A 56218-nucleotide genomic window follows, 5' to 3' on the forward strand; every position below is an offset into this window, starting at 1 on the left:
TCACCGTCGCCGTTCCCGCCGCCACCTTGGCCGGTGACTTCCTAGGCGGCATCGTCACGTCGGTGCAGCAAGGCGCTGTCGAGCGCCGCCTCGGCATCCGCATCCGCCTGCGCGTGGGCGGTGACCTGGCGCCCGCGCTGTCCGTCGAGGACGCGCGCGTCGACTACTCAGGCACGGCGAACCCGTTCGGCACGGGTGACGCCACGCTGTCCTACACCGTGCACAACACCGGTAACGCCATCGCCGCCGCGCGGCAGAGCGCGTCGGTCTCCAGCTTGTTCGGCGCCTGGACCACCCCGGCCGCCGCGATCCCGGACTCGCCGCAGCTACTGCCGGGGGAGACGTGGCAGGTTTCGGTGCCCGTCCACGGTGTGGTTCCGGGGGTGCGCGTGGCCGCCGACGTCTTGATCACGCCGCTGCTCCCGGACGCGTCCGGCTCCGTCGCGCCGCTCGCCGTGGTGACGGGCTCGGCCGGTGGCTGGGCGGTTCCGTGGACGTTGCTGGTCGTGCTGGTTTTGCTGGTGCTCGTTGTTGTTTTCGTGGTTCGGCGGCTGTGCAAGCGCCGGGCGGGCGACGAGGGGAGCCCGGCTGAGCTCCCCTCTGAAACGCCCGAAACCGTGACGCTCGACAGTGCTGAATCCAAGAAGGCCGAGTCCGAAACCGCTCAGTCCGAAACCCCTGTGTCCGAAACCCCTGTGTCCTAAAGGTTCGGATGCCGCTGCGCCCACGGCGCGACGGCTTCGAACGCGTTCGCCGCCGAGAACACCGCCTCGTCGTGGTAGGGCTTGCCGACGATCTGCAGCCCCGTCGGCACGCCCGACGAGCTGACGCCCGACGGCACGGTGAGCACCGGGAGCTGGCTCAGCAGGTTGAACGGGTAGGTCAGCGCCCACGCGAGATAAGCGTCGACCGGTTTTCCGTTGACGGTGAAGGACTTGTCGTCGTTCTGGTGGTTCGCGGCCAGCGCGGGCACGGCTTGGGTCGGGCACACCATCAGGTCGTAGTCCGCGAAGACGGCTGACAGCTTCGTCCACATCTGCGTGCGCACGAGCTCCGTCTTCTTCACCCGCACGTGGTCGAGCTGCCGGCCCTGCAGGATCAGGTGGCGCACGAACGGGTCCATTTTGTACTGCCACTGCGGGATGTGGTCCCCGGCGATCGCCGCGAACAGCCCCTGCCAGTGCGTGACCCAGGCGTCGTAGCTGCTCTCGTTCCAGCCGAGATCCACCTGCTCCACCACGGCACCGGCCTCGGCCAGCTTCGCGACGGCTTCCTCCGTTTTCCGCGCCACCTCGGTGTCGACCTCGACGTAACCCAGGTCCGGCGAGTACGCGATGCGCAGGCCGGCTACAGAGCCGGGACCAGTGGGAATCGTCACGCGCTCGCGCAGCGTCGTGATGTCGTCCGGGTGCTGCCCGGAGACCACGTTCTGCGCGAGCGCCACGTCGCCGACCGTCCGGCCGAGCACGCCGACGTGCACGATGGCCTCGAACATCGTGTCCAGCAGCGCCGAGGGGTTGCGCCCGAACGGAGCCTTGTACCCGACGATCCCGCACGACGACGCGGGCATGCGCAGCGAGCCGCCGCCGTCGTCACCCCCGGCGAGCACGGCCATGCCGGTCGCGACGGCGACGGACGACCCGCCCGACGAGCCGCCGCTGCTGAAGTCGAGGTTCCACGGGTTGCGGGTGATGCCGTAGAGCGGGCTGTGGCAGTGGCCGCAGTGGGCGAACTCCGGCGTGGTGGTGCGGATGTGCATGATGGCGCCGGCGTCGAACATGCGCTGCATGGCCGGCAGTGTGTGGTCGGCCTCGACGCCTTCGAAGATCTTGGAGCCCCCCGAAGTCGTCACGCCCTTCACGGGGTGCAGTTCCTTGACGGCGAAGGGAATTCCTTCGAGCGGGCGCGCGCTTCCGTCGCGGTAACGCTGGTCGGCGTCGGCCGCCTGCTGCCGGGCTTGGTCGTAGAACCGGTTGGTGATGGCGTTGACGTGCGGGTTGACCTCTTCGCAGCGGTCGATCACGGCGGCCATGAGCTCGCTGGGCGCGAGGGTGCGATCCTTGAACCGGCGGAGGGCTTCTTCGGCGGGCAGGTAACAGAGGGACTCGTCAACAGCGGCGGGGCTGCTCATCGCGGTGCCCTTCCTGTTCGGCTGGTGGGCTTGTTCGAAGGTAGGACAACCGGCGCCATGACACAAGGTGTCCTATCGTCAACGGTGTATCATTATGAGACAATGACTGGGTGAGAGGCTGCGACACGTGAGGACCCTGCGGATGCTGCGCCAGGAACGCGGCTGGACGCTCGACGAGCTCGCCCGCCGGACGGGCCTCACCAAGTCGTATCTGTCCAAAGTGGAGCGAGGGAACAGCACGCCCTCCATCGCCGTGGCGATCGGCCTCGCGGAGACCCTCGGCGTCGACGTCACCCAGCTCTTCGGCGACGCGCAGGACAGCGCCAACCTCGAAGTCCGCCGCGTCGGCACCGCTGCGGATCCGACTGTCCCCGACTCCGGCTCGAGCTTCGTGCACCTCGCCGGCGGTGTGGTCGGCAAGCAGATGCTGCCGTTCCTCATCTACCCGCCGACCACCGAGGTCGAGTGCCTCTACCGCGCCCACTCCGGCGACGAGTTGATCCTGGTTCGCTCCGGCGAGATCGAGATGCGCTTCCCGGACCGCACGGAACGCCTGTCCGCCGGCGACTCGGTGTACTTCCGCGGCGGGATCCCCCACTACGTCAAGTCGATCAGCCCCGAGCCCGCGGAGGTGCTCGTGGTGATCGGGGCCCCGGAGGAGCGAGCGTGACCAAGCGCGCGTTGGCGGTTCGGCACGTGGCTTTCGAGGACCTCGGTCTCCTGTCACCGCTGCTGCTCGCCCGCGGCTACACCGTCGACTACCTCGAAGCCGGCGTCGACCCGATCACGCCGGAGCTCCTGTCCGCCCCGGATGTCGTGGTCGTCCTCGGCGGCCCCATCGGCGTCGGCGACACCGCGTTGTACCCGTTCCTGCCGGACGAACTCACCTCGATCGCCACGCGGCTCTCGACCGGCCGCCCCACCCTGGGCATCTGCCTCGGTGCCCAGCTCATCGCCGCAGCCCTCGGCTCCGACGTCACTCCGACCGGCAAGAAGGAAATCGGCTACTCCCCGCTGGGCTTGACGCCCGCCGGCCGCGACTCGGTGCTGTCCCCTTTGGACGGTGTCCCCGTCCTCCACTGGCACGGCGACCAGTTCGCCATCCCCGCCGGCTCGACGACCCTTGCCGAAACCCCGGGCTTTCCCCGCCAGGCCTTCAGTCCCGCCCCGGGCACCCTCGCCCTCCAGTTCCACCTCGAAGCCGACCACACGCGCCTCGAACCCTGGCTCATCGGCCACACCTTCGAACTCGCCACCGCGGGCGTCGATCCCCGCACCCTCCGCGCCGACGCCGCCACCCACGGCCCAACGCTGGCCCGCGCGGCGCAAACGGTCTTCACGACGTGGCTCGACGAAGCCGAACAGGTGCTTTCCGCGTCCGCTTGAGGTTCGCTCCGCTGACCGGCGGCCGTCAGTCGGTGAAGGAGTCGAGGCGAAGCTCCCGGTTGAGCACCGCGCGCGCCACCCCGATCAGCGGCAGGTGCCGGCTGAACGCGTGTGCTCGCAGGCGCAGCAGCGCGTCGGCGAGACTGATCTGGAGCTGCGTCGCGAGCATCCCCGTGGCGATGTGGACGTCGTCGTAGTGCCCCGGGACGTCTTCGCGCGCCCAGTTCGCGACGGGGCTGATCGCGCCCGAGCTGTCCGTCAGCAACGCCGTGGTCGACAGGTCGGCCAGCGTCAGCGCGTTCGCCAGCTCTTCGGGCGACAGGGATCCGGGCCGGTGCCGGTACAGCCCGAGCGTGCCCAGTCGCACGGCGCCGGTCTGCAGCGGGAACGCGAACGCGGCGGCCGCGCCCGTCTCCGCCGCGCCGTCGGCGAAGCCCGGCCAGCGCCCCTCACCCGACGTCAGGTCGTCGACGAGCACCGGCTCGCCGGTGGTGAACGCCTCGACCGCGGGCCCGTCGCCGACCGTGTACTGCAGTTCTTCCAGCGATTCCGCCCAGTCGCCGCTGGCCGCGACGAGGTCCTGCGCCCGTCCGGCCGTGCGCAGCGAGATCACGGCCGCGTCCGCGTGGACCTCGCCCGCGGCCACTTCGCACACCGCACGCACCCATTCCGGCCGCTCACCGGCGTGTTCGATCAACGCGGCGACGAGCTGCCACAGCCGTTCCCGGCGTTGCTCGTCCACGGCTCCGACCTCCGCACTCGCCACCCGGGTCAGCCCGGCCTGTGCCCATTTTGGCGCACTCCGCCGACCGCTGCCGAGCTCACGGCGTTGCCGAGGTGGCGCTCGGCCGGTTTCAGGAGGACCGTTGGAGGTATGACCGCCCAGGACGGCACGGCGTCGTGCGACACCGCCGCACGAGGGATGCTCGTGCGCGTGCAGTTGCGGTCGGTTCTCCGCGAAGCGGTCGGCGTCCTCCAGGTGCAGTACGCGTGCACCGAGAACCAGGCCTCGGCCGACCTCCGCCACCACCACGACCACGACGCCGAAGCCGCGCGCGTCATCGCGGCGGTCGACGCCGACGCGCGCGGCCGCTCCGATCCGGACTGGGACTGACCCGGCCGAAATTGTCAGCCGTCTCCCGCGGAGGCGCTCGGCGCAACCCGATCCGCCACCCAGCTCGCCCGCACGCGTACGACAGGAGACAGGCGGAGTGGATGAGGAGACGAAAATGTCGGAAGAGATCGACGAGCTCGCCGAGGCCATGCACGGCCTCACCCGGGCCCTCGAGGACGACCGGCTCGAACCCGTTCTCTTCGAGGTGATCAGCGCCGAAGCTGTGCGCGCTGTGCCCGACGCCGACATGGCGAGCGTGACCGTGATCCGCTCGGGAAAGGGCGAAACGGCCGCGACCACCGATCCCCGCGCCGAACAGGCCGACGCCGCGCAGTACGCCGCCGGCGAAGGCCCTTGCCTGGAGGCCGCCGAAACCGGCGAGATCGTGCGCCTCTCGCTGCCCGCCGCGGACCGTCGCTGGCCCGAGTTCACCGACGTCGCCGCCGACCTCGGCATCGGCAGCTACCTCGCGGCCCCCCTGCGCGTCGACGAGGAGCTCTCCGGTGCGCTCAACCTCTTCGGCTTCGGTGACCACGGCTTCCGCGAGCTGGACGGCCAGCTGCTCAAGGTCTACGTCACGATGGTCGCCTTCGGCCTGCGCACACACCACCGCTACCGCGACGCGCGCGCCCGCGCCGAGCAGCTCGAACACGCCATGCAGACGCGCGCCGTGATCGAGCAGGCCAAGGGCATGCTCATGGCCATCCACCGCATCAACGCGAACGAAGCGATGCAGCGCCTCGTCGTCGAATCGCAGACGACCAACACCAAACTCCGCGACATCGCGACCCGCTTCGTGACGACGGTGTCCGACCGCTGATTCACTCCGCTGCGGCGGCCGGCGAAACCGGGCCGCACGGTCGACCGGACTATCCAAAGTAGTCAGAAGTCGCAACCGCTCCTCGGAGTCACTACCCGGCTCGGCGTGATGGGTGACGAGGGTCCGGTTCCCGTACCCAGGGGACAGCAGCCTCTCGTGCTCGGGATCAGGCATTGTTCGCACAGCACTCCGACGGCTCGACCACGGACGACGACACCGACCCGCGCGCCGGCTTTGGCCGCGTCACCGCTGGTCGAGCCGATCGGCGGCCGCTACTTCGAGGACGTCAACCAGGCACCGGTGGTCCCATCGCGCCCCACCGAGTTCGGTGTCCCCGGCGTCGCCGCGTACGCGCTGGACCCGGCCACTTCCGAACGCCGGTGGGATCTCGCGACGTCCATCGTGCGGTGACCTGCGACGGGTAGCGTGCCGCTCGTGGAACCCATCGCGATCCCCTTGGGCGGCCCGCGCGAGGAGCGCGCCGACGCGGCCCGCAACCGCGCGCACCTGATCGAGGTCGCGCGGGCGATGGTCGACGAACTCGGCGCCGACAAGGTCACGATGGACGGCCTCGCCGAACGTGCCGGCCTGGGCAAGGGCACCGTCTTCCGCCGCTTCGGCACGCGCGCGGGCATCTTCTTCGCGCTGCTCGACGTGGAGGAGACAGCGTTCCAGGAGCGGATCCTCAACGGCCCGCCCCCGCTGGGCCCGGGCGCGCCGGCCGTCGAACGCCTCGTCGCCTTCGGCCACGCGCGCATGGAGTTCCTCATCGAACGCACGGCGCTGGCCCGCGCGGCGCTCGACCCGGCGCAGCCGATCCCGGTTTCCGCGAGCCCGTCGCTGTTCCACGTGCAGGTGCTGCTGCGCGAGGCCTGCCCCGACGTCCCGGGGATCCGCGCGCTGGCCCTGCAGCTGACGGCCGCGCTGGAAGGCCCGCTCCTGCTGTACTTGCGCGCGCCAGACGGCGCCGCCCCCGCCACGATGCCGCGGGACCTCGCGGCCGGCTGGAAAACCCTCGTCGAACGCGTCTGCGGCTGATCTTCGCCGCGGGTGTTGCCGCCGTCACGTCTGCCGGTCGAAGCGGGGTATAGTCCGTTTATGGGTCTCAGGTCGAGGCCCGTTGCCGACACGAAAGGTGCGGACATGCCGCTGACCGGCGAATACGAGCCGAGCCCCTTCGACTTCAGCCGTGACCAGGCGGAGCTGATCGAGAAGTCCGGTGGCCAGGACGGCACGGACAACCAGGGCAAGCCCGTCATCGTGCTGACCTCGGTGGGCGCAAAGACCGGGAAGCTCCGCAAGACCCCGCTGATGCGCGTCGAGCACGACGGCGAGTACGCCGTGGTCGCCTCACTCGGCGGCGCGCCGAAGAACCCGGTCTGGTACTACAACGTCGTCGCGAACTCCCATGTCGAGCTCCAGGACGGCGCCGTCAAGAAGGACTACGAGGCCCGCGAAGTCCACGACGCCGAGTACGCCGCCTGGTTCGACCGCGCCGTCGAGGTGTGGCCCGACTACGCCGACTACCAGACCAAGACCACCCGCAAGATGCCGATCTTCGTCCTCAGCCCGATCGAGGCCTGAGCTCCCTCGACGCCGCGGCGAGGCCCCTGTCCCGGGCCCGCCGCGGCGTCTTGCGTTGGTGGCCGGAACTGCCCGTCGCACGGCACGTTCTGGACCATCGCCCGGGCAGCGGCGGCGGTTGGAACTCACGGGCCGGCGATCAGCGCCGGCCCGTGGAGTGTCTTGGGAGTGCCTTCGATGTCCTCAGCGTTGCCCAGCATCGCGTCCCCCGCTGTCGACCGGAAGCGGTGGTGGGGGCTGATCGTCCTCGCCGTGGCGCAACTGATGTTGTTGCTGGACACCACCGTCGTCAACGTCGCGCTCGCCCCGATCCAGCACGACCTCGCCTTCTCCCACGTCGGGCTTTCCTGGGTGGTCAACGGCTACACGCTCCCGTTCGGCGGCCTCCTGCTGCTGGGCGGGCGGATCGCCGACACGCTCGGGCGGCGCCGCGTGTTCCTGGCCGGGCTCGCGTTGTTCGCGGTGGCGTCGGCGATCGGCGGCGTGGCGGTGACGCCCGCGATGCTCGTCATCAGCCGCGTGCTGCAGGGCGTGGGCGGCGCGCTGGTGGCGCCCGCCGCGTTGTCGCTGGTCACGGTGCTGTTCACCGAACCCGCCGAACGCGCCCGCGCCCTGTCGACGTGGGGTGTGCTGCGCGGTTTGGGCGCCGCGCTCGGTGCGGTGCTGGGCGGGGTGCTGGTCACGTACTTGTCGTGGCGCTGGGTGTTTTTCGTCAACCTGCCGATCGCGGTGGTCGCGTTCGTGTGCGCGCCCGCGTTGGTGCCGGAAAGCCGGAGCCCGCGCCGCGGCCGCCCCGACATCGCGGGCGCCGTGCTCGCGACCGTGGGCCTGACACTGATCGTCTACGGGCTCCTCGCCTCGGCCGGCCGGTGGGCCGCGGTGGTGGGTGCCGTGCTGGTCCTCGCGTTCGGCTGGTGGCAGTCCAAGGCGAGCAACCCGTTGGTGCCACTGGGTTTCCTGCTGTCGCGCCGCCGCGCGATCGGCAACCTCGTGCTGCTGACGTTCAGCGCGGCCATGGGCGTGCTGTTCTTCACGATGGCGCTGTACCTGCAACAGGTCGCCGGCCTGAACGCCCTGTACTCCGGGTTGTCGTTCCTGCCGATCGGCCCGCTGTTCATGCTCACCGGCTGGCTCACGGCCCGCCTCATCCCGCGCATCGGGCAGCGCGCCGTCATGGTGCTAGGCCTGCTGCTGCTCACCGCTGCGTTCGTGATGTTCGCGGGCGTGGACGTTGGCGGTTCCTACGTGCGTGACGTTCTCATCGGCATGCTGCTCTTCCCGCTCGGCGCCGGCTTCGCGGTGATCTCCGGGATGATCGCCAGCGTCGACGGCACCACGGGTGCCGACGCGGGTACCGCCAGCGGCATCAACAACACCTCGCAGCAGATCGGCATGGCCCTGGGCCTGGCCACGCTGGTCGCCGTCGGCGACGCGCACACCCGTTCGCTGCTTTCGTCCGGGGCCGACAGCGCCCACGCCGCCGCGGGTGGCTACGCGCTGAGCTTCGCCGTCACCGCCGGCCTGATGGCCTTCACCGCGCTGGTCGCGGCCGTCTTCCTGCCGAAGCCGCGGCTAGCATCGAAACCGACCCTGAACGGAGGTGGCGGGTGAGCCCGTCGAACGGTGCGCGCCGGGTCGTGGTGCTGGCCTACGACGGCGTCCGGCTGCTCGACCTCACCGGGCCGCTGGAAGCCCTCACCACCGCCAACGACTTCGGCGCGCGCTACGACATCACCGTTGTCTCACCCGACGGCCGCCCCGCGGCGACTTCCAACGGCACCGCCCTCGCGGTCGACGGCCGCATCGCCGACGTCACCGGCTCCTGCGACGTCCTCCTTGTCGCAGGCGGCGCGGACTGGGCGTCGACCGTCCTCGAGCCGCCCATGGTGGACGCGGTGCGCGACCTCGCTGCCCGGGCGGGCTGCGTCGCGTCCATCTGCGCCGGCGCCTTTCTCCTCGGCGCGGCGGGCTTGCTCGACGGCCGCCGCGCCACCACGCACTGGCGCTTCACCGGCGAGCTCGCCACGCGCTTCCCGACGACGACGGTCGAGCCCGACGCGCTCTTCGTCTGGGACGGCAAGGTTGTGACGTCGGCGGGCGTCAGCGCCGGCATCGACCTGACGCTCGCCTTGGTGGAGCGCCAGTTCGGCGCCGACGTCGCGCGCGCCGCGGCGAAGGACATGGTCGTGTTCATGCAGCGCCCGGGCGGGCAGTCGCAGTTCAGCGTCCGCACGAGCACCACCCACCCGCGGCACGAGCCGTTGCGCAAACTCCTCGACGCCATCACCGCCAACCCCGCGGCGCCCCACTCGCTGGTTTGCATGGCCCGCACGGCCGGCCTCAGCGTCCGCCACCTCAACCGCCTCTTCCGCGACGAGCTCGACACCACCCCGGCCCGCTACGTCGAACAGGTCCGCGTCGAAGCCGCCAAATCCCGCCTCGAATCTTGCGACGACGCCATCGCCACCATCGCCCGCCAGGTCGGCTTCGGCTCGCCGGCGTCGTTGCGCCGCGCCTTCGCCCGCGAGTTCGGCGTGACCCCCACGGCCTTCCGCGAGCGGTTCAACAGCACCGGCGTCTGAGCTGATCGTTGGGGGCGGTCTTGCCTGATCGTGCCGAGGTCATCACTCACCGGCTCACGGGCTCGTCCTCACCCGCAGGCAGGTCGACCATCCTCCGCAGCGGCGACGCGAGGAGCGGGACCGCGGCGAGCAGCATCCCGCCGCCCGCCACCCACAGCATCGGGCGCAACCCGATGCCGGTCGCGAGCACGCCGGCGAGCAGGCTGCCGATGGGCGCGGCGCCCCAGTAGAGGAAGTTCATCGTGGCGTTCATACGGCCGAGCAGGTGATCCGGGCACAGCGTCTGCTGGAAGCTCACCTGCACGACGATCACGATGATCACGCACGTGCTCGTGAACAGGCCCGCCACCACGTACCACGCCAGCTGCCACCCGGGCCCGGTCAGCGGCACGAGCAGGTACGCCAGCCCCTCCACCACCGCGACCGTCACGAGCAACCTCGCCGCGCCCACCTTCCTGCTCAATCGCCTGGCCAGCACCGACCCCAGCAACGCCCCCACCAGACCAAGGCTCCCCAACAGCCCCACCGCCCCGGCGGACAACCCGATCACACGCACCAGGAACAGCGTCGAAATCGCCAGGTACGCGCTGGAGAACAACGCCGACACCATGTTGTTCAGCGCGATCGCCCGCAACACCGGGTGGCGCAGCACCAGCCGCAGTCCCTCCCGGATCTGCGCCCGCAACGTCGCCTCCGGGTGCTCAGGCGCGACGACCTCCCGCACCCGCACGGTCCTCAACCACGCCGCCGACCACAGGTAACTGACCGCGTCGACCAGCACGGCGACCGGCGCCGCCAGCCACTGCACCAGCAGCCCACCCAACCCGGGCCCCACCAACGCCGCCGCTGACGTGCTGAACTTCAGCTTCGCGTTTCCCTCGATCAGATCCGCTTTTGGCACCAGCCTCGGCAGAAACGACTGGTGCGCCACATCGAAGAACACCGTCAACACGCCCGCCACGAAAACCGCCGCGTACACCTGCCAGATCGTCAGCGCCCCGAACACCGCGGCGACCGGAATCGACCCCAGCGCCACCGCCCGCCCGAGATCAGCGCCCACCAGCACCGGCCGGTGCCGCACCCGGTCACACCACGCCCCCGCCTGCAGCCCGATGAGCAGGTACGCCAACGTCTGCAGCGTCCGCAACACCGAAACCTCGAATGTCGAGGCGTGGAGCGTGATCACAACCAGCAGCGAGATCGCCGTGCCACTCACTCTGCTGCCGACTTGGCTGATCGCGTCGGCCAGCCAGAAATGCCGGAAATTGCGATGTCGGAACAGCCCGCCCATTTTCTGTTTCGCCCCGCTCGACGCCGAATTATCTTACCGCGCCGACCATTGGCGCTGCCACGCTTGACAATCAGCGAATTTTCCTGGCCGAATTGATTATGTGGCCGCTATCGTCGGAAACAGTGCTTCGCGCTCGCTTCGGTTTCCTGCCGTTGCGGAGAACGGTGCTGAATTCTTCCGAAATCGTGCGTCGTCCAGGTCAATGCCAACCGCACCGAATCACTGGCCCCCCGCGGCGGCACTCAACCAGACCGTCGTCGGCTCCGCGGTCGGGTTGGTGGCTGCCCCTCGGTGGTCGTTGCGCAGTCGACAGGGGCACTCAGTTGGCCGTCCGGCTCCTCGCCGGCAGTGGCCCGGACGGAAAGGTGGACTCGCCCAGTTCGCCCACACCCCTGTAATGGGGCTCTGACCTGCGGAAAGTGGTGGGCCGCCAGGGGCTCGAACCCTGGACCCGAAGATTAAAAGTCTCCTGCTCTGCCAACTGAGCTAGCGGCCCGCAGGCTCAGTTTAGCGGGCGCCCGCCGTGTCACCAGCAGGGTGGGCCTTGATCCTCGTCACCTCGCCGGTGGGGGCCGGACCCGGCCGGGGATTCCACAATGGACAAGGGCTCACCGGGCCCGGTCGTAGACCATCGCCATCTCGCCGAGGTCGCCGGTTTCGTGCAGGGACAGCTTCCACTTCGTGGCGGGCAGGCCGTCGTCGAAGAGGTGCTCGCCGCCGCCCGCGATTTCGGGGGTGATCATGAGGTAGAGGCGGTCCAGGAGGTCGGCTTTGAGCAGCGCCTTGATCACGGTGGTGCTGTTGTTGACCAGGATGTCGCCCTCGCCTCTGGCCTTCAGTTCGGTGATGACGTCGGCCGCGGGGGCGTTGGCGATGCGCGCGTGGGGCCACGGCGCCTCGGTGAGCGTGGTCGACAGGACGACCTTTTCCGTGTCCACCAGCCACTTCGCGTAGCCGCGGTCACGGGGGGTCGGCGTCCTCGTTGTCGATGACGGTCGGCCAGAAGCCCAGGAAGCCTTCGGCGTTGAGGCGGCCGAGGACGGCCGTGGTGGCGCCGTCGTGCAGGCGGGCGAGGTGGTTGCGGGCGACCTCCGTCATGGCGTACGGGACGATCGCGGCGAGGTCGCCACGGCCGCCGGGGCCGTTGTAGCGGCCGTCGAGGGTGATGCTGATGTTGGCGGAAACCGTGCGGGTCATTTCTGTGCTCCCTTGGTGGTGTCGATCTTGATGGCGTCCATGAGGTTGTCGAGGACCTGGCCCCAGCCGGTCGCGATGCCGGCGATGTGCGGCGCCGCCTCGACGGTCGTGTCGGTGATGCGCAGCCCGAGCCGCAGGTGGGTGCCTTCGGCGGCTTCGTCGAGCTCCAGGTCGTACTCGGTCGTGAACGACGCTTCGCCCAGCACGGCCAGGTCGAACACGAGCCGCTCGTTCTCGGTGGCTGCCCGCACGTGGCCCTCGGACCGGTAGCTGGCCTCGGCGTCGCGGAACTCGACCACCGCCTCGCCGTGCGGGTGTGGGTCGAGCACGACCTCCACCACCGAGAACGCCGGCGGCGCCCACCAGTCGGCCAGCTTCTCCGGCTCCACCCAGTACCGCCACACCACGTCCGGCGGCGCGGGCACCAGGCGCTCGAACGAGAACTCCCGCCCGTCCGCCCACCGCTTCCGATCCGCGGCCGCCGTCTCGGTCTCGACGGCCGCCCGGTACCGCTCCAGCACGTCCCGCTCGCCGACGTGCGCCTCGACCTTGTCGAGGATGATCTCCAGCCGATCCGCGAACGCCCTCAACGGCACGGCGTCGATCGCGTACACCCGCCTCTGCCCGAGCGGCGTCACGGACACCACCCCGACCTTCGCGAGCGCCTGCAGGTGCTTCGTCGTTTGCGGCTGACGCAGCCCCGTGAGCTCCGCAAGCTCCCCCACGGACCTCGGCCGCCCCGCCAGCAACTCGACGATGCGCCACCGCGCCCCGTCACCCAACGCCGCTGCGATCTCGTTCATGAAGAGAAGTATTCCTCGGACAGAATATTCTTGTCAAGGAATATACAAGAACAGACCTCTAGCCTGCGAGTTCACCAAGAAAATTCGATCAGCCGGCAGAAGCCCCGAGACCGAACAGGCCCAGGATCAGCCTTCCGACCCCTTCACCTTCGCAGCTTCCCGACGCACCTCAGCCTGCGTAGCCCGCTCCCGCTCCAGCCACTCCGGCTCCGTGGCCTTGATCTCCTCGATCTCCGCCGTCGTCAGCGGTTCGGTCAAGCCCGCCCGCGACAGGCCGCCGATGGAGATCCCCAGCTTCGCCGCCACCACCGGGCGCGGGTGGGGGCCGTTGCGCCGCAGGTCGCGGAGCCATTCGGGCGGGTCGGTCTGCAGGGTGTTGAGCTCGTCGCGCGACACGGCGCCCTCCTGGAACGACGAGGGGGTCGCCTCCAGGTACACGCCGAGCTTCTTCGCGGCGGTGGCGGGCTTCATCGTCTGAGGGGTCTTGCGCGAGGTCATGGGGCCCAGGGTAACCACCGTCGGTAACCTGGCCTGCGTGACCGGCCCGGACGCACCGCCCTCGTTCACCCTCGGCTACGTCCCGGGCGTGACGCCCGGCAAGTGGGTCCGCACCTGGCAGGAGCGCCTGCCCAAAGTTCCGCTGATCCTGGAATCCGTCGATCCGCGTGAAGCCACCGCGAAGATCCACGATCGCGAAGTCGACGCCGCACTCCTGCGCCTGCCCATCGACCGCACCGGGCTGCACGCGATCCCGCTCTACATCGAGACCACCGTGGTCGTCGTGCCGAAGGACCACGTCGTCGCGGCCGCCGACGAGGTCACGCTCCCAGACCTCGCCGACGAGCTCTTCCTCCACCCCCACGACGACACCCTCGGCTGGCCCCACCCACCCGGCAAGCTCGCCGAGCACCGGCCGGACACCACCGCCGACGCGATCGAGCTCGTCGCCGCCGGCGTCGGGCTGCTTGTGGTGCCGCAGTCGCTCGCCCGGTTGCACCACCGCCGCGACCTCACCTACCGGCCCCTCGCCGACGTCCCGGAATCCCAAGTCGCGCTGTCCTGGCTCGAAGACGAGACCACCGACCTGATGGAACAGTTCATCGGCATCGTCCGCGGCCGCACGGTCAACAGCACCCGCGGCAAGGCACCGGAACCGAAACCGAAAGCCAAGGCCCTACCGAAAACCAAGAGCCCCAAGAAACCCCAGCATCCGCCCAAACGCGGCAAACCCCGCCGCCGCGGCTGACCCCACCTCGGCCATTCGGCCGAACCTCACCCCCGAACCCCAGCCGAACGGCCAGCCCACCCCGGCCGTTCAGATGATCAACAAAAACGCCGTTCCCAGCAGGCTCGGACTCCGGATCAAGCACACCGGAGCACGAGGTGACTGGGGACATGCTGCAAGAACAACCCGCCAAGCGAAAACTGCTCTTCGCCGCGGCCGCGACGGTGATCGTCGGGGGAGTGCTCGCCATCGTCGGCAGCTTCGGCCCCGTCGACCTGCAGGTCTACCGCTTCGGCGCCGACGCGGTCCTCCATAGCGGTGACCTCTACGGCCAGCTGCCCGCCACCACCTCCGGTTTCCCGCTGCCCTTCATCTACCCACCGTTCGCGGGCGTCGTCTTCACGGTCATGACGCTCCCACCGCTCGCCGTCTCGGCCGTGCTGATGGACCTCGTCTCCCTCGCCGCCCTCTGGGTCACCCTCTACGCGACCGTCCGCCGCCTGAAGCCGACCTGGCAGGCTGCGCTCCCCGCCACCGCGCTCACGGTCGCCGCGCTGGCCTTCGAACCCGTGCGCTCCACGCTCTCCTTCGGACAGATCAACCTCGTCCTCATGGCCCTCGTCGCCGTCGACATCCTCATGCCCAACCCGCGCTGGCCCCGCGGCATCGCGTCGGCATCGCGGCCGCCATCAAGGTCACCCCGGCGGGCTTTCTCCTGTTCTTCTTGCTCACCAAGGACTTCCGCTCCGCCCGCAACGCCCTGATCGCCGGCGCGGCGGCCACCGGCCTCGGTTTCCTCGTCGCCCCGGCTGCCTCCGCGAAGTACTTCTTCAGCGGCGGCCTCACCGGCGCGGCCGGCCTCAGCGGCTCGCCCTACGCCACCAACCAGACCATCGAAGGCGCGCTCCACCGCCTCAACCTGCCGCCGCTGGCGTACGACGTGCTGTGGCTGGGCATCTCCGCCTTCGTCATCGCGGCCGCCGTCGTCGTGATGCGCCGAGTGGACCCGCCGCTCGCCTTCGTGGTCAACGCGACGGCCGTCCTCGTGCTCTCCCCGATTTCCTGGTCCCACCACTGGGTTTGGGTCGCCCCGGCGCTGGTCATCCTGGCCGCCCGCGTCCGCACCACCCGCCAAGGCGCGGCCCTCGCCGCCGGCGCGCTCGTGTTCATCGCCGCGCCCCACGCCTTCCTGCCCAACAGCGACATGCGCGAACTCGCGTGGGCACCCTGGCAGCACGTCGTCGGCGACTCGTACCTTCTGCTCGCCCTCGGCTTCCTCACCTGGCTGCTGGTCGTCACGCAGCCGGCCTCGGTGCGCCTCGAAGAACCAGCACTCGCCGCCCGCTGAGGCCTATCCACGCCCCACCGGACGAATTTCCCCACTCATCGAACAGAATTCATAATCGCGATCGCCAAAACACAACAATTCATCTCCCCGTCGAGTGACCGCGCCAAACAATCGGTCACCCCGCGGCGAGCCGCCTAGGGCTGAGTTGGTGAACGCACTGCTCTGTTCGGGGGAATTGTCGCGCACCACGCCCGCCCCGGGCGAAAGGTCCCGCGGCGCGCCTTGATCACACGCAGCGTCACATCGGGAAACGCGAAGAGTGGCGACGCGCCGGAAATCGCTCGTCAAACCCCTGGCGCGTAGCCTTATTAGCACCCCGCCAGGGCACTGGTGCTCGCAGCCCGGATGTGATGGCGCTAATATCCGGGTCCCGCCATCCAGACATGGGGGAGCGGCGCCACCGGCGGGAAGCGAAAACCGCGCTTTCGCCGAAGGCCGTGAACCAGCGAAGAGCCCGAACAACGAGCCAGAACAACGAGCGAGACCACCAACCCGGCGCACGGCCTGCCACCAACCGGACGCGAGGACTTGAAGCCATGTCGGAACAACTGCCCGCCCGCCACGCGCAGCAGCGCGGGCGCGTCGTCCCGGCCGCGGTCGCGGTCCCGGTGACGGCGGTCGTCGCCGGTGCGCTGTGGGCGTGGGTGACGTTGGAGGTGCCCGCGCAGAACCGGGTGCTCGTCGCGGTCGTCGCGGCCGTCACCTGGGTCGCCCTCGTCGTCGCCGTCTACCTTGCCACGCGCGGGTCGTCGGCGCTCACCGGCGCCGAGGAGCGTGCCCGCCACGCCGAGCGCCGGGCGCAGATCGAGGCTCGGCAGATGACGGCGGTCAACCTCGAACTCTCCATGATGGTTGACCAGACCCTTCCGGCCCTGGTCAACCGCCTGCGCGACGGCACGAGCGCCGCCGACGTCTACAACTCCACGCAGCTGCCGGAAGACCCGTTCCAGAACCGGATCATGCGCCTGTTCATCGACGAGGTCGCCCAGGGCGAGCGCCGCCGCGCCGCCGCCACGGCCGCGTGCGCGAACGCCGCCGGCCGCGTGCAGGCGCTGTCCACCAGCATCCTCGCCGACCTGCGCGAGATGGAGAACCACTGCCCCGAGGACATGCTCGGCGATGTCCTCAAGGTCGACCACAGCACCGCCCAGGCCGGCCGTCTCGCCGACTCCATCGCCGTGCTCACGGGCGCGCGCTCGGGCCGCCGCTGGGCGAAGCCGATCCGCATGGAGAGCATCCTGCGCGGCGCCATGGGCCGCATCGGCGCGTACACGCGGGTGCGCATCCACTCCACCAGCGGCAGCGCCATCGCCGGGTACGCCGCCGAAGACGTGATGCACGCGCTGGCCGAGCTGATGGACAACGCCACCAAGTTCTCCGCGCCGTCGGAAGAGGTCCACGTCTACGTCGAGGACCTCCACAACGGCGCCGTGATCACCATCGAAGACGGCGGCCTCGGCATGAAGCCGCAGGCGCTCACGCGAGCCGAGATCGCCGTGGCGCAGAACGAAAAGCTCGACCTCACCACGATCTCCGGGACGCGCCTCGGCCTCGCCGTCGTCGGTCAGCTCGCCCGCAAGCACCAGCTGCACGTGTTCTTCCGCCCGTCCTCGCGCGGCGGCACCGGCGTGGTCCTGCGCATCCCCAACCACCTGATCACGCAGCCGCGCACCGACCCGTTCACCGACCCCCTCTCCGACGCCCAGCCGCGCCGCGAAGCGCTGGTCAGCGCCGTGCGCGCCGAGGGCCGCGAGTCCACGCGCGGCACGCTGGAACCGGTGCTCAGCGAGTCGGGCGGCCTCCCGAAGCGCCCGCGCGGGCAGACGCTCGCCGCGTCGCGCCAGCCGGCGCCGAGCCCCGGCCCGCGGCCGACCAACCGCAGCCACGGCGACAGCGGCGCCCGGTTCGGGGCCTTCCAGCAGAGCCGCACCCGCAGGGTCGCCACCAGTCCGGCCGAGTCGCAGGCGGACGCCGATGACAACGACTGAATCCCTGCCGCACCGGAACCCCCAGATTGGAGTGAGGGGGCGCGCGTTTTCCGCCCCCGGATCCTCGATGACCCAGAACTCGAACCTCGAATGGCTCCTGGAGAACCTCGTCGGCAATACGCCGGGAGCCGTCCACGCGCTGGTGCTGTCGAAGGACGGCCTCAAGCTCTGCCACACCGCCGGCCTCTCCATCGACAAGGCCGACCAGCTGGCCGCGATCGCCGCCGGCGTGCAGGCGCTCTCGCACGGCGCGTCGGCCGAGTTCGGTGACGGCAGCGGCGGCATCCGCAACTCGATGACCGAGTTCCACGGCGGCATCCTGTTCATCGTCGAAGCCGGCATCGGCGCGCACCTCGCGGTGATCGCGGCCGAAGACGCCGACGTCGGCCTGATCGGCCACAACATGGACGAGCTGGTCGAGCAGATCGGCTCGTTCCTGACCGCCGCTCCGCGCTACGCGCAGGCCGGTCCGACGGCATGATCCGCCGCGCTGTCGAGGAAGAGGACCCCGACCGCCTCTACACGCTCACCGGCGGGCGCAGCCGCACGGAGGACCTCGAGCTCGACCTCGTCACGATCATCGTCGCCGAGTCGGCGCCGTCGGCCGGGATGCAGTCCGAGCACGTGCGGATCCTGCGGATCGCCCTGCACCCGACGTCGGTCGTCGAGCTCTCCTCGGAGCTCTCGCTGCCGGTGAGCGTCGTGAAGATCCTGGTCACGGATCTGCTCGACAGCGGCAAGGTCTCGGCCCGTCACCCCTCTTCGGCGCTGCAGCGCGCGTCCATCCCCGACTCCGAATTCCTCAAGAAGGTGCTCGTTGGACTCCGCAATCTCTGAACGCACCCCTCGCGCCCCGCTGGCCGCCACGGCCGCCGACGGGCTGAAGATCGTGATCGTCGGGGGCTTCGGCGTCGGCAAGACCACGATGGTCCGGTCGGTCAGCGAGATCCGGCCGCTGAGTACCGAGGAGACGATGACGCAGGCCGGCGTCGGCATCGACCAGGGCCTGCAAGGGAAAACCACGACCACGGTCGCGTTCGACTTCGGCAGAATCAGCCTCGACGAGCGCATGGTGCTGTACTTGTTCGGCGCGCCCGGCCAGGAGCGCTTCTGGTTCCTGTGGGACCGGCTGTTCTCCGGCACGCTCGGCGCGGTGGTCCTCGTCGACACCCGGCGCCTGGCCGACTCGTGGTACGCGATCGACCGGCTCGAGCACCACGGCACGCCGTTCATCGTGGCGCGCAACAACTTCGAGCCGCCGGCGCACGATCTCAGCCAGGTCCGCGACGCGCTCGACCTCTCACCCGACGTGCCCCTGATCGACTGCGACGCGCGCCGCCGCGACTCGTCCAAGCAGGTGCTGATCTCGCTCGTCGACCACCTCTACTCGTTGTCCACCGCTCGGGAGAACCAGCCGTGACCGAACACCGGCCTGAAGTGTCCACAGAGGACTTCGTCAAGCTCTACGGCGCGCAGTTCCAGGAGGATCCGGCCACCCTCTACGGCCGGATCCGCCAGGAGTACGGCGGTGTCGCCCCGGTGCTGCTCGACGGCGACGTCCCCGCGTGGCTGGTCTGCGGCTACCGCGAGTTGCACCAGGTCACCAGCGATTCCCAGCTGTTCGCCCGCGACACGCGCCGCTGGAACCAGTGGGAGAACGTGCCGGCCGACTGGCCGCTGCTGCCCTACGTGGCGCACAACCCGTCGGTGATGTTCACCGAGGCGCTGGAACACCGCCGCCGCGCCGGCGCGATCGGCGACGCACTGTCCGCAGTGGACCAGTTCGACCTGCGCGCGCACTGCGAGCAGATCGCCGACCGGCTGATCGACACGTTCGCCGGCACCGGCGAGGCCGACCTCATCACGCAGTTCGCGATGCAGATTCCCTTGCTGGCCATCGCGAAGATGTACGGCATGCCCGAGGCCGAGACCCCGGCGCTGGTGCGCGACGTCGCGATCTCCCTCGACGTCGGCCCCGACGCGATCCCGGCGTACGGCCGCGTGCAGGAGGCCATGGGCCGGCTGCTGGCGCTCAAGCACCGGCAGCCCGGCCACGACGTTCCTTCGCACATGGCCCACAGCCCCGCGGGGCTCACCGACGCCGAAATCGTGCAGGACCTGCTGGTGGTCACGGCCGCCGCACAGCAGCCGACGGCCAACTGGATCGGCAACACCATCCGGCTGATGCTCACCGACGACCGCTTCGCGATGACGCTCTCGGGCGGGCGCGGCAGTGTCGGCGAGGCCCTCAACGAGGTCCTCTGGCACGACACGCCCACCCAGAACTTCATCGGCCGCTTCGCCACGCGCGACACGCAGCTCGGCGGCCGCCGCATCCGAACCGGCGACCTGCTCGTGCTCGGCCTCGCCGCCGCGAACGCCGACCCGCACGTGCGTCCCGACCTCGCCGGCGGCGCCGCCGGGAACCACGCGCACATGTCGTTCGGCCACGGCGAGCACGGCTGCCCGCACCCCGCGCCCGAGGTCGCGGAGGTCATCGCCCGCACGACCGTCGAAGTGCTGCTCGACCGGCTGCCCGATCTGTCGCTCTCGGTACCGGACGAGTCCCTGAAGTGGCAGCGGTCGATGTGGATGCGCGGGCTGGAGTCACTGCCCGTCACGTTCACGCCGACTTACGTCGCGAGTCACGCCGTCAGCTGGGGCTGAACCGCACCGGCAACGCCGACGGTCCGCGTGTGAACACCCCCGCTTCGTGGGTGTCCGCGTTGTCGGCGAGCCGCACGTTCGGCATCGCGTCGAGCAGCTGCGCCACGCCGACCTCGATCTCCGTCTTCGCCAGCAGCGCGCCGACGCAGAAGTGCCGGCCCAGCGCGAACGACAGATGGTTCGCGGCCGCCGAGAACGCGGTTTCCGTCGGCAGGTCCGTGCGGAAGATGTCGAACTCGTTCGGGTTCTCGAACCGTCGCGGGTCGCGGTTGGCCGCACCGATCAGGCAGGTCACGGTGCTGCCGGCCGGCACGCGCTCGCCCGCGATCTCGATGTCCTCGGCGGGCTGGCGCATGATCATGTGCACCGGCGGCGTGTAGCGCAGCGTCTCCGCGAACGCCTTGGGGATCAGCCCGTGGTCGGCTTGCACGGCTTCGAGCTGCGCCGGGTTTTCCAGCAGATTCTTGAACACGCTGGCGATCGCCTTGTCGGTGGTCTCCCCGCCGGCGGCGAGCAGCAGGCTGCAGAACGCCTTGATGTCCTCGTCGCTCATCCGCGTGCCGTCGACCTCGGCCGAGCACAGCGTGGAAAGCAAGTCGTCGCCGAGGTTTTCGCGGCGGGCCCGGATGATCGGGATCAGGTACTCCGCCAGCTCCTCGCGTGTGCGCACGCCGGCCGCGGCCACGTCCGGGTCCTGGCTGAGGTTGCCGAGGAAGCCGATGATCGCGGTGTACCAGCGCTGGAACCGCTCATGGTCGCTCTGGTCCAGACCAAGCATGTCCACGATCACATTGATCGGGAAGTGGCGCGCGTAGTCCTGCACCAGGTCGGCTTCGCCGCGGCTGCGGAAGCCGTCGATGAGCTGCTGCGAGTTCCGCTCGATCACGGGCCGGAACTTCTGCTCCAGCTCGTTGCCGCGGAACGCCGGCACCACCAGCGCCCGTCGGATCGAGTGCTCGCGCCCGCTCATCTGCAGGATCGTGCGCCCGTGCGCGGGTTCCAGCTGCCAGCTGTAGTTGTCCGTGGTGAACACGGGCTCCCGAAACGCTCGGGCGACGTCGTCGTAGCGGGAAACGATGTAGCTCTGCATGCCGTCATGCCAGACGATGGGTTCGTCTTCCAGCATGATGTCGTACGCGGAATACGGGTCGGCTGCGAATTCGGCGGAAAGAATGTCCGGCGCGTGACGTGCCGTGGTCATGGAGCTCCCTCGCTCGGGCGGTGGAGTAACCACGTTATCGACGGACGTTGCGTGCGCGGGGAAAATTCAGACCATTGGAGTAGACCACTGCTCCAGGTGGATTACCGGCCGAACGTCGTTCGGTGTCCGTGCGTAGTGATCGCGGGCCTCGCGTCACTCTCTAGAGTTTTTCCGGTCAGCGGGATTACCGCCTCGGGAAGCGCCGATCGAGGCCGTCCTCAGCCCCCCGGCGCGATCGAATCCCACGTGCCGAGCAGCTGATCGGCGTCCATCACCGCACCGAAGTACTTGTCGATGTTCACCAGCGCCGCGTCGTGCTCGGCCTGCGTGAAAGCCGCGCAGCAGTCGCCCATGAACGCGATGTGGTAGTCGAGCATGTAACCGTGCCGCGCGGTCGATTCCACGCACACGTTCGTGCTGACGCCGGCCATCACCAGCGTCTCGGCCTTCAGCGTGCGCAGCACTGAATCCAGCCGGGTGTTCACGAACCCGCTGTACCGGTGCTTCAGCACGACAGGTTCCCCTGGCAGCGGCGCCACCTCGAACGACTCCGCGCCCCACGTCCCCGCCCGGCAGACCACGCCGGAGCGGCCACCGGACCGCGCGGTCAACGCCGCCGAGTCGGTCGCCTTCTCGTGTGCCGTCTGCACGAACACGACTGGCACGTCGTGCGCCCGCGCGCCGGCCAGCAGTGCCTGCAGCCGGGGAATCATCTCCTTGGCCGCGCTCACGTCCTCGCCCCGCCGGGCGCACGCGCCGTCGGGATGGCAGTAGTCGTTCTGCACGTCCACCACCACGACGGCCGCCTTGGCGGGGTTCAGCTTCTCCTCGTCGAATCGCACAGTCGCCACCTCGGTCGAGCCGCTTCGGGAGACGGGAACCTACCGGCTGCACCACACGGCCACCAGGAGGGTTTCCACTGGCTGAAATCAATCGGCCGTGACCAGCTCGGCCAGCGCTTCCCGCAGCTTCCCCGTCACCTCGACCGGCCGCCGCGACTCCCGGTCCACGAACACGTGCACGAACTGCCCCTCCGCCACCAGCGCCTCGGCGGCGGTGTACATCCCGATCTCGTACCGCACGCTCGACCGCCCGAGGTGCGCCACCCGCAGCCCCACCCGCACCGACCCCGGGAACGACACCGAAGCGTGGTATTGGCACCGCGATTCCACGCACAGCCCGATCACCTCGCCGGCTTCGATGTCCAGCCCGCCGCGATCGATCAGCCACGTGTTGATCACGGTGTCCATCAACGAGTAGTGCACCACGTTGTTCACGTGGCCGTAGACGTCGTTGTCCTTCCACCGCAACGGAATCGTCTGCCAGAACGGGTAACTCACCACAGGTTTACCGAAGCCCGCAGGATCCCGGCCAAGTCGTCCTCGGAAGGCTCCCGCGGCGCCGTCGCCAGCAACCGCTGCTGCTTCACCGTGCCGGAGACCAACGAGTCCACATCGGACTCCTCATACCCCACCGCGCCGATTCCCGCGGGAATCCCGATCTCCCGCATCAGGTTCACCAGCACCGCCGGCAGGTGGTCCTCGAAGTCCCCGGGCCACTCGAAGTCCGGCGCCAGCAGCCGCGCCACCCGCAGGTGCCGCTCCGGCGCGGCGGAGAACGTGAACCGGAACGCCTCGGGCGCCGTCAGCGACACCGCCATCCCGTGCGGCACCATCGCCTCGTCGCCCGGGTAGCCGTCCGGGTGGAACTCCCGCACCTGCCCCGCGATCGGGTACGCGTTCGCGTGCGGGATGTGCACCCCGGCGTTGCCGAACCCCAGCCCCGCGAACGTCGCGGCCAGCGCCATCGCCTCGCGCGCCTCCAGGTCCGAGCCGTCGCGCACCGCCCTGGGCAACGCCCACGACAGCAATGACAACGACTTCTCCGCGAACATGTCCGCCAACGGGTTGGACCCGCAGTACGGCACCCGCTGCTCGGGCTTCTTCCGGTCGAACGACGTGTACGGCTTCGCCGTGTAGCTCTCCGCCGCGTGACAGAGGATGTCCATCCCGGACGCGGCCGTCACCCCGGCCGGCTGCGTCACGGTCAGCCGCGGGTCCACGACCGCCAGCGTCGGCCGCAGCCGCAGGTGGCTGATCCCGCTCTTCACCCGCAGTGACAACACATCGAGCACACACACCGTCGTGCTCTCCGACCCGGTCCCCGTCGTGGTCGGCACAGCCACGAGCGGCTTCAACGGGTTCGACGGCGCCCGCCCGCCGCCCACCGGCGCGTTGACGTAGTCCATCAACGAGCCCTCGTTGGACGTCAGCAGGTTCGCCGCCTTCGCGGTGTCGATGCTCGACCCGCCGCCCACGGCCACGAACGCGTCGTACGGCCCGGTCCCGCGCGCGAAGTCCACGGCCTTCTGCATGCTCACGTCCGTCGGCTCCACGTGGACGCCGTCGAAGACCTCCGTCGCGATCCCGTACGACTCGATCCCCGAGGCGATCCGCGCCGGCCACCCCGTCTCGGCGACGGTCGGATCCGTGACCACGAGTACCCGGCGAACGCCGTACTGCGTGAGGTCGTAACCGATTTCGTCGCTGGCTCCCATGCCGTACTTCAACGCGGGCGCGCCATAGGTGAAAACGGTTTCATGCTCGGTGGACGTCAAGGCCTGGGTCCTCGCTTCCTGCCAGCGGGCGGTCAAAGCGGACATTCGTCCCATTTTCGCGGTCATTCCCCGAAGATCACTTGACTGCGGTGAACCGTGCCGCCCTAAGCTCTCCTCATTAGATACCAAGTAGGAGCGACCGTCGCCCAGACGGCCGTGCGCATCCTGACCGAGGCCCAGGTCCGCCGGGTGTACGCGGTCGTCGGCGAAGCGTTCCTGGAGCTGCTCGACGCGTTGCAGCGCGAGCGCGAAGTGACCCTCGTCTCCGCGCGCCACGATTCGGGCGCCGCGTTCATGGCCGAAGCGGAGGGCAAGCTCACCGAGCGCCCCGCCGTGCTGCTCGCGAGTCGCGGCCCGGGCGCCGCGAACCTCGCCATCGGCGTGCAAACGGCCTACCAGGACGAGACCCCGATGGTCGTCCTCCTCGAGACGCCGGCGCTCGACCGCGCGATCACCGGCGAGCTGCCGACCTCCGACCTCACGGCCATGTTCGAGTCCATCGCGAAGTGGTGCGTGCGCGCCGAAGACCCCGACGCGGTGCCGGGCCTGCTCGCCGAAGCGCTCACGCGCTGTCGCGAAGGCCGTCCGGGACCGGTTGTGCTCGGCGTGCCCAGTGACGCGTGGGGGGTGCCGTACGACTCGGCCAAACCGGCGGCCAAGGTGCGCCCGCCGATCACCGGAACGCTGGGCCGTTCGGCCGAAGCCGTCGCCGGGCTCGTCGACGAGGCCCGCTACCCGGTGGTCATCGTCGGCGGCCGCGCGCGTTCGGCGCGAGACGAGCTGATCGCCGTCGCCGACGAGCTCGCCCTGCCCGTCTACAACGCCTTCCGCCGCCAGGACGCCTTCCCCGAGACGCACGCGCGCTACGCCGGCCACCTCGGCCTCGGCATCCCCGCGCGCCAGCTCGACGCCCTCGAACGCGCCGACCTCGTGCTCGCCCTCGGCACCCAGCTCGACGAGGTGACCACCCAGGGTTACCGCTACCCGACGTCGCAGCAGACGCTCGTGCTGGTCGGCACCGGTATCGACGAGCAGCGCCGCCGCGGCCTCACCTTCCGCGTCGACTCCGAGGTCGAGCCGTTCCTGCGCGAGCTGCGCTCGATCGCGACGCCGCGCACGCGCCGCGCCTCGGCCGCCAACGCCGCCGTGCACACCTTCATGACCCCGCCCGACACGAGCGGCAACACGCGCGTGCACCCCGTCGACGTGATCCGCGCCCTGCGCAAGCTCGCGCCCGAGGACACGATCGTGACCAGTGACGCAGGCAACTTCGCGCAGTTCATGCACCGCTACTGGTGCTTCACCGCGCCGCGCAGCCAGCTCGGCCCGAGCAACGCGGCCATGGGCTACGCCGTTCCCGCCGCCATCGCGGCCAAGCTCGCCGAACCGCGCCGCGCCGTCGTCGCGATGGTCGGCGACGCCGGCACCCTCATGACGGGCCAGGAGATCGAGACCGCCGTCCGCTACCGAGCGCCTGTGATGGTGGTCGTGTTTCAGAACGGCGTCCACGGGGCATTGGCCATGCACCAGGCCCGCGCGCACGGCCGGCTTTCGGGCGTCACCATCCCGCTCACGGACTTCGCGTCGTGGGCCCGCGGGCTCGGCGCCGCCGGGTACACGGTGGACGATCGCGAAGAGCTCGAGGCGATCGTCGCGAGTGCGTTGGTGCGCCAGCGTCCGTGTGTGATCGATGTGAGGACGGACCCGGACGTCGTAACGCCCGACGTCCGCCTGAGCACCTTGCTGAGCGCGGTTCGCCCGCAATCACCCGGGCAGTGATTTTTCTCCGGCGCGCAACGGGAAACGCCGGGAAAGTTCAGTGGCCGCAGGGGGGTGGCTCCGGTAGCCTGACGGTGTTCCCAGGGGTTCGCGGGAGAACCGGGATCCGGCAGTCACATGCAGCGTCACATCGGGACGCGCCGCGCACGCTTCCACAGTGCGAGGGTTACCGATTCAGTGGTCTGGTCCGGACGGGAACGGCCGGTTTCTGTCGGTGCCGGGTGACATCATCACGGCATCGCCCGCTGGGAGGCGGGTGGGAACGAGGGGAGCTTCAACATGGCCGACGAAAAGACCACGGTTTCGCGTGGTTCGTCTGCCCGCACCGCGGCGGCGCGTGCCGCCGGGGCGCGCACGGCGACGGAGCAGGTCCGCGAGACCTCGGGTGTCGTGCCGGTGCTGTTCAGCGCCGTCGCGGAGGCCCACGACGTGGCCGTTGTGGTCGGTGACCAGGACGCCGGCTGGCGTTCGCCGTTCGGCGGCGGTCTGCGTCCGGCGAGTGGCGAATAGCTCACCCCGGTCTGGCTCACGCCTGTTCACCAGGGTGAGTCCGGGTGGTTCGGGTTGTCCACGTGCCACAAGCTGTGCTTTACTTTCGATGGTCTTGATTTTTGTGAGTTACGCTCGCAGATATCAGCGGGCGTAGTGTCTCCTCACTCGAGGAAGCAAACCGCCCGGGTTTGACTCGGGGTGCTGATGTGGCTTCCCGTTTTTGGTGTTATGTATGGAGATATTTAATGACTCAGGGCACTGTGAAGTGGTTCAACTCCGAGAAGGGGTTCGGCTTCATCACCCCCGACAACGGTGGCGGCGACGTCTTCGTTCACTACAGCGAGATCCAGGGTAACGGCTTCAAGAGCCTCGAAGAGAACGCTCGCGTGGAGTTCGAGATCGGCCAGGGCCAGAAGGGCCCGCAGGCCACGTCGGTCACCGTCATCTGACCTAGACCTTCGTGAAGGGGCCGCCACCCGCGCTACGGGTGGCGGCCTTTTTCATTGTCAGCGCTGTCGTGTCAGTGCTGTCGTCTGCTTTGCCGCAGACCGTCTCACGATCTGGTTTCCCTTGCCGGACAACGACTTCCGTGCCTCCGGGTCACCCCGCTATCACCCGATCGTGTCTGACGTGGACCTCGTAGGCTGCGCGCCATGATCGAGAACGGCTACACCGTCTCCGGGATGTCCTGCGGCCACTGTGCACAGTCGGTCACCGAGGAAATCACCGAACTTCCGAGCGTCGAAAGCGTCGAGGTCGACGTCGAAACCGGCCGCGTCGTCGTGCGCAGCGCCGAAGAGCTCACCGAGGACGCCGTCCGCGGTGCCGTCGAAGAAGCGGGTTACACCTACGAAGGCACCGCGGCACTCGTCTAGCGGATCAGAGCCGGCGGATCAGAGCACCGCCTCAGAGCACTGCCTCGGAGCACTGCGTCGCGCCGTCACGGCCGCCGCCCACGCGGGGACGTCACCGGATCGGCGCAAGCCGTGTCGCACGGTGTGCCCCTTCGTGCCCTGCCTCGGGTGGGTGATTCCCCCGGCCGAAGTACTGGGCCGTCCGGGTGAGCAATCGAGCTGCAACCCTCCGCAACCCTTCCCCTATCCGGCTTCACACGGTCTGCTGAACCGGCACAAGCAGGACAAGGAGAACTGTGGTGGGCCCAGGTGTGGCGGGCATCGTCGCCAACCCGGCGTCGGGGCGGGACATCCGGCGGCTGGTGGCGCAGGCGTCCGTGTTCCCGACGGCCGAGAAGGCCAACATGGTCCAGCGCGTGCTGGCCGCGTTCGCCATCACGGGCGTCGAGAGAACGCTCGTTTCCACCGACCTCGGCGGCATTTCCGCGGCCGTGCACCGCCGGTTGAGCCGCGAGCCGCTGCCGGGTGTCGAGTTCTGCGACAAAGACCCGCTCACGGGCACGGCGCAGGACACGATCAACGCCGTCCGCCGGATGGTCGACGCGGGTGCCGGCGTGATCGTCTGCCTCGGCGGCGACGGCACGGCCCGGGTCGCCGCGAAGGCGTGCGGCGAGGTGCCGCTGCTCGCGCTGTCGACCGGCACCAACAACGCCTTCCCGCAGATGCGCGAAGCCACCGTCGCGGGTCTCGCCGCCGGCTTCATCGCGAGCGGTCAGATCGACCCCGACCTGGTCACCCACCGCGTCAGCAAGCTCGAAGTCGTCACCAAGGCGCGGCGCGAGATCGCCCTGGTGGACGTCGCCGTGACCCTGAGCAAGCATGTCGGCGCGAAGGCGCTGTGGGATCCGGCGTCGCTCACCGAGCTCTACTGCACCTTCGCCGAGCCCGACGGCATCGGCCTGTCCAGCATCGCGGGCCAGCTCTGCCCCAGCCCGCGCTCCAGCGCCGACGGCGTCGCCCTCAAGCTCGGGCCCGTCGGCGCCACCCCGCACGTGGTTCACGCGCCCATCGCCCCCGGCCTGGTGAAAGCCGTCGGCGTGCGCGGCTGGGGCGTGCTCCAGCAGGGCATGCGCGTGGACCTCGCCGCGGGCGGTGGCGTGATCGCCGTCGACGGTGAACGCGAGCTCGAACTCAAGCCAGGGGAGAGCGCGTACGTCGAGCTCCGGTCCGACGGGCCGTGGTGCGTCGACGTCCGCGCGGTGATGGCCGAAGCGGCCCAACGAGGGTTGTTGCGCACCACATCCACCGAAGGCGGTGCGCCTACGAAGGGAAAGGAGCGTCGACGATGACGGAGACCTTGCTGGAGGCCTATCGCACCATGCGCACGATCCGCGCGTTCGAGGAACGCGTGCACGAGGAGTTCGCCACCGGCGACATCCCCGGCTTCGTCCACCTCTACGCCGGCGAGGAGGCTTCGGCCACCGGCGTCTGCAGCCACCTCGACCGCCGCGACACCATCGCCAGCACCCACCGCGGCCATGGCCACTGCATCGCCAAGGGCGTGGACGTGAAGGCCATGATGGCCGAGATTTACGGCCGCACCACAGGATCTTGTCACGGCAAGGGCGGCTCGATGCACATCGCCGACCTGTCGAAGGGCATGCTCGGCGCCAACGGCATCGTCGGCGGCGGCCCGCCGCTCATCTGCGGCACCGCGCTCGCCGCGAAGCAGCAGGGGACCGGTGGCGTCGGCGTCGCCTTCTTCGGCGACGGCGCCAGCAACCAGGGCACCACGCTCGAAGCCCTCAACCTCGCGTCCGTTTGGAACCTGCCCGCGGTCTTCGTCGCCGAGAACAACGGCTACGCCGAAGCCACGTCGAGCACCTGGTCCGTGGCCTCGGACAACATCGCCGACCGCGCCGCCGGCTTCGGCATGCCCGGCGTGATCGTCGACGGCTACGACTTCTTCGCCGTGACCGAAGCCGCCGGTGAGGCCATCGACCGCGCCCGCGCCGGCGGCGGTCCCACGCTCCTGGAAATGAAGTTCACGCGCTACTTCGGCCACTTCGAGGGCGACCAGCAGGCCTACCGCGCCGACGAGGTCGCCCACGCCCGCGAGCACCTCGACTGTCTCAAGCGCTTCCGCACCCGAGTGGTCGAAAGCGGCGAGCTGTCCGAGGAAAGCCTCGACAAGGTCGACACCGAAGTCGCGAAACTTGTCGAAGAAGCCGTGGCGGAAGCCAAAGCCGCACCCAAACCCACCCGAGCCGACCTGGAGACCGACGTCTACGTCTCGTACTGAAGGGAGCGCGAGTCATGGCACGCACGATCAGCTACCGCGAAGCGATCAACGAGGCCCTCGCGCAGGAGATGCAGCGCGACGAGTCGGTGATCGTGATGGGCGAGGACAACGCCGGCGGCGCGGGCAGCCCCGGCGACGAAGACGCGTGGGGCGGCGTTCTCGGTGTCACCAAAGGACTTTTCCACCGATTCCCCGGCCGGGTGCTCGACACGCCGATCTCCGAATCGGCCTTCATCGGCGCGGCCATCGGCGCCGCGACGGCCGGCCAGCGGCCCGTGGCCGAGCTGATGTTCATCGACTTCATGGGCGTCTGCTTCGACCAGATCTTCAACCAGGCGGCCAAGTTCCGCTACATGTTCGGCGGCAACGCACGCACGCCCGTGGTGATCCGCACGATGTACGGCGCGGGCCTGCGGGCCGCCGCCCAGCATTCCCAGTGCCTGTACCCGATCTTCACGCACATCCCGGGCCTCAAGGTCGTGGTGCCCTCCAGCCCGTACGAGGCCAAGGGCCTGCTCATCCAGTCCATTCGCGACGACGACCCCGTGATCTTCTGCGAGCACAAGGCCCTCTACGACACCTCCGGCGAAGTCCCCGAAGACAGCTACACCATTCCCTTCGGCGAAGCCAACGTCGTCCGCGACGGCGAGGACGTCACCATCGTCGCCATCGGCCGCATGGTCGGCGTCGCCGAGGAAGCCGCGCGCGAGCTGGCCTCGACCGGGGTCGAGGCCGAGGTGATCGACCCGCGCACGACCAGTCCACTCGACACCGAGACGATCCTCGAAAGCGTCGAGAACACCGGCCGGCTCGTGATCGTCGACGAGGCTTCCCCGCGCTGCAACCTCGCCACCGACATCTCCGCGCTCGTCGCCCGCGAAGGGTTCGCGTCCCTGCGCGCACCCATCGAGATGGTCACGCCGCCGCACACGCCCGTGCCCTTCTCCGACGCGCTCGAAGACCTCTACATCCCGGGCCCCCAGCAGGTGGTCAACGCGGCGAAAGCCGTGGTGGGCTGGACTCGGTGATGGCCGAGATCCAGCGCGTGACCATGCCCAAGTGGGGTCTGTCGATGAAGACGGGCCGCATCACCGACTGGCTCGCCACCGAAGGCGATGACATCACCGAGGGTGACGACCTCGTCGACATCGACACCGACAAGATCACCGGCACGCTGGAGTCCCCGGGCTCCGGCGTGCTGCGCCGGGTGATCGCGCCGGCGGGGGAGGACGTGCCCGTCGGCGCCACGATCGCCCTGGTCGCGCCCGCCTCCGTCGCCGACGCCGAGGTCGACGAAGCCGCCGAAACCGCGTTGCGGGAGCTGGCCGAAGGCGTGGTCGAGGAGGCGGCGGGACCGGTCACCGGCACCGTCGAGGTCGACGGCCGCACCCTCAGCTACGCCACCCTCGGTGACGGTGGCGCCGACGGCGAGGTGGTCGTCCTCGTCCACGGCTACGGCGGCGACAAGAACTCCTGGCTCTTCGTCCAGGAGCCGCTCGCCGACGGCCGTACCGTCCACGCGCTCGACCTCCCCGGTCACGGCGAGTCCACCAAGGACGTCGGCGACGGCTCTCTCACCACCCTCGCGAACGCCGTCCTCGGCTTCCTCGAAACACTCAACGTCACCAAGGCGCACCTCGTCGGCCACTCGCTCGGCGGCGCCGTCGTCGTGGCTGCCGCCGCGGCACAACCCGCGAAGGTCTCTTCGCTCGCGCTGGTGGCCCCGGCCGGCTTCGGCGACCGCATCAACGCCGGTTACCTGCGCGGCTTCGCCACCGCCACGTCGAGGCGAGAACTGAAACCCCACCTCAGCGCCCTCTTCGCCGACCCGGACCTGGTCACGCGCCGTCTCGCCGACGACCTCCTCAAATACAAACGCCTCGACGGCGTCGACCGAGTCCTGGAGAAACTCCTCGGCACCCTGCTCGAAGACGACGACACCCCGGCCCTGCACATCGCCCCGCTCCTGGCCCGGTACGAAGGCCCGGTCACCGTGGTCTGGGGCAGCGAAGACGACGTCCTCCCACCCGAAAACGCGGCCGGCCTCCCGGACGTCCACTCCGTCGAGGGCGCCGGCCACCTGGTCCACTTGGAGAAACCGTCGGCCGTCGTCGAGGTGGTTGTCGAGGTCGTCTCGGCGGCGACGGAGAGATCGGCACGGCCTTGACCGACGCCCTCACGGCCTTGCTCGACGCTTGTTCGACCACTGCTCGACCCTTGCTCGACCACTGCACGACCCTTGATCGACTCTGTCGGTGAAGTCACCGCCCCTTCCGATCACGGCCCGACCACCTGCACACTGGCGCCGGAGGCCGGGTGAGGAGCACCCCAATGCGGCGTTGGGTGCGTTGAGCGCACCGAATGTGGCGTTGGGTGCGTTGAGCGCACCGAATGTGGCGTTGGGGGAGTCGGACTAGGAGCGGGTGGTTGTTGGGCCAGCAGCACCTCGAGGCAGCGTTGCCGGTCGGGGTTGACCCCCGGCGGCACGCGCGCTCTCTCGCCCGCGTCCACGAAGCCGCCATCGCCGGCGAAGCGCTGCCCAGCGCGCCGCGTTCGGTGATCAGCGAGTCTTGGTCCCGCGTGCAGCGGCTCGGCATCGACCCGGACCGCGGCGCGTCCTCGCCGATCCTCGACGCCGCCGAGCTCGAAGAACGCCGCCGCGAAAGCGGCCTCGCCCCGCTGCTGCCGATTCTGCGCGGCGGCCTGCTCAGCCTGGCCGAGCAGGCCGCGCACATCATGGTGATCGTCGACGCCGCCGGCCACGTCCTCTGGCGCGACGGCTCCGTCCCCGTCCGCCGCCGCGCCGACCGGCTCGGCTTCGTGGAGGGCGCCGACTGGCAGGAGGCGGCCGTCGGCACCAACGCCATCGGCACGGCGCTCGTGGCTCGGCGGCCGGTGCAGGTCTACTCCGCCGAGCATTACGTCCGCGCCCAGCACGACTGGACCTGCGCCGCCGCCCCGCTGCACGATCCCCGCGACGGCCGGCTCCTCGGCGTCGTCGACCTCTCCGGCCCCGCCTCGACGGTCCACGCCACCACCCTCGCCCTCGTCGACGCCGTCGGCCGCCTCGCCGAGTCCCAGCTGCGCACCACGCACCTGACCGACCTCGAACGCCTGCGTGGCATCGCGGTTCCCTTGCTGGCCAAGGTTTCCGGCCGCGCGCTGGTGACCGATCAGCACGGCTGGATCGCCACCACCACTCCCTCCGCGATCTCTGCCGCCGCCGGCCTCGCGCCCTCCGGCCGGCTGCCGTTGCCCGCGTCGGTGGGACCCGGCCCGCTGTGGCTGCCCGCCCACGGCCACTGCGTGGTCGAACCACTGCCCGGCGGCTGGCTCATTCGCATGACCGACTCCGAAGCTGCTCCGCCGACCCGGGTTTCCCTGGACCTGCGCATCCCCGGCGAACCGGTGCTCACGGTCCACGGCTCCGCGGGCGAATGGACCCACCGCGTCTCCCCGCGTCACGCACAGCTCCTGTACGCCCTCACCGCCCACCGAAACGGCTGCAGCGCTTCACAACTCTCGTCAGTGTTGTTCGGCGACGCGACGCGCACGGTCACCGTCCGCGCCGAGGTTTCGCGGCTGCGGCGGATCGTCGGCGGGATCATCGTCGGGCGGCCGTACCGGTTCGCCGACAACATCGAAGTCGTCGTCCACGGATCGGCCGTCGCTGGTTGACGCTGCGGGCTAGTTTTGCCTTGCGAAGCAACGGCACGCGCGGGTTGCCCCGCGTACGCGCAACCACCATTGGTGTGAGTGATCTTTCTTGCCCGCGTGGCAAGCGGCGATGGTGTGCACCATGACCAAGCGAACTTCGGTGCGGCAGCGCCGGGTCTCCGCCGAGCTGCGGGCCTTGCGGATCAAGGCGAACCTCACGTGCAGAGAGGTTTCCGAGGGCCTCGGCTTCTCGGAGAGCAAGATCAGCCGCATGGAGACCGGCGACCGCGGCCTGTACGTGGACGACGTCTCCGCCATCCTCGGCTTCTTGCACGCGCCGACGGAGAAACGCCAGGAGCTGCTGACCCTGCTGCGCGAAGGGGAAGAGCGGAACTGGCACGAGATCCACGGCAAACTTCCACCGAACTGGAAGGAACTGATTCGGTTCGAGGACCACGCTTCGGCCATCAAGAACTACGAACCGCTGCTGATCCCTGGCCTTGGGCAGACGCCTGAGTACGCCCGGGCACTCATGCACAGCATCGACTCGAGCTTGAGTGATGGCGAGATCGAGAAGCTCATCGCGGTTCGACTGAACCGGCAGCTTGTGCTTGGCCGGATAGACGCACCGACGGTGCACCTACTGATCGATGAAGGGGTGCTCCGCAGAGTGGTCGGGAGCCCCGAGATCATGCTCGGCCAGCTCCAACACCTGCAGGTAATGGCCAACCGGTCGAACGTGGTTCTTCAGGTGGTGCCATTTTCGGCGGGTGGGCACCCAGGGCTGGAGGGACCGTTCTTGCTTCTTGAGTTTGTCGATGAACCCACTCTTGCCTACGCCGAAACCGTTGGTGCCAGTAGCTTCCTTGAGGATGACGAGCCAGTCACTCGGGCGAAACGCGGCTGGAAAGGACTAATTGCCGTTGCTCTGTCACCGGAGGACTCCGCTAGGCTGATTGCCAGTGTCATCGGCAATCTCAACACACCTGAGGAGCCAGTACCATGATCGTCCCCGGTCGCAGCCAGGCCGCTTGGCGGAAGAGTTCCTACAGCTCCACGCAGGCCAACTGTGTCGAGGTCGGTGCATGGCAGAAGAGCTCGCACAGCACCACCCAAGCCAACTGCGTTGAGGTCGGCGCCTGGAACAAGAGTTCATACAGCACCTCCGAGGTGAACTGCGTTGAGGTGACCGCGACTCCGTCGATCGAGATCGGCGTGCGGGACACGAAGGACCGTGGTGCGGGTCACCTCACCGTTTCGGCTGAAGCCTGGACCGCGTTCCTCACCTCCGCAGCCTCCCCTGCCGGGCACTGATCGAGATCACGTGCTGGTGACACCTTCCGGGTGAGGTTCGCCCGGCTCTCCGCGACCGGCTACCTTCTGCGGGTGGCGTACGGGGAGGATCGGGGATGACCAGCACGGTGACGCGGCCGGAGACGTCTGCGGGCACTGGCGGTACGGGTGCTTCCGCGCCCCCGCCTGAGGAACCGGAAGGCCGCAGCGGCATCGCGGGCTTGCTGGAGCTGCCGGGCCAGGCGGTGCGCGCGATCGTGAGATCGGCGGCGACGACGCCGGGCCGTCTTTCGGTGATCGCCGTGGGCTTGGTTTTGCTGTCGCTGGTGGCGGGGCTTGTGGGCACGCTGTCGGCACAGGACAAAGACGACACCATCGGTGGACTGATCAGCTACCGCGAACCGCTCGCATCGGCGGCGCAGCAGGTGTTCCGCTCGCTGTCCGACGCGGACGCGACGGCGGCGACCACGTTCCTGTCGGTGGGCACCGAGCCGCCGGACCTTCGCAAGAAGTACGAGCAGGACATCGCGGAGGCGGGTTCGGCGCTGGCGAAGGCCGCGTCGGACACCGCCGATGTGGGTGACGCCGCTCACCAGGTGGACATCCTGAACCAGAAGATCCCCGTGTACACCGGGATCGTCGAGACGGCGCGGGCGAACAACCGTCAGGGCTTCCCTTCGGGTGCTTCGTACCTTCGCGAGGCTTCGCAGCTGATGCGGACGACGATCCTGCCCGCGGCTGAAGCGCTGTACCGCGCGGACACCGACAAGCTTTCCGCCGAGCAGGACGACAGCACCGGTTTCCCGTGGGCGGCCGTCGCGCTGTTGCTCGCGCTGGTGGCGGCGCTGGTCGTCACGCAGGTGTACCTCACGCGCAAGACCAACCGCGTGGTCAACATCGGCCTGCTGGTGGCGACGGCGTGCATCGTGCTGTCGATGCTGTGGGGCGCCGTGGCGCTCGTCGTGCAGGGCAGCCTGGTCGGCGCGGGCAAGACCGACGGCAGCTCGCAGGTCGACGTGCTCGCCCGCGCGCGCATCGCCGCCCTGCAGGCCCGCGCCGACGAGACGTTGACCCTGGTCGCCCGCGGCGACGGCGGCACGTACGAACAGCAGTTCATCAAGCTCGCCGAGCAGCTGGTCGGCGCCGACGGCGCGGGCGGCCTGCTGGGCCAGGCCCGCGACCTCGCCGCCGGCACCCCCGGCCAGCAGAAGATCGAGGCAGCCGAAGAAGCCGCCCGCGAGTGGTCCCTGGCTCACCTGGAAGTCCGCAAACTCGACGACTCCGGCCAGTACCAGCAGGCCGTCGACTTCGCGACCTCCGTCAGCCAGGGCAGCGCCGCGGCCGCCTTCGCCCGCCTCGACGCCAACCTCCAGGACGCCATCGAAGTCTGCCGCCAGGAATTCCTGGACGACACCCAGGCCGGCGACAACGCGTTGACGGCGTTGGCCCCCGGCGTGGGCTTCCTCGCGGTGCTCGCCGCCGGCGGCGTGACGGTCGGCGTCCGCGAACGCCTCCGGGAGTACCGGTGACCCCGGCTCCCACCCCGACGTCCTCCGCACGGCCGGCGGCTGCCGTGTCGTGCGCCCGGCGGGGTTCGGCGTCGGCTGACGGCGTGAGACGGAGATCGACGACAGCGGGCATCGTGACCTGCGGACGGCGGAGATTGAAGGAGTACCGGTGATTCGGTCGCGTCACTTGTTCCGGGCGGCCGCACTGGCGGTGGTCGCGGTATTGGCCACCGCGTGCGGCTCGGCGCTTCAGCCGATCGACCCGGCCCCGGTGAGTGACGCGGCCTGGCCGATGCCCGCGGACGTCGGCGGGCCCGACGCCTCCGCCGGTGGCTCGTCCGACTCCAGTTGCGACCCCACCGCCAGCCTCTCTCCCGCCGGCGCCTCGGTCAGCTCGCCTTCGGTCGCGAAGATCAAGGCCCGCGGCAAGCTCATCGCGGGCGTCGACCAGACCACGTACCTGTTCGGCTTCCGGAATCCCAAGTCGGGCAACCTCGAGGGCTTCGACATCGACATGGTCAACCAGATCGCCGCCGCGATCTTCGGCTCGGCCGAGGGCCACGTGCAGTTCCGGGCGATCGCGTCGTCGCAACGTGAGCAGGTGCTGAAGGACCACCAGGTCGACATCGTCGTCCGCACCTACTCGATCACGTGCGCGCGCCTGAAGGACGTGGCCTTCTCGTCGGTCTACTACGTTGCCGGCCAGAAGATCCTGGTGCCCAAGGCCTCCAACGCCGAATCCCTGTCTGATTTGAAGGGCAAACGCGTCTGCGCCACCAAACAGTCGACTTCGTTGGCCAAAATCGCCACCGACCCGGCCCACCCCACGGCCATCTCGGTCGACAACTGGTCCGACTGCCTCATCATGCTCCAGCAACACCAGGTCGACGCCGTCTCCACCGACGACACCATCCTCGCGGGCATGGCCGCCCAAGACCCCACCGTCAAGGTCGCCGGCGCGCCCATGACCACGGAGAACTACGGCATCGGCATCCCCAAGGACCAACCGGACCTCGTCCGCTACGTCAACTCGGTCCTCGAAACCACCCGCACCAACGGCACGTGGTTATCCAGCTACCAGAAATGGGTCGGCGCCCGCCTGGGCCCGGCCACGCCGCCTTCGCCGAACTACAAGTAGTCCGATCGAGCGGCGCACCCTTCCGCCACGGCTCTCTCGCGCGAACGGCCCCTTGGCGCCGCGCACGCCCGCGCGACTGGACCGCTCGCGCCGCTCTCACCTCGCGAGGGGGCTTCTCGCGCCGCTCCAACCTCGAGAGGGGACCGTTCGGACCGCCGCCGCTGCGCGACTGGACTTCTCGCACCGCTGCGGCCGCGCGACTGGACCTCCCGCATCGGGTGCGGTGCGTGAGGGGACCGCTTGTACCGGTTCGGTCGTGCGACTGGACCGCTCGCGCCGCACCAACCACGCGAGGGGACCGCTTGCACCGGTTCGACCACGCGAGTGGACCGTTCGGACCGCCGTCGCCGCGACTGGACCTCCCGCATCGGTGCCCGTGCGTGAGGAGACCGCTCGCGCCGTATCAACCTCGCGAGGGGACCGTTCGGACCGGCGCCGCTGCGTGACTGGACCTCTCGCACTGTGGCGGCCGCGCGAGTGGGCCGTTCGCGGCGGCGCGCGCGAGTGGACCGGCCGGCCCGAATCCGTGCGCGAATGGTCCAGTCGGGCCGGTTCCCAGCTCCGCAGGCGGTTCCGTCGGCCAAGCGCCGGCGCGCGGCAGGTCCCTTCGGGCGGACCTGAGGCGTCCGGACCCCCGAGCCGTGGTGCCCGACTAGGATCAATGAGGGACTTTTTCCGCGGGGATCTCGGGAGGTAGTTGTGTCGGAGGAGCCGCGCCGTCCTCGGCACGCCGCGCCGGACGAGAAAGCGGGCGCCGAGACGCCCTCGTGGACTCCGCCGCCGCCGGTCCGCTGGGACACGCCGGAGCCGTCGGTGTCCGGGCGCCTCGACCCGGCCGCTCGGCCGGATCCCGAGTCGCCGACCGTGATCAACACGCCGGTCTACCGCCAGCAGACTCCGGCGCAAGGTGTGCAGCAGCCGCAGTACCCGGGCCAGCCGTACCAAGGTGGTCCGGGCCAGCCGCAGGGCCAGCAGCCGCAGGGCGGCCAGGGTCAGTCGCAAGGTCAGCAGCCGCACGGCGGTCCCGGCCAGCAGCAAGGCCAACCCGGGTCGGGCCAGATGCAGGGTCCAGGCCAGCAGGGCCAGCCCGGCTACCTCCAGCCTCCCTACGGCCAGCAGCCCCCGTCGCAAAGCCAGCCCTACCCGCCGCACCCGCAGTCCCCGTCCCGCGCGTACCCGCAGACCCCGGGCTACCCGCCCCAGTCCCACACGGGCCAGCAACGCCACCCCGCACGCCCCGGCACCCAGGGCCAGCCCTACCCCGGCTCCCAGTACGCCCCCGGCCGCCCGGCTCCGGAACAGTCCAACCGCGTCGCCGAGCCCGGCTCGAATCCCGGCACCTCGTCCCAGCCCGGCCGCCCGGCGGACCCAGGCGCGACCGGCACCCCGAACCAGGGCACTTCCGCGCAGCCCAACCGCGCCGCCGACCCGAGCGCGACCGGCGCCCAAAATCCGGGCACCTCCGCGCAGTCCGGCCGCCCCGCCGAGCTTGGCCCGAACCCGGGCACCTCCGCACAGCCCAGCCGCACCCCCGACTCCACCGCGATCCCCTGGAAGCAAGTCCAGCCAGGAACCTTCGCCCCCGAAGGCTCCGCGCAGCAGCCGTCCGACTCCGGAAACCGCAGCAGCGAAGCCACCGACCCGAACCAGGCCACCTTCACCGGCCGCCAGCTCTCCGAGCAGGCCAACCGCGTCGCCGAACCGACCGCAACCGACGACGCGGCGCAGCAACAAGACCCGGCACAGCACCAAGACCCGGCCCGCGCGGAAAACCCCGAAGCCAAGCCAGAAGACCCCACCCGCCCCCCAGGCGACCTGGCTCCGGTCATCCTTCCGCAGTCCCAGCAGCCGGTCGCCCCCGTCGACCCCGCCGCGCCGATGCCCACCAGCGTCCTCGCGAACCCGAGCCCCGGCACGCAGAGCATCATGCCGCCGTCGCCGCGGCTCCATCCGCAGGAATCCCTGCCGGACCCGGGCACGGACAGCGTCGTCGCCGCGAGCCGCAGCGAAGGCCACGGCACGGGCACCCGCAGCGAAGGGACCGGCACCGGCAGCGGCTCCCATGGCAGCGGCACCGGCTCGTTCCCCGGGACCTCCCGGCGCACCGGCTCCCGCACCTCCAGCCGACGTTCCCGCCGCGGCCGCCTCGGCGCCGGCCTCATCGACGTCCCGCCCGTGCCGTACCGCGATCCCGCCACGGCCGTGCTCGCGAACCCCGTCGTCTCCGAGGAGAAGCGCTTCTGCGGAAACTGCGGCTCGAAAGTCGGCCGCGCCAAGGACGGTAAGCCCGCCAACCCCGAAGGCAAGTGCGACAACTGCGGCACGTCCTTCTCGTTCCTGCCGAAGCTGCAGCCCAATGAGCTCGTCGGCGGCCAGTACGAAGTGCTCGGCGCTCTCGCGTACGGCGGCCTCGGTTGGATCTACCTCGCGCAGGACCACAACGTCTCCGACCGGTGGGTCGTCCTCAAGGGCTTGATCGACACGGGCGACGCGACCGCCATGGCCGCCGCCGCCAACGAGATGCGGTTCCTCGCCGAGGTCGAGCACCCGAACATCGTCAAGATCCACAACTTCGTGCAGCACCCGGACGCGCAGACCGGCACGTCCGTCGGCTACATCGTGATGGAGTACGTCGGCGGCCAGTCGCTGCGCCAGCTCGCCCTGCAGCACCACCGGGAGAGCAAGCGGCCCGAGCCGTTGCCGATCGGGCAGGTCATCGCGTACGGCCTCGAGATCCTCCCCGCCCTCGGCTACCTCCACAGCCAGGGCCTGCTCTACTGCGACCTCAAGCCCGACAACGTCATCCAGACCCACGAGCAGCTCAAGCTGATCGACCTGGGTGCCGTCCGGCGGCTCGACGACTACGAGAGCCCGCTGTTCTTCACCACCGGCTACAGCGCGCCCGAGCTGGCGACGCAGGGTGCGTCGATTTCGAGCGACCTCTACACCGTCGGCCGCACGCTCGCCGTGCTGAGCTTCGAGTTCCAGGGCTACACCACGAAGTTCAAGTCGACGCTGCCCGGCCCCGACGCCGTGCCGCTGTTCGCGCTTTTCGGTTCGTACTACCGCTTCCTCAAGCGCGCGACGCACGTCGACCCGGACCGCCGCTTCCTCGCCGCCGAGGACATGGCCGACCAGCTCACGGGCGTGCTGCGCGAGATCATGGCGCTCGGCACGGGCAAACCGCGGCCCGCCGCGTCGACGGTCTTCGGGCCGGAGAGCCGCACGTTCGGCGTGCACCTCGTCGTCCCCGAAGCCGGCACGACCGTGCCGCTGCCCGAGCCCGCCGAGGTCGTCGCCGGCCTGCCGATCCCGCAGGTCGATACCGATGACCCCGCGGCCGGCGTCCTGGCGACCACCACCGCGCTCGACCCGCGCGAAGCCATCGAAGCCCTGGCCGGCGCGCCGCGCGAGTCCATCGAGGTGCGCCTGCGCATCGTCCGCGCGCGCATTGAGCTCGGCGAGTTCGTGGAAGCCCAGCGCCAGCTCCAGGCGGCCCAGTACCTGGCCATCCGCAACGGTTTCCCGCACGACTGGCGCATCGACTGGTACCGCGGCCTGATCGAGCTGGCCGGCGCCCGCCCGCGCGTCGCCCACGTCGCCTTCGAAGCCGTCTACGACGACCTCCCCGGCGAAATCGCCCCCAAGCTGGCGCTCGCCGTCAGCGCGGAGGGCGTCGGCGACTACTTCGGCGCCGCGCGCTACTACGAATTGGTCTGGCGCACCGACCGCACCTACGTGAGCGCCGCCTTCGGCCTCGCCCGCGTGTACCTGGCCCAGGGCGCCCGGGCCAGCGCCGTCGAGGTCTTGGAGATGGTCCCCGCCACCTCCACGCACTACATCGACGCCCAGGTCGCCGCCATCAAGATCAAAACCCAATCCAGCGCCGCCTCGGAACAGTCCCGCATCTCCGAACAGGACCTCCTCGACGCCTCCCTGCGTCTCGAACGCCTCAACCTCGACGCCGAACGCCGGACCCGCCTGTCCGCCGAAGTCCTCGAAGCCGCGTACGACTGGCTTCGTACGCCCTCCGCGCCTTCCCCGGCTGAGACCTCGAAGGTTCTCGGGTACGCGCTGGAGGAGCGGGATGTGCGGTTCGGTTTGGAGCGGTGTTACCGCACGTTGGCTCGCTTGGCGGGGACTACGGAGGACCGGGTAGCGCTGGTGGACCGAGCCAACTCGATCCGTCCGCGGACGTTCACGTAGGCCTGCCCGAAGCTTGAACGGCGCCTGGTAATCACTCGTCCGGGTTGTGGACAACTACCCCTCAACCCGCTCTCACCAGGGTTTTTGTCGGTGGGGGCCGATAGAATGGACTCGGGGACGCCCCCCTGGGTGGGCGGGGGCCTGTCCAGGCCGGGCCCAAGGGCAAAGGAGCAGAGCCGACGCAACCGTCCGGCTCCGCTCCAGCCCCCAGCCGTCCCCAGCACCAACCCCGCAGTCACAGGCTGCGCGCGTTGATGTCCCCGTACTCCGTCGTCGCCTCGATGGTCAGGTCCGCCAGGCCGCCGGCGTTCTGCAGCGAGTTCCGGACCCGCCCGTACGACGTCCCCGCGTCCAGCGAAGCCGAGACGCCCGGAGCGGCACCCACCGACACGTCGCCGGCCGACGTCCGCAGCACAACCGACCCGCGCACGGCCTCCGCGATGTCGATGTTTCCCTTACCCGTCGTGATCGAAGCCGGGCCGTTCAGCCGGCCGACCGAGACATCACCGGCCTGAGTGGACAGTCGCAGGCCGGCGGCCTCGTCGACCTTGATCGCGCCGTGTGAGCCCTCGAACGAAACTTCGCCCAGCCGGCCCGCGCCGCGGAAGTCGGCGCTCGCGGCCGAGCCGGAGACGCGCGAGTCGGCGGGCAGCTGCACCGTCACCTCGATCGAGCCCGACGCGCCGAGCATCTGGTTCTTCGCCGTGGCCTCGATCCGCAGCACGCCGTCCGCGAAGGAGACCGTGGTCTGCTCCGCGACCTTCACGTCGCGGGCCTTCGAAGCGTCCGCCGGCCGGACCTCGACTGCGGTGTCGGTGCGGTCCGCGGCGATGAACTGAACGCGCCCCGCGGGGATGGTGACGAAGGCGGAGATCGGGGCGGTGGTGGTGAACTTCTGCATCTGGATCAGCTCCTGTGCTCGTTGTTTCTGACATGAGAAACGCTACGTTGCGTTCATGAATCAGGCAACAAGTCTGTTGCACAAGGACAGCAAAATACCAGCTCATAGCCGCGCAATCATTGCAATGGAGCAGAATCTAACGCAACACGGCCGTTGCAATGAACCACAATAAAACGCTACGCTGACGACCCAGCAAGCAACACGAGGGAGAAGAGATGCCCGGCGGCCGACTTACCCAGCAAGAGCGCCAGCAGATCGCCCTGGGCCTCGCCGACAGCCTCGCCTACGCGGAAATCGCCCGCCGCCTCGACCGCCCCACGTCGACCATCACCCGCGAGGTCATGCGCAACGGCGGCCCCACCTCGTACCGCGCCGACCTGGCCCACCACGCCACCGAGCACCGCACCCGGCGCCGGAAGAAGACAGCAGCGCCCCGGAGTCAAGAAGCCCCACAACCCCACGGCCGCGACGCCGAAGCCGTCCGCGAGTACGAGGAGACCTTCACCGTCCTCCTCATGCAATCCGGCCTCCCCCGGATGGCCGCCCGCGTCCTGACCTGCCTCTACATCAGCGACGACGGCAGCGTCACCGCCGCCGAGCTCGTCCGCCACCTGCAGGTCAGCCCGGCGTCCGTCTCCAAGGCCGTTTCGCTCCTCGACGGCCTGGGTCTTCTCAGCAGAGAGCGCGACGAGCGCCGCCGCGAGCGCTACGTCGCCGACAACGACGTCTGGTACCAGTCCGTCCTCGCCAGCGCGCGCGCCAACGCCCAGCTCGCCGAGACCGCGCGCCAGGGCGTCGCGATCCTCGGCCGCGGCACCCCCGCGGCCGCGCGCCTGGAGAATATCGCCCGGTTTGTCGATTTCGTCGGCGAGAGCATCGCCCGCGCCGCAGAGCAGGCCCGCGAAATCCTGTACGCGAAACCCGAGGTCAGGGATTGATCTCCCACTCTTGACCGTCCTGCGCGCGACGCTGCTTCTCGCGCGCGTCGGCCAGCTTCTGCAACGCCGCCGGGTCACCGTGCGTGGTGAAGTGCTCGAACCCGACCGCCACGAACAGGGCGCGCGCGGTCACGGCGACCGGCCCGTCGGGCGCGTCGAGGTGACCGTCAGCGGAAACGTAGATCTTGCGCCCCGCCGTGCCGTCCAGGCGGGTCTCGATGTGCAGCGTCGAGCCGACGGGCACTGGCCGGCGGAAGTCCGTCTCGAGCTTGCCGGTAACGGCCGGGCGCCGCAGCAGGTTGCCGACTGCGCTGCCCAGCGCCTCGTCGAACGCGCACGCCAGCAGCCCGCCGTGCGCGAGGCCGGGCGCGCCCTGGTGAGCGGGCGTGACGGTGAACTTCGAGAGCACGGTGTGCCCTTCGCCGACGATCGAACGCAGGCGCAGCCCCGCGTCCACCTCGTCGCCGCAGCCGAAACACTCGTCGAAATGCACGCCGAGCTCGGTGCCGGGCGCGGGGGCCTTCGGGTGCACAGCGGGTGGCTCCACGGACACCGGCGGCCACGGTCCAGAAACACGACTCATGCGCTGACGTTAACCCGCGAGTAGCCGTTCGCGGTACGCGGCCTGACCTGCGGCGCGCGTTTTCCTCAGCGCACAGTAGTCGGAAAATTCCGTACGGTAGAACTTTCCCGACTCACACTGCCGATTAATCCCAGCGGGACAACACTCGGGAAATGAGCTGCATCGGACCTACTGGGTCGCGTACGAGGAGGTCGTCGCGGGGATGAGCGAGGCAACGGCGAAAACACCGGACGTGGACCCGAGAACCGTCAAACGGGCAGTCCTCGCGTCGGCGATGGGTAACGCCACCGAGTGGTACGACTACGGCGTCTTCACCTCGGGCGCCATCGCCACGAGCATCGGCACGGTCTTCTTCCCCGGCGAGGGCAACGCGGTGCTGAAGTCGCTCGCGCTGGTCGCGGTCGGGTTCATCGTGCGGCCGTTCGGCGGGGCGTTCTTCGGCCCACTGGGCGACAAACTGGGGCGGCAGAAGGTTCTCGCGATCACCATTCTGCTGATGTCGGGCTGTACTTTCCTGGTCGGCGTGCTGCCGACCTACGCGGGCCCATACAGCATGGGCATCGCGGCACCGATCGCGATCTTGTTGCTGCGCTTGATCCAGGGCTTCTCCACAGGCGGTGAGTACGGCGGCGCGGCAACGTTCATCGCCGAGTACGCGCCGACGAAACGCCGTGGTTTCTTCGGATCGTTCCTGGAACTGGGGACCCTGAGCGGCTACGTGCTGGGCAACGTCGTCGTGCTCGCGGTCACGCTTTCCCTGCCGGCCGACCAGGTCGAGGCGTGGGCGTGGCGGATCCCGTTCTTCGTCGCGCTGCCGCTGGGCCTCATCGGTCTGTACCTGCGCTCGAAGCTCGAGGACACGCCGGAGTTCAAGCGGCTCGAGGCTTCTGGCAACAAGCCGAAGAAGGCGCCGCTGAAGGAGACCTTCACCCGCAACTGGCGGATGATCCTCAACCTCATCGGCATCGTGCTGCTGCTGAACATCGCGGACTACATGCTGCTCACGACCATGCCGACGTACTTCACGGATACGTTGAAGATCAACGACAACACGTCCACGTTGATCATCATCGGCGTGGAGATCGTGCAGGCCGCGATCATTCTGCCGCTGGGCGCTTTGTCCGACCGCATCGGGCGAAAACCGTTGCTGATCACCGCCGCGCTCGGGTTCCTGGTGCTGAGCTGGCCGAGCATCAAGCTGATGCAGTCGGGCAGCATCCTGTGGCTGATCGTCGGGTTCGGCATCGTCGCGTTCCTGCTGGTGCTGATGCTGGCCGTGATCGGCTCGACGTTCCCGGCGATGTTCCCGACCCGCGTGCGCTACGGCTCGTTCGCGATCGGTTACAACATCTCGACGTCGCTGTTCGGTGGTACGTGTGGTGTCGTCGTGACGGCCCTGATCCAGAGCACGGGCAACAAGGACTGGCCGGCGTACTACCTGATGATCGCCGCCGTGATCGCACTGGTGCCGATCTTCAAGATCCCGGAGACTTCGCAGGTGCCGATCGAGCAGATCGACACCGCGGACACGGGTGGCAAGCTGGCGGGTGCTGCTCGCTGAGTTCGGGTTTGTTTCGCGGCCCGTCCCCCTTGTGTCGGGGGGACGGGCCGCTTTTATGTCTACTGTGGACAGTCCTTGGGCTGCTCCGCTCAGCGAACCTGGGCAACCTCGACCGGGCGAGGAGCAGCGAAACGCTTGCGCGCCCAAGTCGCCAACCCACCGGCGACCACAACAGCTACTACGGTTTCGATCATGAGTGCGGCGAACACCATTTTTGCTTCCTCCTCGAGTTCTCGGGCCGGCTCGCTCTTGTTCGACCGGCTGAGCACGGATGTCGGCGGCCTTCGTCGACCACCACAGGAAACATCGCCACAAGGCGCCCGGATATTTCGCCGAAAACCCACTTGGCCGGGGTGACGTCGGCCACCCTGGTTGTGGGGCGGTAACTGTGGTCTGAACAGGGGATTGGCGCCTCACTGAGTGAGAGATCTGGGCCGCTGGTGGCTCGGCTTTGCCGCCCGGCGCCTCGTCTGCTGGTACGACCGGTCCCCTCGTGCCACGCGGCTCGCCGCGATCGGTCCGCTCGCACGGCGCGATCGGTCCGCTCGCACGGCGCGATCGGTCCGCTCGCACGGCGCGACCGGTCCCCTCGCACCGCACCGCACCGCACGGCTTGGCGCGACCGGGCCCCTGGCGCCGCCGACGTGGTTCGACCAGTCCAGTCGCGGCGCGAATGCGGTTCGAAAGGTCCAGTCGCGTGGTGGTTGTGGGTTCGACGGGCCCGTTCGGGCCGGGCCGCGTGGCGGGTCCGTTGGCGCTGTGAGGCCTGCGCGACTGGTCCACTTGTGCACCAGTGGTGGCTCGACAGGTCCGTTCGCACGACAAGCGCGGCACGATTGGTCCAGTCGCGTGGTGGTTGTGGCTCGGACCGGTCCGCTCGTCCCGGCCGCGTGGCAGGTCCGTTGGGGCTAAGAGCCGTGCACGAGTGGTCCACTCGTTCAGCGGTGGTGGCTCGACAGGTCCCTTCGTGCGACGGGGCGGGTCGAAAGGTCCAGTCGGGTGGTGGTTGTGGGTCTGCCGGTCCGTTCGCGCCGGGGCGCGTGGCGGGTCCGTTGGCGATGCGGGCCATGCACGAGTGGCCCACTCGCACAGCGGCGGCGGCTCGACAGGTCCCTTCGCACGACAGGCGCGGCACGAGTGGTCCCCTCGCGCGGATCGGCCCGGGCCCAGCAGTCCACTCGCGCGGGGGTGGTGGTGCGTCAGCGGGTTGTGGCGATCGGTGGTGCGCTGGCGTGCGTGGGGATCGTGGTGGCCGACGGGGGCAGACGGACCGGCGTGCGGGGGAAAGACGGAAGGGACTCCGGCGGCCGGCCTGGCGCTTGGACCGCCGAGCGGGTCGGCGTCGGGTCGCCGGGCGGAGCGGTCGTGTCGGCGGTGGGTGGGGTGGTCGGCGGGGAGCTCGATGGCGAAGGCGTCGGCGCGATGGTCGACAAGCCGGGGCCGGCGGGCTGGACGGGCGTCGGCGGGCCGTGGTGGCCGGCGGCGAAGCTCACGGCCAGGCCCGCCACTACGAGGACCGCGGCGGTGGCCACGGAGCTGCCGGCCACAGCCAAGCGTTTGCGGCGGCGTCGGATGCGGGCGCCGTCGTTGATGACGTCGGTGGCGGAGAGGGCGAGGGGTGGGCCGTCCGGGAGGGTGGAGAACAGGGCGCGGATGTCGGTGCCGGAGGTCGGGTCGGCGTCGAAGCTGGTGGTGGGATCCGAGCCGAGGGCGAAGTCGCGGCCAGAGCCAGAGCCGCAGTCGCGATCCAAGCTCGAGTCGAAGTCGCGGCCAGAGCCAGAGCCGCCAGAGCCAGAGCCGCCAGAGTCGGAGCCAGAGGAGCCAGAGCCAGCGCCGCCCGAGCCCATGGAGCCACCGCCGAAACCGCCAGACCCGCCCGAGCGCGAGCCGAAGTCGCCAGGGCCGAAGCCGTCAGAGCCTCCCGGCTCACGCCCAAAGCCGTCAGCACCACCAAAATCACGGTTCACCGGAACAGTCACCTCCCTCCAGGAACAGCCACAGCCACGAAGTGCGGCCCCAGCCGGTTGCGCAAAGTGGCCAAGCCGCGGGCGGCCTGGCTCTTCACCGTGCCGGTGCTGCAGCCGAGGGCGGCGGCCGTCTCGTCGACGGACAGGTCCTCGAAGTACCGCAGCACCAGCACGGCACGTTGACGGGGCGCCAGCACCGCGAGGGCCTGGCGCACCAGCATGTCGTGTTCGGTTTCGGCGTCCGTGGTGGGGACGTCGGGTGGAGCGTCGGTCAGGCGCTCCCGCTTCCAGCGGCTGCGGCGGTTCTCGGCGAGGAACGTGCGCAGCACGATCTTGCGCGCGTAGGCGTCCAGGCTGTCGTGCCGTGACAGGCGCGGCCACGCGAGGTACAGCTTCAGCAGCGCGGCCTGTGTGAGGTCCTCGGCGCGGTGCCAGTCGCCGCAGAGCAGGTATGCCGTGGCCCGCAGGCTGTGCGCGCGCTCGCCGAAGTACCGGGCGAACTCGCCGTCCCACGGCGAGCTCGGCCCGGACACCGGACGGGAGCGGGAGATCACCTGCGCGATCAGCCCCAGATGTCCGGCAGGTTCAGGTCGCCGGTCGGCCCCGCAGGGATCGCCGTCGGCACGCGCACGCCGCTCGGCGCCCTCACGCCCGGAGCCTGCGCCGGCATCCGCGTCGGCACCGCGGTCGGGGGCGCGACCTCGGTCGGACGCTGCGTCGGCAACGCCGGCCGCGTCGTAGCCGACGGCGGCTCCTGGGCCGGCAACGTCGGCTGCGTCGCGGCCGTCGGCGGCGCCGGCTGCGCGAACGCCACCGCCCCGCCCGTCAGGGCACCCCCGGCCAGCAGCAACGCACCGACACTCAATGCGAAACGAATACGCAAAACAGCTCCTCAGGCTCACGAGCACCCCGGTCGGCGCCTCTTCTGCCCCTAGTCATGCCGACGGCGCCGAACCGGGTTGCATCGAGTTCGCCAAGTTTTTCCCGCACCCCACCTCGGCGTTCGCACCCGTCCCACGACGCACCCCGACAACGCCCGGCACCCTCGCCGACGCTCCACCAAGCCGGACGCTGCCCGCTGTCCGTCGGTCGCCGTGGTCGAACCACGCGCGGCCTGGCCGCGGGTCTCGGAGGGGCGCGGTTTCGCGGATTGGCGCCGCGCCTCCGCCATGAGGCTCGACCCGGAGCACAACGCATGCGAGCTGGCCGCCGGCACCCGCTGTCCCGCCGGGCACCGTGGTCGAACCAAATGCGGCCCGCCCCGCGACCGGCAGCAGGACCGAGCCCCACGCTGGGTCACAAGGCCCTGCCGGAGGTCCAACCCCGCTCTCCTGTGACTCGCGGCCGCGTACTCAGCGCCGAGTCGCGAACCGGGCCTACCTCGGCCCCGGCCGCAAACGCTTGCGCCCACCAATCAGCCCCCATCAACGACAAACGGCCGGAGGCACCAACCCCCGGCCGTTCACCGCACAACTCGAACTCACACCGCGGACAACTTGCTCCACGAAGCCCAGTCATAAGTCCAGTCGCTGTAGTCGCCGTCCCTCGACGTGAGCGTCTGGGTGCTGCCCGTGATCTCCACCGGGTCGCCAGGCAACACGCTGTCGTAGTAGATCTTCGCGTTCGCCGGGGACAGGTTGAGGCAGCCGTGGGAGATGTTCTTCTTGCCCTGCGCCCAGATGGAGCCTGCGAGGCCGTGGATGAACTCGCCGTTGTTGGAGATGCGGACGGCCCACGGGACGTTTACGTCGGTGTAGCCGTAGCGCGGGTTGCTCATCGAGTAGGTCGCGTGCTTCGACATCACCACGTGCACGCCGCTGTGGGTGACGCGGCCCGGGTCGGAGTCGAGGCCGTAGCTGACCGGGAAGTCCATCACCTGCTTGCCGTCGCGGATGACCTGCATGCGGTGCTGGGTGGTGTTGCCCTTGACGATCTGCGAGCGCCCGATCTTGAAGCTCGCGGAGATGTCCTGGCGCCCGTACGTGCCGTTGCCCATGGACACGCCGTAGATGTTCGCGTTGACCTTCACCTCGGTGCCCGGCGCGAAGTACTCCTTCGGACGCCAGTGCACGGAGGTGTCGCCGTTGAGCCAGGCCCACGAGCCCTCGGTCTTCGGTGTGGTCTCCACCGACAGCGCCTTCTCGACGGTCGCCTTGTCCTTCACGGCGCTCGGGAACGTCAGCGCGATCGGCATCGCGATGCCGTACGTCTGGCCGTCGCCGACGTTCAGGCTGCCCGCCATCTGCCGGCGCGGCTTCACGGTGGTGAAGGCGCCGCTGATCTGCACCGGCTTGCCGTCGCTGCCGGTCGCCTGGCCGGACCACGTGTAGGTCTTGCTGTAGCCGAGGTCCTCGGTGGTGGCCCAGCTCTTCTTGTCCGCCGACGGCTGGCCCTGCACCTGCTTGCCGTCCGGGTTCGTCAGCGTGACGGAGTCGAGCGTGCCGTCCGCGACGGTCACCTTCACCGGATCGCCCGGCGGCACGTCCTTGGCGTTCGCCGCGGGCGCGAGCGTGAGAGTGGCCGGCTTGGCGACCGGCGCGGCCTTCGTCGGGCCCCCGCCCGTGTTGCCGCTGGCGCTCACGGTGGTCGGATCGCTGCTGCACGCACCGAGCGTGAGCGCGGCGACGACCCCCAGAACCGCGATGCCCGCTCTACGGCGCGCGAAGTGTCGGATAGTCACACCGATCCCCAATCTCCCCTGGACAACCCCAACCACCCAGACGTCCCGAAGAGCCCGAGCGTTGATCGATTGGGTAGTGACCAACGTCACACCAACCTCGCGAAGTTCACGTACGGGGCCTAGGCGACTTCAGGACGTGCACGGTGATGTCCGGCGCGGCCGTGCGCAGTCAGCCTAACCGGATGGACCGACCGCGCTGCGTAGGCGGCAATACGACGTTCCGGTGACGTGCGAGTCTGTGAACCGATCTGCGAGATCACGGGCTTCAGATTTGGCCAGATCTCGGTAGGCTGCTGAGCAGGCCGTCGTTTTGCGTGTTCGTGGCTTCACACTCGCGGAACTTCTGACGCGAGCCGTGGGGCCCGACAGCTCTTCGCTCGACTCGTTGGAACCGCCCGGGACGGCCTGGGGTGCCGCTTCGGTGGCATTCGAAGCGGATCTGTTACGAGGAGTACAGCGGTGGCGCAAGGCACTGTGAAGTGGTTCAACGCGGAGAAGGGCTTCGGCTTCATCGCTCAGGACGGCGGTGAGGGTGACGTGTTCGTGCACTACTCGGAGATCGACGGGCGCGGATTCCGCACCCTCGAGGAGAACCAGCGAGTGGAGTTCGAGGTCGGCCAGGGCCAGAAGGGCCCGCAGGCCCAGAAGGTCCGCCCGATCTGAGACAAGCCCAACGCGTTTGTTCAGGCCTGAGTAAGGAACTCCCGGTGAGTCACTCGCCGGGAGTTCCTTTTTTTCGTGACAAGTTGTTGTGTGACACCGTTTTGTTGACACAGCGTGGTTTCACTGACACAGCGTGACGTCCGGTCATGGAAAAGCCCCCGGTGCTGGTGCACCGAGGGCTTTCTCGCTTGCGTTCGTCGCGCTTCGATCAGCGGGGGAGAAGCGGTTCGTCGAAGGAACCCTGGGGGAAGCTGAACTCGTCGGTCATCGCGTCGGAGTGCCGGCGCTCCTGCGCCGACGCGGCCTGGCCCTCCCAGGAGAGGCGTTCCAGGATCCACTCCATCGCCAGCGCCTGAGGGGAAATGTCGCGCTCGTTGGCGATGTCCTTGAGCTGCTGGCTCGCGATGAGGTTCATGCGCAGCTGGTAGACCTGCGCCTCACCGAAGCGCTTGCCGGTCCCGGTGCTTTCGGGGTCGGAGTCCGGAGCGAGAGCCGCGAGGTAGCTGGTGAGCTCCTGGTCCTCGACGACTTCTTCGCCCGCCGACTTGGCGGCGTTGCGGTGCCGTCCGGACGAGACGGCTTTGAGGTTCGTACGGCTGCCGAGGCGGCCGAGTGAGGGAAGAGGCACCCGGACACGATAACGGTTGGGTCTCGGCAAACAAACGACTGTGAGACACGACACAAGCAATTCGGTCGCTCATTGAGCCTATTCGATCACCTGATCAGCCCAACGGTAAACGCTGTTCAATGACCGTCTGTGGATGTGCTGTTCACGCTTTGCGCAAGGCGAGTTTCGGCAGGTCGCCACGCAAAAGTGCGGAAATGGAGAGACCCCCGCGCCAGGGGGAGGAACGCGGGGGTCGGAGGGGATCTCCACAGGCGCTGACCGGGGGTGTGTCAGCACCATCGATTGTTGCACGAGTTTCGGGCTTGGGCGAGTGGAACCCGTGAGAAATCCACACTCCGGTTCACTTCACGATCTTGTGAATGTGTTCGGCGATTGCGCAGGGTTGTGCGGAGAGTGTTCCCAGGTTCACTCTCCGGGGGGCTGCCTGTGGCGCTTCGCTCTGGCTAGCCTCGCGGCCAGTTGTTCAGAACCGGGCGGAGGGGCCATGAGCGGGTCTGTGGAAGTTCGACAGTTCCTCCTTCGGTACGAAGGTGCCGATGGCGGAAGCACGTCGCTGACCGGCGGCGGCGTGCCGACACAACGCGGGGCCACCGACGGCCAACGCGTCTCCGACGATCAAGTGCGGCGAGCCCGCCTTGCCGTCGCCAACGGCGCACTGGGGGTCGAGGACTGCTCCCAGCTGTTGGAGATGCTCGGCCTCGATCTCGACGAGGGTGGACAGGCGCCGGTTCAGCGCTGAGGTCTGTCGTCGGTCGGGATCGGGGTTGCTCGGAGTGGCTCGACGGCTCGGCGTGGGCTGTCGTGTGACTTGTTGACGGTTCTCGAGGTGTCGGCTCTTCTGCGCCCGAGGATCGGGGGTTGATCGCTTCGCTTGCTTCGCGGCTGCCGCGGGCTTGATCGACGCCCGGTGGGGCCGACGTGCGACTTGGCCGCCTCGCTGGTGCTGTTGTTGCAGGTCATGGGCTTGTCGGAGGGTTAGTCACCCCCCGGTGTAAAGCGGTGGGGGCGTGCCCTATGCTTGTAATCGCTCCCGGGGGAACCTGAGAGCGCAGCTGGTCGGTTCGCCGAAACCGGCTGGGCTCCCATCGTTCAGTGGCCTAGGACTCCGCCCTTTCAAGGCGGCAACGCGGGTTCGAATCCCGTTGGGAGTACGCAGTACAAGCTAGACGCAGTACCAGTAAGGCCCTGTGGCGCAGTTGGTTAGCGCGTCGCCCTGTCACGGCGAAGGTCGCGGGTTCGAGTCCCGTCAGGGTCGCAAGATCGTTCGGCTACTAGCCGGCGTTCCCGGCCAGGTAGCTCAGTTGGTACGAGCGTCCGCCTGAAAAGCGGAAGGTCGCCGGTTCGACCCCGGCCCTGGCCACAGCCCAGAACCGCCTCGACTTCGGTCGGGGCGGTTTTCTCGTTTCCGGGGTTGATCGTGGCCTTGGCGGCAGACTGCGACCTATCTGGGTCTTCAGAGCTCGATCACTCGGGTGAGCGCCAGGAATCGCCGTCTCTTCGGTACAGGCTTTCGCTCGCGTCGGTCGCCTGCCGCACCCAGTCGTCGAGCAAAGCTCCCGGGATTCTGATGGCGGCGTACCCGTGCGGGTCGATGAAGTGCGTGAACAGCGCCCACTCACGTTCGAGATCGTGGTCGTCTGCGTTCACCTGGCAACCTTGGGTTTGCTCGTGCGCGATGAGCGAGCCCCGCGGTACTTCGCCCCGCAGGGATGCGGGGCGAAGTACGCGCCTCTGTGTCAGCTGGGCCCGGGCGCTGAAGTGATCACAACCGGTCGGCGAGGGTTTTCGCCAGCGTGGTGTAGCCGGCGCGGAACCCGTCGTTGCGGGGAGCGGCCAAGGAGAGGTGGGCGATACGGGTCACGCCGTGGCTCGGCTCGACGACCGCGATGTCGGTGCCGTTGCCCTTGCTGAGGCAGTAGATCGCGGCTTCACCGATCGGCTGCGCCTTGTCGGCGCATTCCTGTTCGGCGGCTTGCAGCAGTGTCTTCTCCGCGACCATTGTCGGCGTCTCGGCGACTTCGAGGGTTCCCAGAGGGGAACCGGGGTCGTCGGCGCGGTGGTACTTGCAGGTGTAGACGGTCAGCCCGCCCTGAACTGACGGGATTTGTTCGCTGCTGTCGTAAGTGTTCGGGTCGCTGAACGCCTTCGCGATCTCCGCCGGATCCAGAAACGGACACGCCGCAGTCACCTTGGCCGGCGACGCCGCGGGCACGAACGGCGCCGGGGGAGGGCTGGTGCTCTTGCTGGGCGCCGGACTGCTGGAGGACGGCGCTGCCACCACTCCGCTCCCACCGTTCGAACAGCCCGCCGCAGCCGCCGCTACGAAGGCGGCGGCGATGAATCTTCGAGACAAACGCATGCACCGAATCCTGCCGGACTTTCCCGGAAATCCCGCTCTCGGAGATCCACTTGTGATCACTCGCAGTGACCGGTGCACGGGCTTTATCCGCTGTGCGTGAAGACTTCGCAGGATGACAGAAGACGTTTGGGACGTGCACGCCGACGCGTTCGACGAGCAGCCCGATCACGGGTTGCGCGACCCCGTTGTACGGGCGGCGTGGCGGGAGCTGCTGCTGTCGTTGCTGCCGAAGGCGCCGGCGTCCGTGGTCGATCTCGGTTGTGGCACGGGAAGTCTCGCCGTTCTGTTGGCCGAGGCGGGCTTCGAGGTGTGCGGGGTGGATCTGTCCCGCCGGATGCTCGCGCTCGCTGAGCGCAAGGCCGCGGCGGCAGAGGTCCAGGTCGACTTCCGCCACGGCGACGCGGCTGACCCGCCGTGCGAACCACACGCGTACGACGTGGTCCTCGTTCGGCATGTGCTGTGGGCCATGCCCGATCCCGCGGCCGCGGTGGAGCGCTGGACGCGGCTGCTGCGGCCCGGCGGGCGGCTGGTGCTCATCGAGGGGCATTGGTCCACCGGGGCCGGGCTGACGGCGACGCAGTGCCGGGCACTGGTGCTGGCCCACCGGCGAGAGGCGCACGTCACGAAACTCGACGACCCGGCGTTGTGGGGTGCCGGCATCGAGGATGAGCGGTACGTGGTGATCAGCCGGGCCTGAAGGCGGGTCGTGGCTACGATCGTGTCGGGGAGCTGCCGGGATGGCGGCCGCTCGTGGGGGGTGGGGGGATGGCGCGGTGGTCGAGGCTGCTCGTCGTGGGCCTGGTGCTCTTGTGCGCCGCTTGCGGAGGCGGGCGGCACCGGTTCGAGGAGACGATCGATCCGTGCGTGGTGCTCGAAGGTGACGTCGTCGCGCCCGTGACGGTTGGTCTGCACCACGAGGGCTCGTGGCCCGATGAGAGCATGGCAGTGACCGACGTCGATTACGAATCCACCGCGTGTGACGTCATCTACGCCCGCCAGGACGGCTACGAGGTCGAGCGCTCGAACACCCGCACCCTCCACCTCGACATCCAGCGGTTCAACGGCGAAGACGCCTTCTCCGACGCCGGCCACCGGTTCGGCGCGCCCTGGGCCGACAAGGTCGCCGGGCCGTGGGATCACGCGACCATCCAAGACGGCCAAGCCAAGGCCGTGTTCGACAACCTGGCCATCCACCTCAGCATCTCCGACGTCTCGAACGTCTCGCTCGGCCCGAACACGGTCGGGGTGACCGCGGGCCTGCTCGGGGCCGTGGTGAATCGGCTGAAGGCCCACTTCGGCTGAACCCGCGAAAAAACTTCGGGCAGCCGTGTCCGGACTGCCGCGCCGGCTCCGACCACTCGGCGAACAGGGCAAACGCCGAGACCCAAGGAGCCACCATGAAGTACCTCCTCACCATCAACATGACCCCCGCCCTCTGGGACGCCCTCCCCGACAGCGCCAAGCAGGACGTGTACGACGGCCACGGCGCCTTCATGAAGAACAACGCCGCCGAGTTCGTCGAGACCAAGGCGCTGGCCGCACCCGCCGAGAGCGTGATCGTCAAGGTGCGCGACGGCAAGGCAATCCACGAGACCGGCCTCATCCACGGCAGCGAGACGTTCTTCTGCGGCTACTACGTCGTCGACGTCCCCACGAAGGAGCGGGCGATCGAGCTCGCCGCGCAGGTTCCGGAGGCGAAGCACACCGCGGTGGAGGTGCGGCCGGTCGTGCACGAGGCTTGACCTGCGCCGCGGTGGAGGTAGCACCCCGGTCGGCATGACCGGGGAGTGGAATACCGACAAAAGCTCTACTGAGCGAACAACTCCGCGGCAGGCAGCGGCCGGCCCAGGTGATACCCCTGGGCCTGGTCGCAGCCGAGCTCGCGCAGCAGCGCCAGCTCCTCGGCCGTCTCCACGCCCTCCGCCACCACGGTCAAGCCGACCGCGTGCGCCATCGCGATGATGCTCGCGACGATCGCCGCGGCGTCGCGAGAGTCGGCGATGCCGGTGATGAACGAGCGGTCGATCTTCAGCGTGTCGAGCGTCAGGCGGCGCAGCTGTGCCAACGAGGAATAGCCCGTGCCGAAGTCGTCGATCGCGAGCAGCACGCCGAGGGAACGCAGTGCTGCCAGCACTTCCGCGGCGGCGACCTCGTCGCGCATCAGCGCGCTCTCCGTCACCTCCAGGCACAGCGCGGACGGCGGCAGACCCGTCGTCGCCAGGGCGTCGCGCACGGCCGGCACCAGCTGCGGGTCTTCCAGCTGGCGCACGGAAAGGTTCACCTTCAGCGACAGGTCCAGACCGCGGGACGAACGCAGGGCAGCCACTTCGCGCGTGGTGTCGCGCAGCACGAACTTGCCGATCTCGTTGATCAGCTCACTTTCCTCGGCCAGCGGGATGAACTCCGCGGGCGAGATCGCGCCGTGGCCGGGATGGGTCCAGCGCAGCAACGCTTCCACGCCCACCATCTCGCCGGTGTGCAGGTCGACCACCGGCTGGTACGCAGGCCACAGTTGTCCACTGTGGACGGCGTCGCGCAGGTCCTGCTCCATGCGCAGCCGCCGTTGCATGCGTTCGCGCAGCGCGACGTCGAAGAACTCGTACCGGCCGCGGCCGAGGGCTTTCGCCTGGTACATCGCGACATCCGCGTCGCGCAGCAGGCCTTCGGCGCTGCGCTGGTCGCCCGCCGCGACGAGGACGATGCCGATGCTCGCGTTCACGTGGAGCTCGCGACCGTGCACGGAAATGGGCTCCGC

The 56218-nt window shown here is 69.3% G+C and carries 56 protein-coding genes, 4 tRNA genes and 2 pseudogenes (2 of these 62 cut by a window edge); 41 read left to right on the plus strand and 21 right to left on the minus strand.

Annotated features, from left to right (window positions below):
- On the plus strand, nt 1-704 hold the 3' portion of the coding sequence (locus ABZU76_RS23395) for a DUF916 domain-containing protein (protein ID WP_354873037.1). It extends 406 nt beyond the left edge of the window; 704 of the gene's 1110 nt are visible here — the last part of the coding sequence; its start codon lies off the left edge, out of view; the stop codon is at nt 702-704.
- On the opposite strand, the gene ABZU76_RS23400 is transcribed toward ABZU76_RS23395, so the two are convergent.
- A complete protein-coding gene (locus ABZU76_RS23400; protein WP_354873040.1) occupies nt 701-2131 on the minus strand; it encodes an amidase in 1431 nt (476 codons plus the stop codon). The genes ABZU76_RS23395 and ABZU76_RS23400 overlap by 4 nt on opposite strands.
- A gap of 127 nt (nt 2132-2258) precedes the next feature.
- Between ABZU76_RS23400 and ABZU76_RS23405 the strand changes: the two genes are divergently transcribed.
- The gene (locus ABZU76_RS23405; protein WP_354873043.1) at nt 2259-2801 is read left to right on the plus strand and encodes an XRE family transcriptional regulator; all 543 of its coding nucleotides are present in this window, start codon (nt 2259-2261) and stop codon (nt 2799-2801) included.
- Entirely contained in the window at nt 2798-3517 is a 720-nt protein-coding gene (locus tag ABZU76_RS23410) for a glutamine amidotransferase (RefSeq protein ID WP_354873046.1), read from the plus strand. The genes ABZU76_RS23405 and ABZU76_RS23410 overlap by 4 nt, the downstream gene beginning before the upstream one ends.
- A gap of 25 nt (nt 3518-3542) precedes the next feature.
- Here ABZU76_RS23410 and ABZU76_RS23415 read toward each other — a convergent pair whose 3' ends face one another.
- On the minus strand, nt 3543-4259 hold the full coding sequence (locus ABZU76_RS23415; RefSeq protein WP_354873049.1) for a GAF and ANTAR domain-containing protein: 717 nt from the start codon (nt 4257-4259) through the stop codon (nt 3543-3545).
- A gap of 132 nt (nt 4260-4391) precedes the next feature.
- Between ABZU76_RS23415 and ABZU76_RS23420 the strand changes: the two genes are divergently transcribed.
- The 7 genes from ABZU76_RS23420 to ABZU76_RS23450 all read left to right on the plus strand — a co-directional run bounded on the left by ABZU76_RS23420 (nt 4392) and on the right by ABZU76_RS23450 (nt 9617).
- Nucleotides 4392-4631: a hypothetical protein gene (locus ABZU76_RS23420; protein WP_354873052.1), complete on the plus strand. Its 240-nt coding sequence runs from the start codon at nt 4392-4394 to the stop codon at nt 4629-4631.
- A 115-nt stretch (nt 4632-4746) separates the two neighbouring features.
- Nucleotides 4747-5451, plus strand: coding sequence for a GAF and ANTAR domain-containing protein (locus ABZU76_RS23425; protein WP_354873055.1), 705 nt, complete (start codon nt 4747-4749; stop codon nt 5449-5451).
- 234 nt (nt 5452-5685) lie between these two features.
- The gene (locus ABZU76_RS23430; RefSeq protein ID WP_354873058.1) at nt 5686-5862 is read left to right on the plus strand and encodes a hypothetical protein; all 177 of its coding nucleotides are present in this window, start codon (nt 5686-5688) and stop codon (nt 5860-5862) included.
- Between the two features lie 24 nt (nt 5863-5886).
- Nucleotides 5887-6489, plus strand: a complete 603-nt coding sequence (locus ABZU76_RS23435) for a helix-turn-helix domain-containing protein (RefSeq protein WP_354873061.1) — start codon at nt 5887-5889, stop codon at nt 6487-6489.
- A gap of 105 nt (nt 6490-6594) precedes the next feature.
- Nucleotides 6595-7035, plus strand: a complete 441-nt coding sequence (locus ABZU76_RS23440) for a nitroreductase family deazaflavin-dependent oxidoreductase (RefSeq protein ID WP_354873064.1) — start codon at nt 6595-6597, stop codon at nt 7033-7035.
- A 177-nt stretch (nt 7036-7212) separates the two neighbouring features.
- A complete protein-coding gene (locus tag ABZU76_RS23445) occupies nt 7213-8646 on the plus strand; it encodes an MFS transporter (RefSeq protein ID WP_354873067.1) in 1434 nt (477 codons plus the stop codon).
- On the plus strand, nt 8643-9617 hold the full coding sequence (locus ABZU76_RS23450) for a GlxA family transcriptional regulator (RefSeq protein ID WP_354873069.1): 975 nt from the start codon (nt 8643-8645) through the stop codon (nt 9615-9617). The genes ABZU76_RS23445 and ABZU76_RS23450 overlap by 4 nt, the downstream gene beginning before the upstream one ends.
- Before the next feature lie 46 nt (nt 9618-9663).
- On the opposite strand, the gene ABZU76_RS23455 is transcribed toward ABZU76_RS23450, so the two are convergent.
- The 5 genes and pseudogenes from ABZU76_RS23455 to ABZU76_RS23475 form a co-directional block, all read right to left on the minus strand.
- On the minus strand, nt 9664-10908 hold the full coding sequence (locus ABZU76_RS23455; protein WP_354873071.1) for an MFS transporter: 1245 nt from the start codon (nt 10906-10908) through the stop codon (nt 9664-9666).
- 420 nt (nt 10909-11328) lie between these two features.
- Nucleotides 11329-11404, minus strand: a tRNA-Lys gene (locus ABZU76_RS23460).
- A 112-nt stretch (nt 11405-11516) separates the two neighbouring features.
- Nucleotides 11517-12105 (minus strand): annotated as a pseudogene (locus ABZU76_RS23465) (dihydrofolate reductase family protein).
- Nucleotides 12102-12908 carry a metalloregulator ArsR/SmtB family transcription factor gene (locus tag ABZU76_RS23470; RefSeq protein ID WP_354873073.1) on the minus strand — a complete coding sequence of 269 codons (807 nt, stop codon included), beginning with the start codon at nt 12906-12908 and terminating at the stop codon, nt 12102-12104. Before ABZU76_RS23470 ends, ABZU76_RS23465 begins: the two are co-directional and overlap by 4 nt.
- A gap of 126 nt (nt 12909-13034) precedes the next feature.
- Nucleotides 13035-13406, minus strand: a complete 372-nt coding sequence (locus tag ABZU76_RS23475; RefSeq protein ID WP_354873075.1) for a DUF5997 family protein — start codon at nt 13404-13406, stop codon at nt 13035-13037.
- Nucleotides 13407-13443: 37 nt separating this feature from the next.
- Between ABZU76_RS23475 and ABZU76_RS23480 the strand changes: the two genes are divergently transcribed.
- The 7 genes and pseudogenes from ABZU76_RS23480 (at nt 13444) to ABZU76_RS23510 (ending at nt 20136) form a co-directional block, all read left to right on the plus strand.
- Entirely contained in the window at nt 13444-14154 is a 711-nt protein-coding gene (locus ABZU76_RS23480) for a LysR substrate-binding domain-containing protein (RefSeq protein ID WP_354873077.1), read from the plus strand.
- Between the two features lie 386 nt (nt 14155-14540).
- A pseudogene (locus tag ABZU76_RS23485) lies at nt 14541-15481 on the plus strand (glycosyltransferase 87 family protein).
- Nucleotides 15482-16017: 536 nt separating this feature from the next.
- On the plus strand, nt 16018-17469 hold the full coding sequence (locus ABZU76_RS23490; protein ID WP_354873079.1) for an ATP-binding protein: 1452 nt from the start codon (nt 16018-16020) through the stop codon (nt 17467-17469).
- Between the two features lie 67 nt (nt 17470-17536).
- Complete coding sequence (locus ABZU76_RS23495) at nt 17537-17950, plus strand: roadblock/LC7 domain-containing protein (RefSeq protein WP_220245824.1); 414 nt, start codon at nt 17537-17539, stop codon at nt 17948-17950.
- On the plus strand, nt 17947-18306 hold the full coding sequence (locus ABZU76_RS23500) for a DUF742 domain-containing protein (RefSeq protein ID WP_220245825.1): 360 nt from the start codon (nt 17947-17949) through the stop codon (nt 18304-18306). The genes ABZU76_RS23495 and ABZU76_RS23500 overlap by 4 nt, the downstream gene beginning before the upstream one ends.
- Nucleotides 18307-18358: 52 nt before the next feature.
- Entirely contained in the window at nt 18359-18889 is a 531-nt protein-coding gene (locus ABZU76_RS23505; RefSeq protein WP_220247310.1) for an ATP/GTP-binding protein, read from the plus strand.
- Nucleotides 18886-20136, plus strand: a complete 1251-nt coding sequence (locus ABZU76_RS23510) for a cytochrome P450 (RefSeq protein WP_354873082.1) — start codon at nt 18886-18888, stop codon at nt 20134-20136. The genes ABZU76_RS23505 and ABZU76_RS23510 overlap by 4 nt, the downstream gene beginning before the upstream one ends.
- Here ABZU76_RS23510 and ABZU76_RS23515 read toward each other — a convergent pair.
- The 4 genes from ABZU76_RS23515 to ABZU76_RS23530 form a co-directional block, all read right to left on the minus strand.
- The gene (locus ABZU76_RS23515; protein WP_354873084.1) at nt 20123-21337 is read right to left on the minus strand and encodes a cytochrome P450; all 1215 of its coding nucleotides are present in this window, start codon (nt 21335-21337) and stop codon (nt 20123-20125) included. The genes ABZU76_RS23510 and ABZU76_RS23515 overlap by 14 nt on opposite strands.
- A 218-nt stretch (nt 21338-21555) precedes the next feature.
- Nucleotides 21556-22179, minus strand: coding sequence for an isochorismatase family cysteine hydrolase (locus tag ABZU76_RS23520; protein ID WP_354873086.1), 624 nt, complete (start codon nt 22177-22179; stop codon nt 21556-21558).
- A gap of 87 nt (nt 22180-22266) precedes the next feature.
- Entirely contained in the window at nt 22267-22680 is a 414-nt protein-coding gene (locus ABZU76_RS23525; RefSeq protein ID WP_220245829.1) for a thioesterase family protein, read from the minus strand.
- Nucleotides 22674-23894 (minus strand): hydroxyacid-oxoacid transhydrogenase, encoded by a 1221-nt coding sequence (locus ABZU76_RS23530; RefSeq protein ID WP_354873320.1) that lies wholly within the window; start codon nt 23892-23894, stop codon nt 22674-22676. Before ABZU76_RS23530 ends, ABZU76_RS23525 begins: the two co-directional genes overlap by 7 nt.
- Before the next feature lie 177 nt (nt 23895-24071).
- On the opposite strand from ABZU76_RS23530, the gene ABZU76_RS23535 reads away from it, so the two are divergent.
- The 14 genes from ABZU76_RS23535 to ABZU76_RS23600 all read left to right on the plus strand — a co-directional run bounded on the left by ABZU76_RS23535 (nt 24072) and on the right by ABZU76_RS23600 (nt 41183).
- Nucleotides 24072-25733, plus strand: a complete 1662-nt coding sequence (locus ABZU76_RS23535) for a thiamine pyrophosphate-dependent enzyme (RefSeq protein ID WP_354873322.1) — start codon at nt 24072-24074, stop codon at nt 25731-25733.
- Between the two features lie 279 nt (nt 25734-26012).
- Complete coding sequence (locus ABZU76_RS23540; protein ID WP_220247900.1) at nt 26013-26243, plus strand: hypothetical protein; 231 nt, start codon at nt 26013-26015, stop codon at nt 26241-26243.
- A gap of 227 nt (nt 26244-26470) precedes the next feature.
- Nucleotides 26471-26674: a cold-shock protein gene (locus tag ABZU76_RS23545; protein ID WP_013222289.1), complete on the plus strand. Its 204-nt coding sequence runs from the start codon at nt 26471-26473 to the stop codon at nt 26672-26674.
- Between the two features lie 204 nt (nt 26675-26878).
- Entirely contained in the window at nt 26879-27100 is a 222-nt protein-coding gene (locus tag ABZU76_RS23550) for a heavy-metal-associated domain-containing protein (protein WP_354873089.1), read from the plus strand.
- Between the two features lie 278 nt (nt 27101-27378).
- Nucleotides 27379-28428, plus strand: coding sequence for an NAD(+)/NADH kinase (locus ABZU76_RS23555; RefSeq protein ID WP_354873091.1), 1050 nt, complete (start codon nt 27379-27381; stop codon nt 28426-28428).
- On the plus strand, nt 28425-29381 hold the full coding sequence (locus ABZU76_RS23560) for a thiamine pyrophosphate-dependent dehydrogenase E1 component subunit alpha (RefSeq protein WP_354873093.1): 957 nt from the start codon (nt 28425-28427) through the stop codon (nt 29379-29381). The genes ABZU76_RS23555 and ABZU76_RS23560 overlap by 4 nt, the downstream gene beginning before the upstream one ends.
- 14 nt (nt 29382-29395) lie before the next feature.
- Nucleotides 29396-30409: an alpha-ketoacid dehydrogenase subunit beta gene (locus ABZU76_RS23565; RefSeq protein WP_354873095.1), complete on the plus strand. Its 1014-nt coding sequence runs from the start codon at nt 29396-29398 to the stop codon at nt 30407-30409.
- On the plus strand, nt 30409-31548 hold the full coding sequence (locus tag ABZU76_RS23570) for an acetoin dehydrogenase dihydrolipoyllysine-residue acetyltransferase subunit (RefSeq protein ID WP_354873097.1): 1140 nt from the start codon (nt 30409-30411) through the stop codon (nt 31546-31548). Before ABZU76_RS23565 ends, ABZU76_RS23570 begins: the two co-directional genes overlap by 1 nt.
- 263 nt (nt 31549-31811) lie before the next feature.
- On the plus strand, nt 31812-33059 hold the full coding sequence (locus tag ABZU76_RS23575) for a GAF domain-containing protein (protein WP_354873324.1): 1248 nt from the start codon (nt 31812-31814) through the stop codon (nt 33057-33059).
- A gap of 121 nt (nt 33060-33180) precedes the next feature.
- A complete protein-coding gene (locus ABZU76_RS23580; protein WP_354873099.1) occupies nt 33181-34044 on the plus strand; it encodes a helix-turn-helix transcriptional regulator in 864 nt (287 codons plus the stop codon).
- A complete protein-coding gene (locus tag ABZU76_RS23585; protein WP_354873101.1) occupies nt 34041-34352 on the plus strand; it encodes a DUF397 domain-containing protein in 312 nt (103 codons plus the stop codon). The genes ABZU76_RS23580 and ABZU76_RS23585 overlap by 4 nt, the downstream gene beginning before the upstream one ends.
- Nucleotides 34353-34447: 95 nt before the next feature.
- Nucleotides 34448-35860, plus strand: a complete 1413-nt coding sequence (locus ABZU76_RS23590; RefSeq protein WP_354873103.1) for a hypothetical protein — start codon at nt 34448-34450, stop codon at nt 35858-35860.
- Between the two features lie 148 nt (nt 35861-36008).
- Nucleotides 36009-36977: a glutamate ABC transporter substrate-binding protein gene (locus tag ABZU76_RS23595; RefSeq protein ID WP_354873105.1), complete on the plus strand. Its 969-nt coding sequence runs from the start codon at nt 36009-36011 to the stop codon at nt 36975-36977.
- A 699-nt stretch (nt 36978-37676) separates the two neighbouring features.
- Nucleotides 37677-41183 (plus strand): tetratricopeptide repeat protein, encoded by a 3507-nt coding sequence (locus ABZU76_RS23600; RefSeq protein WP_354873107.1) that lies wholly within the window; start codon nt 37677-37679, stop codon nt 41181-41183.
- 235 nt (nt 41184-41418) lie between these two features.
- Here ABZU76_RS23600 and ABZU76_RS23605 read toward each other — a convergent pair whose 3' ends face one another.
- A complete protein-coding gene (locus ABZU76_RS23605; RefSeq protein ID WP_354873109.1) occupies nt 41419-42084 on the minus strand; it encodes a DUF4097 family beta strand repeat-containing protein in 666 nt (221 codons plus the stop codon).
- A gap of 215 nt (nt 42085-42299) precedes the next feature.
- Between ABZU76_RS23605 and ABZU76_RS23610 the strand changes: the two genes are divergently transcribed.
- A complete protein-coding gene (locus tag ABZU76_RS23610; RefSeq protein WP_354873111.1) occupies nt 42300-43022 on the plus strand; it encodes a helix-turn-helix domain-containing protein in 723 nt (240 codons plus the stop codon).
- On the opposite strand, the gene ABZU76_RS23615 is transcribed toward ABZU76_RS23610, so the two are convergent.
- The gene (locus tag ABZU76_RS23615; RefSeq protein WP_354873113.1) at nt 43012-43605 is read right to left on the minus strand and encodes a PaaI family thioesterase; all 594 of its coding nucleotides are present in this window, start codon (nt 43603-43605) and stop codon (nt 43012-43014) included. The two genes, ABZU76_RS23610 and ABZU76_RS23615, sit on opposite strands and share 11 nt — an antisense overlap.
- Nucleotides 43606-43807: 202 nt before the next feature.
- On the opposite strand from ABZU76_RS23615, the gene ABZU76_RS23620 reads away from it, so the two are divergent.
- A complete protein-coding gene (locus ABZU76_RS23620; protein WP_354873115.1) occupies nt 43808-45166 on the plus strand; it encodes an MFS transporter in 1359 nt (452 codons plus the stop codon).
- A gap of 1199 nt (nt 45167-46365) precedes the next feature.
- Here ABZU76_RS23620 and ABZU76_RS23625 read toward each other — a convergent pair.
- The 4 genes from ABZU76_RS23625 to ABZU76_RS23640 form a co-directional block, all read right to left on the minus strand.
- Nucleotides 46366-46917, minus strand: a complete 552-nt coding sequence (locus ABZU76_RS23625; RefSeq protein WP_354873117.1) for a hypothetical protein — start codon at nt 46915-46917, stop codon at nt 46366-46368.
- Nucleotides 46918-47141: 224 nt separating this feature from the next.
- Nucleotides 47142-47687 (minus strand): SigE family RNA polymerase sigma factor, encoded by a 546-nt coding sequence (locus tag ABZU76_RS23630; RefSeq protein ID WP_354873119.1) that lies wholly within the window; start codon nt 47685-47687, stop codon nt 47142-47144.
- A gap of 8 nt (nt 47688-47695) precedes the next feature.
- Nucleotides 47696-48016 (minus strand): hypothetical protein, encoded by a 321-nt coding sequence (locus ABZU76_RS23635; protein WP_220245846.1) that lies wholly within the window; start codon nt 48014-48016, stop codon nt 47696-47698.
- Between the two features lie 597 nt (nt 48017-48613).
- The gene (locus ABZU76_RS23640; protein ID WP_354873121.1) at nt 48614-49813 is read right to left on the minus strand and encodes an Ig-like domain-containing protein; all 1200 of its coding nucleotides are present in this window, start codon (nt 49811-49813) and stop codon (nt 48614-48616) included.
- A 459-nt stretch (nt 49814-50272) separates the two neighbouring features.
- Here ABZU76_RS23640 and ABZU76_RS23645 point away from each other — a divergent pair, with 459 nt between their 5' ends.
- On the plus strand, nt 50273-50476 hold the full coding sequence (locus ABZU76_RS23645; RefSeq protein WP_020669570.1) for a cold-shock protein: 204 nt from the start codon (nt 50273-50275) through the stop codon (nt 50474-50476).
- 208 nt (nt 50477-50684) lie between these two features.
- Here the strand turns inward: ABZU76_RS23645 and ABZU76_RS23650 are convergent, their stop codons facing one another.
- Nucleotides 50685-51104 (minus strand): hypothetical protein, encoded by a 420-nt coding sequence (locus tag ABZU76_RS23650; protein WP_220245848.1) that lies wholly within the window; start codon nt 51102-51104, stop codon nt 50685-50687.
- Between the two features lie 484 nt (nt 51105-51588).
- Between ABZU76_RS23650 and ABZU76_RS23655 the strand changes: the two genes are divergently transcribed.
- The 4 genes from ABZU76_RS23655 (at nt 51589) to ABZU76_RS23670 (ending at nt 52464) form a co-directional block, all read left to right on the plus strand.
- The gene (locus ABZU76_RS23655; protein WP_354873124.1) at nt 51589-51843 is read left to right on the plus strand and encodes a hypothetical protein; all 255 of its coding nucleotides are present in this window, start codon (nt 51589-51591) and stop codon (nt 51841-51843) included.
- Nucleotides 51844-52182: 339 nt separating this feature from the next.
- Nucleotides 52183-52255 (plus strand) — tRNA-Glu (locus ABZU76_RS23660).
- A 30-nt stretch (nt 52256-52285) separates the two neighbouring features.
- A tRNA-Asp gene (locus tag ABZU76_RS23665) sits at nt 52286-52359 on the plus strand.
- A gap of 31 nt (nt 52360-52390) precedes the next feature.
- A tRNA-Phe gene (locus tag ABZU76_RS23670) sits at nt 52391-52464 on the plus strand.
- Nucleotides 52465-52568: 104 nt separating this feature from the next.
- Here the strand turns inward: ABZU76_RS23670 and ABZU76_RS23675 are convergent.
- Nucleotides 52569-52751 carry a hypothetical protein gene (locus tag ABZU76_RS23675; RefSeq protein ID WP_354873126.1) on the minus strand — a complete coding sequence of 61 codons (183 nt, stop codon included), beginning with the start codon at nt 52749-52751 and terminating at the stop codon, nt 52569-52571.
- A 115-nt stretch (nt 52752-52866) separates the two neighbouring features.
- The gene (locus tag ABZU76_RS23680; RefSeq protein ID WP_354873128.1) at nt 52867-53382 is read right to left on the minus strand and encodes a hypothetical protein; all 516 of its coding nucleotides are present in this window, start codon (nt 53380-53382) and stop codon (nt 52867-52869) included.
- Between the two features lie 193 nt (nt 53383-53575).
- Here ABZU76_RS23680 and ABZU76_RS23685 point away from each other — a divergent pair, with 193 nt between their 5' ends.
- The 3 genes from ABZU76_RS23685 (at nt 53576) to ABZU76_RS23695 (ending at nt 55205) form a co-directional block, all read left to right on the plus strand.
- Nucleotides 53576-54160, plus strand: coding sequence for a class I SAM-dependent methyltransferase (locus ABZU76_RS23685; RefSeq protein ID WP_354873130.1), 585 nt, complete (start codon nt 53576-53578; stop codon nt 54158-54160).
- A 68-nt stretch (nt 54161-54228) separates the two neighbouring features.
- The gene (locus ABZU76_RS23690) at nt 54229-54765 is read left to right on the plus strand and encodes a hypothetical protein (protein WP_354873132.1); all 537 of its coding nucleotides are present in this window, start codon (nt 54229-54231) and stop codon (nt 54763-54765) included.
- Between the two features lie 95 nt (nt 54766-54860).
- Nucleotides 54861-55205, plus strand: a complete 345-nt coding sequence (locus ABZU76_RS23695) for a YciI family protein (RefSeq protein WP_354873133.1) — start codon at nt 54861-54863, stop codon at nt 55203-55205.
- 65 nt (nt 55206-55270) lie between these two features.
- On the opposite strand, the gene ABZU76_RS23700 is transcribed toward ABZU76_RS23695, so the two are convergent.
- Nucleotides 55271-56218: the 3' end of an EAL domain-containing protein gene (locus tag ABZU76_RS23700; RefSeq protein ID WP_354873135.1), read on the minus strand. The gene runs 1380 nt beyond the window's last position; the window shows 948 of its 2328 coding nt (coding positions 1381-2328); the start codon falls outside the window, past its right edge; the stop codon is at nt 55271-55273.

The sequence above is a fragment of the Amycolatopsis sp. NPDC005232 genome (assembly GCF_040607795.1).
Lineage (GTDB): Bacteria > Actinomycetota > Actinomycetes > Mycobacteriales > Pseudonocardiaceae > Amycolatopsis.

Excerpts from the sequence above, each read along its gene's own strand:
- ABZU76_RS23400 (WP_354873040.1), bottom strand. The coding sequence starts at position 2,131 with ATGAGCAGCCCCGCCGCTGTTGACGAGTCCCTCTGTTACCTGCCCGCC.
- ABZU76_RS23420 (WP_354873052.1), top strand. The coding sequence starts at position 4,392 with ATGACCGCCCAGGACGGCACGGCGTCGTGCGACACCGCCGCACGAGGG.
- ABZU76_RS23425 (WP_354873055.1), top strand. The coding sequence starts at position 4,747 with ATGTCGGAAGAGATCGACGAGCTCGCCGAGGCCATGCACGGCCTCACC.
- ABZU76_RS23440 (WP_354873064.1), top strand. The coding sequence starts at position 6,595 with ATGCCGCTGACCGGCGAATACGAGCCGAGCCCCTTCGACTTCAGCCGT.
- ABZU76_RS23445 (WP_354873067.1), top strand. The coding sequence starts at position 7,213 with ATGTCCTCAGCGTTGCCCAGCATCGCGTCCCCCGCTGTCGACCGGAAG.
- ABZU76_RS23455 (WP_354873071.1), bottom strand. The coding sequence starts at position 10,908 with ATGGGCGGGCTGTTCCGACATCGCAATTTCCGGCATTTCTGGCTGGCC.
- ABZU76_RS23470 (WP_354873073.1), bottom strand. The coding sequence starts at position 12,908 with ATGAACGAGATCGCAGCGGCGTTGGGTGACGGGGCGCGGTGGCGCATC.
- ABZU76_RS23475 (WP_354873075.1), bottom strand. The coding sequence starts at position 13,406 with ATGACCTCGCGCAAGACCCCTCAGACGATGAAGCCCGCCACCGCCGCG.
- ABZU76_RS23490 (WP_354873079.1), top strand. The coding sequence starts at position 16,018 with ATGTCGGAACAACTGCCCGCCCGCCACGCGCAGCAGCGCGGGCGCGTC.
- ABZU76_RS23495 (WP_220245824.1), top strand. The coding sequence starts at position 17,537 with ATGACCCAGAACTCGAACCTCGAATGGCTCCTGGAGAACCTCGTCGGC.
- ABZU76_RS23500 (WP_220245825.1), top strand. The coding sequence starts at position 17,947 with ATGATCCGCCGCGCTGTCGAGGAAGAGGACCCCGACCGCCTCTACACG.
- ABZU76_RS23515 (WP_354873084.1), bottom strand. The coding sequence starts at position 21,337 with ATGACCACGGCACGTCACGCGCCGGACATTCTTTCCGCCGAATTCGCA.
- ABZU76_RS23530 (WP_354873320.1), bottom strand. The coding sequence starts at position 23,894 with ATGGGAGCCAGCGACGAAATCGGTTACGACCTCACGCAGTACGGCGTT.
- ABZU76_RS23540 (WP_220247900.1), top strand. The coding sequence starts at position 26,013 with ATGGCCGACGAAAAGACCACGGTTTCGCGTGGTTCGTCTGCCCGCACC.
- ABZU76_RS23545 (WP_013222289.1), top strand. The coding sequence starts at position 26,471 with ATGACTCAGGGCACTGTGAAGTGGTTCAACTCCGAGAAGGGGTTCGGC.
- ABZU76_RS23550 (WP_354873089.1), top strand. The coding sequence starts at position 26,879 with ATGATCGAGAACGGCTACACCGTCTCCGGGATGTCCTGCGGCCACTGT.
- ABZU76_RS23560 (WP_354873093.1), top strand. The coding sequence starts at position 28,425 with ATGACGGAGACCTTGCTGGAGGCCTATCGCACCATGCGCACGATCCGC.
- ABZU76_RS23565 (WP_354873095.1), top strand. The coding sequence starts at position 29,396 with ATGGCACGCACGATCAGCTACCGCGAAGCGATCAACGAGGCCCTCGCG.
- ABZU76_RS23570 (WP_354873097.1), top strand. The coding sequence starts at position 30,409 with ATGGCCGAGATCCAGCGCGTGACCATGCCCAAGTGGGGTCTGTCGATG.
- ABZU76_RS23580 (WP_354873099.1), top strand. The coding sequence starts at position 33,181 with ATGACCAAGCGAACTTCGGTGCGGCAGCGCCGGGTCTCCGCCGAGCTG.
- ABZU76_RS23585 (WP_354873101.1), top strand. The coding sequence starts at position 34,041 with ATGATCGTCCCCGGTCGCAGCCAGGCCGCTTGGCGGAAGAGTTCCTAC.
- ABZU76_RS23590 (WP_354873103.1), top strand. The coding sequence starts at position 34,448 with ATGACCAGCACGGTGACGCGGCCGGAGACGTCTGCGGGCACTGGCGGT.
- ABZU76_RS23605 (WP_354873109.1), bottom strand. The coding sequence starts at position 42,084 with ATGCAGAAGTTCACCACCACCGCCCCGATCTCCGCCTTCGTCACCATC.
- ABZU76_RS23610 (WP_354873111.1), top strand. The coding sequence starts at position 42,300 with ATGCCCGGCGGCCGACTTACCCAGCAAGAGCGCCAGCAGATCGCCCTG.
- ABZU76_RS23615 (WP_354873113.1), bottom strand. The coding sequence starts at position 43,605 with ATGAGTCGTGTTTCTGGACCGTGGCCGCCGGTGTCCGTGGAGCCACCC.
- ABZU76_RS23620 (WP_354873115.1), top strand. The coding sequence starts at position 43,808 with ATGAGCGAGGCAACGGCGAAAACACCGGACGTGGACCCGAGAACCGTC.
- ABZU76_RS23655 (WP_354873124.1), top strand. The coding sequence starts at position 51,589 with ATGAGCGGGTCTGTGGAAGTTCGACAGTTCCTCCTTCGGTACGAAGGT.
- ABZU76_RS23685 (WP_354873130.1), top strand. The coding sequence starts at position 53,576 with ATGACAGAAGACGTTTGGGACGTGCACGCCGACGCGTTCGACGAGCAG.
- ABZU76_RS23690 (WP_354873132.1), top strand. The coding sequence starts at position 54,229 with ATGGCGCGGTGGTCGAGGCTGCTCGTCGTGGGCCTGGTGCTCTTGTGC.
- ABZU76_RS23695 (WP_354873133.1), top strand. The coding sequence starts at position 54,861 with ATGAAGTACCTCCTCACCATCAACATGACCCCCGCCCTCTGGGACGCC.